The sequence below is a fragment of the Vibrio sp. CB1-5 genome (genome assembly GCF_059412285.1).
Genome location: NZ_JBJHPB010000031.1, coordinates 1 through 57,671, shown reverse-complemented (window position 1 = coordinate 57,671; position 57,671 = coordinate 1). Strand labels below are relative to the sequence as shown.

49 protein-coding genes and 1 pseudogene (1 of these 50 running past the window's edge) are annotated in these 57,671 nt (G+C 47.8%); 35 read left to right on the top strand and 15 right to left on the bottom strand.

The window, feature by feature from the left end; genetic code table 11:
• Together cytR and priA are read right to left on the bottom strand one after the other, a co-directional pair.
• Nucleotides 1–621, bottom strand: the 5' portion of a protein-coding gene (gene cytR, locus ACJB0T_RS18610; protein WP_479291756.1) for a DNA-binding transcriptional regulator CytR. 387 nt of this gene lie to the left of the window's left edge; 621 of the gene's 1,008 nt are visible here — the first part of the coding sequence; its start codon is at nt 619–621; its stop codon lies off the left edge, out of view.
• 290 nt (nt 622–911) lie between these two features.
• Nucleotides 912–3,113 (bottom strand): primosomal protein N', encoded by a 2,202-nt coding sequence (gene priA / locus ACJB0T_RS18605; protein ID WP_479291754.1) that lies wholly within the window; start codon nt 3,111–3,113, stop codon nt 912–914.
• 283 nt (nt 3,114–3,396) lie between these two features.
• Between priA and rpmE the strand changes: the two genes are divergently transcribed.
• Complete coding sequence (gene rpmE / locus ACJB0T_RS18600) at nt 3,397–3,615, top strand: 50S ribosomal protein L31 (RefSeq protein WP_006071169.1); 219 nt, start codon at nt 3,397–3,399, stop codon at nt 3,613–3,615.
• Nucleotides 3,616–3,965: 350 nt separating this feature from the next.
• Nucleotides 3,966–5,225: a malic enzyme-like NAD(P)-binding protein gene (locus ACJB0T_RS18595; RefSeq protein ID WP_479291752.1), complete on the top strand. Its 1,260-nt coding sequence runs from the start codon at nt 3,966–3,968 to the stop codon at nt 5,223–5,225.
• 156 nt (nt 5,226–5,381) lie between these two features.
• Here ACJB0T_RS18595 and metJ read toward each other — a convergent pair whose 3' ends face one another.
• The gene (gene metJ / locus ACJB0T_RS18590; protein WP_006071165.1) at nt 5,382–5,702 is read right to left on the bottom strand and encodes a met regulon transcriptional regulator MetJ; all 321 of its coding nucleotides are present in this window, start codon (nt 5,700–5,702) and stop codon (nt 5,382–5,384) included.
• Nucleotides 5,703–5,966: 264 nt separating this feature from the next.
• Here metJ and ACJB0T_RS18585 point away from each other — a divergent pair, with 264 nt between their 5' ends.
• The 3 genes from ACJB0T_RS18585 (at nt 5,967) to metF (ending at nt 11,826) form a co-directional block, all read left to right on the top strand.
• Nucleotides 5,967–7,136, top strand: coding sequence for an O-succinylhomoserine (thiol)-lyase (locus ACJB0T_RS18585; protein WP_479291751.1), 1,170 nt, complete (start codon nt 5,967–5,969; stop codon nt 7,134–7,136).
• A gap of 6 nt (nt 7,137–7,142) precedes the next feature.
• Nucleotides 7,143–9,590, top strand: coding sequence for a bifunctional aspartate kinase/homoserine dehydrogenase II (locus ACJB0T_RS18580; RefSeq protein WP_479291749.1), 2,448 nt, complete (start codon nt 7,143–7,145; stop codon nt 9,588–9,590).
• A gap of 1,345 nt (nt 9,591–10,935) precedes the next feature.
• The gene (gene metF / locus ACJB0T_RS18575; RefSeq protein ID WP_042477154.1) at nt 10,936–11,826 is read left to right on the top strand and encodes a methylenetetrahydrofolate reductase; all 891 of its coding nucleotides are present in this window, start codon (nt 10,936–10,938) and stop codon (nt 11,824–11,826) included.
• Nucleotides 11,827–11,947: 121 nt separating this feature from the next.
• Here metF and ACJB0T_RS18570 read toward each other — a convergent pair whose 3' ends face one another.
• The 3 genes from ACJB0T_RS18570 to argE form a co-directional block, all read right to left on the bottom strand.
• Entirely contained in the window at nt 11,948–12,487 is a 540-nt protein-coding gene (locus tag ACJB0T_RS18570) for a PadR family transcriptional regulator (RefSeq protein WP_479291748.1), read from the bottom strand.
• A 399-nt stretch (nt 12,488–12,886) separates the two neighbouring features.
• The gene (gene ppc / locus ACJB0T_RS18565) at nt 12,887–15,520 is read right to left on the bottom strand and encodes a phosphoenolpyruvate carboxylase (protein ID WP_479291746.1); all 2,634 of its coding nucleotides are present in this window, start codon (nt 15,518–15,520) and stop codon (nt 12,887–12,889) included.
• Nucleotides 15,521–15,702: 182 nt separating this feature from the next.
• Nucleotides 15,703–16,842 (bottom strand): acetylornithine deacetylase, encoded by a 1,140-nt coding sequence (gene argE, locus ACJB0T_RS18560; protein ID WP_479291744.1) that lies wholly within the window; start codon nt 16,840–16,842, stop codon nt 15,703–15,705.
• 168 nt (nt 16,843–17,010) lie between these two features.
• Between argE and argC the strand changes: the two genes are divergently transcribed.
• From argC to ACJB0T_RS18535, 5 genes are all read left to right on the top strand, one after another.
• A complete protein-coding gene (gene argC, locus ACJB0T_RS18555; RefSeq protein ID WP_479291742.1) occupies nt 17,011–18,015 on the top strand; it encodes an N-acetyl-gamma-glutamyl-phosphate reductase in 1,005 nt (334 codons plus the stop codon).
• Nucleotides 18,016–18,029: 14 nt separating this feature from the next.
• On the top strand, nt 18,030–18,818 hold the full coding sequence (gene argB, locus ACJB0T_RS18550) for an acetylglutamate kinase (protein ID WP_479291739.1): 789 nt from the start codon (nt 18,030–18,032) through the stop codon (nt 18,816–18,818).
• A gap of 98 nt (nt 18,819–18,916) precedes the next feature.
• Complete coding sequence (locus tag ACJB0T_RS18545) at nt 18,917–20,134, top strand: argininosuccinate synthase (protein WP_042477170.1); 1,218 nt, start codon at nt 18,917–18,919, stop codon at nt 20,132–20,134.
• A 288-nt stretch (nt 20,135–20,422) separates the two neighbouring features.
• The gene (argH, locus tag ACJB0T_RS18540) at nt 20,423–22,297 is read left to right on the top strand and encodes an argininosuccinate lyase (protein WP_479291737.1); all 1,875 of its coding nucleotides are present in this window, start codon (nt 20,423–20,425) and stop codon (nt 22,295–22,297) included.
• A gap of 377 nt (nt 22,298–22,674) precedes the next feature.
• A complete protein-coding gene (locus ACJB0T_RS18535) occupies nt 22,675–23,031 on the top strand; it encodes a RidA family protein (protein WP_479291736.1) in 357 nt (118 codons plus the stop codon).
• Nucleotides 23,032–23,183: 152 nt separating this feature from the next.
• Here the strand turns inward: ACJB0T_RS18535 and ACJB0T_RS18530 are convergent, their stop codons facing one another.
• On the bottom strand, nt 23,184–23,912 hold the full coding sequence (locus ACJB0T_RS18530) for a glutathione peroxidase (protein WP_479291735.1): 729 nt from the start codon (nt 23,910–23,912) through the stop codon (nt 23,184–23,186).
• A gap of 163 nt (nt 23,913–24,075) precedes the next feature.
• Between ACJB0T_RS18530 and oxyR the strand changes: the two genes are divergently transcribed.
• Nucleotides 24,076–24,963 carry a DNA-binding transcriptional regulator OxyR gene (oxyR, locus tag ACJB0T_RS18525; RefSeq protein ID WP_112461367.1) on the top strand — a complete coding sequence of 296 codons (888 nt, stop codon included), beginning with the start codon at nt 24,076–24,078 and terminating at the stop codon, nt 24,961–24,963.
• A 61-nt stretch (nt 24,964–25,024) separates the two neighbouring features.
• On the opposite strand, the gene ACJB0T_RS18520 is transcribed toward oxyR, so the two are convergent.
• Complete coding sequence (locus ACJB0T_RS18520) at nt 25,025–27,673, bottom strand: penicillin-binding protein 1A (protein ID WP_479291733.1); 2,649 nt, start codon at nt 27,671–27,673, stop codon at nt 25,025–25,027.
• 146 nt (nt 27,674–27,819) lie between these two features.
• Here ACJB0T_RS18520 and pilM point away from each other — a divergent pair, with 146 nt between their 5' ends.
• The 17 genes from pilM (at nt 27,820) to ACJB0T_RS18435 (ending at nt 45,016) form a co-directional block, all read left to right on the top strand.
• On the top strand, nt 27,820–28,797 hold the full coding sequence (gene pilM / locus ACJB0T_RS18515; protein ID WP_479291731.1) for a pilus assembly protein PilM: 978 nt from the start codon (nt 27,820–27,822) through the stop codon (nt 28,795–28,797).
• 1 nt (nt 28,798) lies between these two features.
• Nucleotides 28,799–29,389 carry a PilN domain-containing protein gene (locus tag ACJB0T_RS18510; protein ID WP_479291729.1) on the top strand — a complete coding sequence of 197 codons (591 nt, stop codon included), beginning with the start codon at nt 28,799–28,801 and terminating at the stop codon, nt 29,387–29,389.
• Entirely contained in the window at nt 29,389–29,973 is a 585-nt protein-coding gene (locus ACJB0T_RS18505) for a type IV pilus inner membrane component PilO (protein WP_479291726.1), read from the top strand. Before ACJB0T_RS18510 ends, ACJB0T_RS18505 begins: the two co-directional genes overlap by 1 nt.
• The gene (locus ACJB0T_RS18500) at nt 29,963–30,469 is read left to right on the top strand and encodes a pilus assembly protein PilP (protein ID WP_479291725.1); all 507 of its coding nucleotides are present in this window, start codon (nt 29,963–29,965) and stop codon (nt 30,467–30,469) included. Before ACJB0T_RS18505 ends, ACJB0T_RS18500 begins: the two co-directional genes overlap by 11 nt.
• Nucleotides 30,469–32,205 carry a type IV pilus secretin PilQ gene (locus tag ACJB0T_RS18495; protein WP_479292336.1) on the top strand — a complete coding sequence of 579 codons (1,737 nt, stop codon included), beginning with the start codon at nt 30,469–30,471 and terminating at the stop codon, nt 32,203–32,205. The genes ACJB0T_RS18500 and ACJB0T_RS18495 overlap by 1 nt, the downstream gene beginning before the upstream one ends.
• Nucleotides 32,206–32,390: 185 nt before the next feature.
• Entirely contained in the window at nt 32,391–32,909 is a 519-nt protein-coding gene (gene aroK / locus ACJB0T_RS18490) for a shikimate kinase AroK (RefSeq protein WP_042477283.1), read from the top strand.
• 30 nt (nt 32,910–32,939) lie between these two features.
• Nucleotides 32,940–34,025, top strand: coding sequence for a 3-dehydroquinate synthase (aroB, locus tag ACJB0T_RS18485; protein ID WP_479291724.1), 1,086 nt, complete (start codon nt 32,940–32,942; stop codon nt 34,023–34,025).
• Between the two features lie 103 nt (nt 34,026–34,128).
• Nucleotides 34,129–35,622 (top strand): AAA family ATPase, encoded by a 1,494-nt coding sequence (locus ACJB0T_RS18480; protein WP_479291723.1) that lies wholly within the window; start codon nt 34,129–34,131, stop codon nt 35,620–35,622.
• Nucleotides 35,623–35,780: 158 nt separating this feature from the next.
• On the top strand, nt 35,781–36,605 hold the full coding sequence (locus ACJB0T_RS18475) for a Dam family site-specific DNA-(adenine-N6)-methyltransferase (protein ID WP_479291722.1): 825 nt from the start codon (nt 35,781–35,783) through the stop codon (nt 36,603–36,605).
• Between the two features lie 104 nt (nt 36,606–36,709).
• Complete coding sequence (gene rpe / locus ACJB0T_RS18470; RefSeq protein ID WP_042477203.1) at nt 36,710–37,387, top strand: ribulose-phosphate 3-epimerase; 678 nt, start codon at nt 36,710–36,712, stop codon at nt 37,385–37,387.
• Between the two features lie 12 nt (nt 37,388–37,399).
• On the top strand, nt 37,400–38,080 hold the full coding sequence (locus ACJB0T_RS18465; protein ID WP_479292334.1) for a phosphoglycolate phosphatase: 681 nt from the start codon (nt 37,400–37,402) through the stop codon (nt 38,078–38,080).
• A 172-nt stretch (nt 38,081–38,252) separates the two neighbouring features.
• Entirely contained in the window at nt 38,253–39,269 is a 1,017-nt protein-coding gene (trpS, locus tag ACJB0T_RS18460; protein WP_479291720.1) for a tryptophan--tRNA ligase, read from the top strand.
• A 125-nt stretch (nt 39,270–39,394) separates the two neighbouring features.
• Nucleotides 39,395–39,976 carry an aminodeoxychorismate/anthranilate synthase component II gene (locus ACJB0T_RS18455; protein WP_479292332.1) on the top strand — a complete coding sequence of 194 codons (582 nt, stop codon included), beginning with the start codon at nt 39,395–39,397 and terminating at the stop codon, nt 39,974–39,976.
• Nucleotides 39,977–40,357: 381 nt separating this feature from the next.
• Nucleotides 40,358–41,569 (top strand): aspartate aminotransferase family protein, encoded by a 1,212-nt coding sequence (locus tag ACJB0T_RS18450; RefSeq protein ID WP_479291719.1) that lies wholly within the window; start codon nt 40,358–40,360, stop codon nt 41,567–41,569.
• An 81-nt stretch (nt 41,570–41,650) separates the two neighbouring features.
• A complete protein-coding gene (gene astA / locus ACJB0T_RS18445) occupies nt 41,651–42,670 on the top strand; it encodes an arginine N-succinyltransferase (protein WP_479291717.1) in 1,020 nt (339 codons plus the stop codon).
• Nucleotides 42,671–42,747: 77 nt separating this feature from the next.
• Entirely contained in the window at nt 42,748–44,214 is a 1,467-nt protein-coding gene (gene astD / locus ACJB0T_RS18440) for a succinylglutamate-semialdehyde dehydrogenase (protein WP_479291715.1), read from the top strand.
• A 10-nt stretch (nt 44,215–44,224) separates the two neighbouring features.
• Nucleotides 44,225–45,016: a DUF1338 domain-containing protein gene (locus ACJB0T_RS18435; protein WP_479291713.1), complete on the top strand. Its 792-nt coding sequence runs from the start codon at nt 44,225–44,227 to the stop codon at nt 45,014–45,016.
• 85 nt (nt 45,017–45,101) lie between these two features.
• Here the strand turns inward: ACJB0T_RS18435 and crp are convergent, their stop codons facing one another.
• The 5 genes from crp to ACJB0T_RS18410 all read right to left on the bottom strand — a co-directional run bounded on the left by crp (nt 45,102) and on the right by ACJB0T_RS18410 (nt 49,623).
• On the bottom strand, nt 45,102–45,734 hold the full coding sequence (gene crp, locus ACJB0T_RS18430) for a cAMP-activated global transcriptional regulator CRP (protein ID WP_004410522.1): 633 nt from the start codon (nt 45,732–45,734) through the stop codon (nt 45,102–45,104).
• A gap of 243 nt (nt 45,735–45,977) precedes the next feature.
• Complete coding sequence (locus ACJB0T_RS18425) at nt 45,978–46,847, bottom strand: phosphoribulokinase (RefSeq protein WP_252012661.1); 870 nt, start codon at nt 46,845–46,847, stop codon at nt 45,978–45,980.
• Nucleotides 46,848–46,974: 127 nt separating this feature from the next.
• Nucleotides 46,975–47,187 carry a YheU family protein gene (locus ACJB0T_RS18420; protein ID WP_042477224.1) on the bottom strand — a complete coding sequence of 71 codons (213 nt, stop codon included), beginning with the start codon at nt 47,185–47,187 and terminating at the stop codon, nt 46,975–46,977.
• A 73-nt stretch (nt 47,188–47,260) separates the two neighbouring features.
• On the bottom strand, nt 47,261–48,238 hold the full coding sequence (locus ACJB0T_RS18415; RefSeq protein ID WP_479291711.1) for a hydrolase: 978 nt from the start codon (nt 48,236–48,238) through the stop codon (nt 47,261–47,263).
• A complete protein-coding gene (locus ACJB0T_RS18410; protein ID WP_479291710.1) occupies nt 48,235–49,623 on the bottom strand; it encodes an aminotransferase-like domain-containing protein in 1,389 nt (462 codons plus the stop codon). The genes ACJB0T_RS18415 and ACJB0T_RS18410 overlap by 4 nt, the downstream gene beginning before the upstream one ends.
• Before the next feature lie 128 nt (nt 49,624–49,751).
• On the opposite strand from ACJB0T_RS18410, the gene ACJB0T_RS18405 reads away from it, so the two are divergent.
• A complete protein-coding gene (locus tag ACJB0T_RS18405) occupies nt 49,752–50,348 on the top strand; it encodes a LysE family translocator (RefSeq protein ID WP_479291709.1) in 597 nt (198 codons plus the stop codon).
• On the opposite strand, the gene ACJB0T_RS18400 is transcribed toward ACJB0T_RS18405, so the two are convergent.
• Together ACJB0T_RS18400 and ACJB0T_RS18395 are read right to left on the bottom strand one after the other, a co-directional pair.
• Nucleotides 50,338–50,817, bottom strand: coding sequence for a TIGR02444 family protein (locus tag ACJB0T_RS18400; RefSeq protein ID WP_479291708.1), 480 nt, complete (start codon nt 50,815–50,817; stop codon nt 50,338–50,340). The two genes, ACJB0T_RS18405 and ACJB0T_RS18400, sit on opposite strands and share 11 nt — an antisense overlap.
• Entirely contained in the window at nt 50,814–52,736 is a 1,923-nt protein-coding gene (locus tag ACJB0T_RS18395) for an ABC transporter ATP-binding protein (RefSeq protein ID WP_479291707.1), read from the bottom strand. Before ACJB0T_RS18395 ends, ACJB0T_RS18400 begins: the two co-directional genes overlap by 4 nt.
• Before the next feature lie 300 nt (nt 52,737–53,036).
• Here ACJB0T_RS18395 and kefG point away from each other — a divergent pair, with 300 nt between their 5' ends.
• The 6 genes and pseudogenes from kefG to rpsF all read left to right on the top strand — a co-directional run.
• A complete protein-coding gene (kefG, locus tag ACJB0T_RS18390) occupies nt 53,037–53,651 on the top strand; it encodes a glutathione-regulated potassium-efflux system ancillary protein KefG (protein WP_479291706.1) in 615 nt (204 codons plus the stop codon).
• A complete protein-coding gene (gene kefB / locus ACJB0T_RS18385; protein WP_479291704.1) occupies nt 53,635–55,431 on the top strand; it encodes a glutathione-regulated potassium-efflux system protein KefB in 1,797 nt (598 codons plus the stop codon). Before kefG ends, kefB begins: the two co-directional genes overlap by 17 nt.
• A gap of 33 nt (nt 55,432–55,464) precedes the next feature.
• Nucleotides 55,465–55,668, top strand: a complete 204-nt coding sequence (locus ACJB0T_RS18380; RefSeq protein ID WP_338165463.1) for a YheV family putative zinc ribbon protein — start codon at nt 55,465–55,467, stop codon at nt 55,666–55,668.
• Nucleotides 55,669–55,789: 121 nt separating this feature from the next.
• A complete protein-coding gene (gene slyD / locus ACJB0T_RS18375; RefSeq protein ID WP_479291702.1) occupies nt 55,790–56,374 on the top strand; it encodes a peptidylprolyl isomerase in 585 nt (194 codons plus the stop codon).
• Between the two features lie 85 nt (nt 56,375–56,459).
• On the top strand, nt 56,460–57,401 hold the full coding sequence (locus tag ACJB0T_RS18370) for an isoaspartyl peptidase/L-asparaginase family protein (RefSeq protein WP_479291700.1): 942 nt from the start codon (nt 56,460–56,462) through the stop codon (nt 57,399–57,401).
• Between the two features lie 206 nt (nt 57,402–57,607).
• Nucleotides 57,608–57,671, top strand: a pseudogene (gene rpsF / locus ACJB0T_RS18365) (30S ribosomal protein S6); the annotation flags it as partial.

The window sequence follows — 57,671 nt, the reverse complement described above, 5'->3', positions numbered from 1 at the left end:
CAGCCCTGCTCGGCGCAGTGCTTGCTGGTAGCCTTGTTGTCTAAAGCGGCACAAAAACGCGGTGTCAGGACCTGCGATTTGTGCGATTCGCTTATGACCTAGGTTGGAGAGGTAGTTAACTGCCTCAAACGCTGAGGTGAGGTTATCAATATGAACCGTAGGTAGCTCAAGTTCTGGTGCAAATTCACACGCCATGACAATGGGTGGCAAGTTTTTTTGCTCAGGCTTACTGATATCGAATGGTAGGTCCGTACCGAGTAGCAGCATTCCATCAGCTTGTTTGGTAAACACGAGATTTACAAATGAGGTTTCACGTTTTTTCGACTGACCACTGTCACCCAGTAACACCAGGTAACCATGTTCCATTGCGGCATCTTCAATACCACGAATGATCTCGGAAAAATACGGGTCGCAAATGTCGGGAACAATCGTCACTATGGTTTTGGATTCATTTCTGCGAAGATTGCGTGCGAGTGAATTGGGAGAATAACCAGCTTCCAAAACAGCATCTTCAACACGTTTACGTGTAGAAGATGACACTTTTTCTGGGTTCATCAAAGCTCTCGAAACCGTAGCCGTTGAGACGCCTGCAAGCTGGGCAACATCCTTCATTGTCGCCATAAACGTGTGTCCTCTCTCTGTATGTCTGAACCTATCGGGAAGTGGTATTATTTATTGTTCTCTTTCCGTCTGGGTTATTCTTGTGTTAAATGATTAATTTATCTAGTAAATAGATTTATTGGATATATTGTTGCAATCATGAACCAATACTAAACATTATTCATTTCTCGAATGAAAGTTACGGCCTGATTAACAGATTTTGCAAAACAATTGTGAAGCATATCACAACTAACGTTGCTTATGGATTTGTCATTAACCTTTTCACCCTGTGTTCTAATGAGAATGAATGTCTAGCTGAGATCTTGCGGCTCGACATCCAGTGACCAGCGTACTTTTTTGGCCAAAGGTAACTGAGCAATCACAGGTTTTGCTGCGCTAATAATCTTCTGCATCTGAGGCCTACTTGGTACTTGGAACACCAGTTGCCATCTTGCTTTTCCGGCGCGCTTAGCAATCGGAGCCGGTGTTGGACCGAGCACCATGCAAGCGTTATCAAATAGTGGATGCGCCTCTAGTGAATAGCGTACTTGTCTTAGGAAACTTTCGACATCCTGACTGTTGTTGGCCTCGGCACGAACCAAGGTTAAAAAGCTAAACGGTGGTAACTTAGCGAGTTTACGCTCTTCAATAACGGTCTCGGCAAAGTGTCGGTAGTCTTTATGCAGCAAGCTTTGCAACAATGGGTGCTCTGGGTGGTGAGTTTGTAGCAGTACTTCGCCTGGCTTGCTGGCGCGACCTGCGCGTCCAGCAACTTGGATAAAGAGTTGTGCCAGCCTTTCTGAGGCTCTAAAGTCACTGCTATATAGTGAACCATCGACATCCAACAGCGCCACAAGCGTCACATTGGGGAAGTGGTGTCCTTTGGCGAGCATTTGAGTACCAATCAAAATTTGATACTCATTCTTCTTGATAGCGTCCAATGCGGCTTCTAGGCTGCCTTTGCGCCTAGTGCTATCACGGTCGATACGAATGGTATTGTATTCGGGAAATAAGCTCTCTAGCTGTGCTTCTAATTGCTCAGTCCCCACGCCTACGGTGACCAATTGATGCGATCCGCACCCTTCACACTGATGAACGATAGGGCGCTGCGAGCCACAATGGTGGCAGCGAATTTCATTACTTGATTGGTGATAGGTGTAGTACGCATCGCAGCGGTGACACTCTGCTGTCCAGCCACATTCGTGGCACATCAGAGCAGGGCTAAATCCACGGCGGTTGAGGAATAGCATCACCTGGTTGCCCGCCTCTAAATGGCGGCGCAGCTCGGCGATAAGCGGTGCCGAGAGTCCAGCTTCAAGAAACTGACCTTTGACATCAATGACTTTATTGGTGGTCGGAACGGCGAGCCCCGCGCGCTGACTTAGGATCAAATGATGATACTTTCCAGCAAGTGCGTTTTGCAGTGTTTCGATACATGGCGTTGCAGAGCCTAAAATGATTGGGATCTGCTCTTTGTTCGCTCGCATCACAGCCACATCGCGAGCATGATAACGAAGGCTATCTTGTTGTTTGTAGGATGTGTCGTGCTCTTCATCGACAATAATGATGCCGAGATCGGCAAACGGTGTTAGCAGCGCCGATCGGGTGCCGATAACAATGCCAGCAACCTTATCACGTGCACTTAGCCAAGCATTTAGGCGCTCGGTGTCATTGAGTCCGGAGTGGATGACCTCTATAGGCACATTGAAACGTTTACGAAAGCGGTTGATAGTCTGTGGCGTGAGGCCAATTTCCGGCACGAGAACCAAAGCTTGCTGGCCACGTTCTAGTACTGGCTTAATCATTTGCAGGTAAACTTCGGTTTTGCCTGAACCCGTCACCCCTTCAAGCAGGTAGCAACCAAATTCGGTTTGGCTATTCACGGAAGCGATAGCCACGGCTTGTTCAGCGTTTAAGCGAAGATCAAGCGGATCATTACAGATCGCCTCTGGCCAAGTGGTGGACTGTGTTTGCTTTTCTATGGATGTGATCCAACCTTTCTCTGTCAACGCCTTGAGTACGGTCGTGCTGACATCATTATCGACAAAGGCTTGATGTGAGCATGGGCCAGATTCGAGCATGCTCATGACTTTGGCCTGCTTCACTGCTCGACCAAACCCTGAGATGAGCTGATTCTTTCCCGACTCAGTGATATGCCACTCAACGGTTGCTGCAAACTCAGCGGGTTTCCCCTTGCGCAGTGCCGCGGGCAAGGCATTGCTCAGCGTGTCCCCGAGCGGATATTGGTAATAAAGGCTGCACCATGAGATAAGATCGAACAGCGGTTTAGACCAAACGGGTGAGCTGTCGAGCGCTGCTTTGATTGGCTTTAGCTTTTCTATCGGAAATTCAGATTCGTGGCTGAACGCTATTACAATACCGACCAAGGTCTTCGGGCCAAAAGGAACAGACACGCGTCCGCCAACCACGGGAAATAGGTGGGCAGGGACGAGGTAGTCAAACTGTTTATCAAGCGGGACTGGAAGAGCCACTCGAGCGACATTTGGGCGCATAATGAGGTCGATATTGATAAAGAAGATGTCTATTCTAACGGTATGGGCTGCCTTGTATAGACTGCGAAATCAATTTATCGGCTAAGGCTCACCGAAGGTGGCGAAAAAAGTCGCAATTTTAGTTGATTCCCATGGCACTATTCATTACTATACTGCGCCTTGATGGCATGGCTTCTTGCTTCCTCATTGAAGTGTAGAGCGATGGTATCGACTATTTATTAACTACGTGTGGTGTCCGGCTTAGAATCGGATGGCGACACGGCCTAAATTATTGAGGTTTCCCATGAAAGCTGGTATCCACCCAGAATACAAAGCTGTAACAGCAACTTGCTCTTGCGGCAACACATTCGAATTCAACTCTACTCTAGGTAAAGATTCTATCCACCTAGACGTATGTGACAAGTGCCACCCATTCTACACTGGTAAGCAACGTATCGTTGATACTGGCGGCCGTGTTGATCGTTTCAACAAGCGTTTCGGTGCTCTATCTAGCAAGAAGTAATGATTACTTTTGCAGATTAAAAAAGGACGCTTCGGCGTCCTTTTTGCATTTCTGGGCGACTGTAGCGTCCATTTTGTGTGTCAATCTTAGTCCTGTGATTTTGGTATTCACTTCCAATTTTTTCCTGCTTTCATTTCGTCCATCCATTCAAAACCGTGATGAAGTCGCGTAGTATTGTTTTTGCAAAGTATCACTTTGTCAGAGTATTGAACATCTGAGATACCTCCTCTCCGTTCAAATGTACCCACTCTGTGTATGTAACCCTTTAGAAGCAAAGCTAATAAAAATTAACGGGTTTATACTCATAAAAAACAATACCATTCAGTCTCAAAAAAGCAGGATCGCTAACCATGTCCGATGATCATCAAATCGACGAATTTCGCCAACAAGCGCTTGATTACCATGCCAACCCCGTCCCTGGAAAAATTGAAATCGCGTTAACTAAACCCGCCAACTCTGCTGCTGACCTAGCGCTGGCCTATAGCCCAGGTGTGGCTGAGCCAGTGCGTGAAATCGCACAAAATGCTGAGAACGTTTATAAGTACACCGCAAAGGGCAATATGGTAGCGGTTATCTCTAACGGCACCGCTATTTTAGGTCTCGGTAACCTAGGCCCAATGGCTTCGAAACCGGTAATGGAAGGTAAGGCGCTGTTGTTTAAACGCTTTGCTGGTTTGGACTCAATCGATATCGAAGTTAAACACCGCACGATTGATGAGTTCGTCGACACGGTTGCCAACATCTCAGATACGTTTGGCGGTATTAACCTAGAAGATATTAAAGCGCCAGATTGTTTTGAAATTGAACGTCGTCTTATTGAGCGTTGTGATGTACCAGTATTCCACGATGACCAACACGGTACAGCGATTGTTACCGCAGCGGGTATGCTCAACGCGATAGAGCTTCAAGGTAAAGATCTTAAAGAAGCGATCATTGTCTGCCTAGGAGCAGGTGCAGCGGCGATCGCTTGTATGGAGCTTTTGATCAAATGTGGCGCAATGCGCGAGAAGATCTACATGCTGGATCGTAAAGGCGTGATCCATACGCGTCGTGACGATCTTAACGAATATAAAGAGCTGTTTGCCAACAACACAGATAAGCGTACGCTAGAAGATGTGATCGAAGGTGCAGACCTATTCTTGGGTGTATCGGGTCCTGATTTGCTGCCACCAGAAGCACTTAAGCTGATGGCAGACAAACCAATAGTGTTTGCTTGTTCAAACCCAGATCCAGAAATCAAACCGGAGCTTGCTCATCAGGTTCGTGATGACCTGATTATGGGTACGGGTCGTTCAGACTATCCAAACCAAGTAAACAATGTACTGTGTTTCCCGTTCATCTTCCGTGGTGCGCTAGATGTGCGTGCAAGCGAGATTAATGATGAGATGAAACTGGCCGCGGTCGAAGCGATTCGTGAGCTAGCGAAAGAGCCGGTACCACAAGATGTGCTTACTGCCGCAGGTGTTGAGGCGCTGACCTTTGGTAAAGACTACATCATTCCAAAACCGATGGATCCACGTTTGCTTCCTCGTGTGGCTAAAGCGGTCGCGAAAGCGGCGGTTGAATCGGGTGTGGCGCGTATTGAGTTGCCTGAAAGCTATATGGATTAAAAAAGATGGGAAGAGCGGTTCTTGGTCCTAGGTCCTAGGAGGAGCTGATCTTCAACCTCTAAATAAACAAAAAGCGCATTGGATAATTAACCAATGCGCTTTTTTAATGTCTCTACCAAGGACCAAGGACCAAGGACCAAGGACCGCTCTTAATCTCTACTCTTCATCAAACGCTTCAAACTCAATCCCCATCGCCGTCATCAGCTCTTTCGCTTCTGTTGGGATATCGTCTGGACGGTCTTTTCGCAAATCTTCGTCGGTTGGAAGCGGCTGACCTGTGTAAGCGTGCAGGAATGCTTCGCACAAAAGTTCACTGTTGGTTGCATGGCGTAGGTTATTGATTTGGCGACGAGTACGCTCATCGGTCAATACCTTTAGCACCTTCAGCGGGATAGACACTGTGATTTTTTTTACCTGCTCGCTTTTTTTACCGTGCTCCGCATATGGGCTAATGTATTCACCATTCCAATCTGCCATTACACACCTTCGCTCTGTTAATCATAAATAGTAGTAGTAAGTATGCCGCAATTTTAGCGGGATTTACCGCCATAAGCAAAGACATATAGACGTCTGGAAGTGTTGACGTCTCACATTTTGGAAAGTAAAGTGGGGCAACGAATGTGGACATTTATTTTAATGCAATGTTAATTCTTTAACGTTTGTGGCGTTTGCCGGTTCCCATATTACCGGTAAAAGTAGACACTGTGGCTCTAGCCATGCGATTTGAGAAAGGAAGTTTCTATGAGCAATCGGAAGCCAGCGACAATAGCCGTACGTACTGGTATCGAATCGGATACCCAGCATCACGCTGTGGTGCCACCTATTTATCTTTCTACTAACTACGGATTCCCTGCGTTTGGGGAAGTGCCGACTTACGATTACACCCGCTCAGGAAACCCAAACCGAGGTTTACTAGAAACCGCTCTGTACGAGCTGGAATCAGGTAAGGGTGCGGTAGTGACTAACTGTGGTACCTCTGCCCTTAACCTTTGGGTTTCGGCTTTCTTAGGTCCAGAAGACACCATTATTGCTCCTCACGACTGTTATGGCGGTACTTACCGTTTATTTAACACGCGCGCCCAAAAAGGGGACTTCAAGGTTCAGTTTGTTGATCAAAGCGATGAGCAAGCTTTTGAAGCAGCGCTTGAGAAAAAACCGAAACTTATCCTACTTGAAACGCCGTCCAACCCACTAGTGCGCGTCGTTGATATTGCCGCCGTGTGTGAAAAAGCTAAAAAAGTAGGCGCGCTGGTGGCGGTAGACAATACCTTTTTGACACCGGTGTACCAAAAGCCTCTTGAGCTGGGTGCTGACTTTGTAATCCACTCCACCACTAAGTATATCAACGGTCACTCTGATGTGATTGGCGGTGTGGTGATCACCAAAACGGAAGAGCACGCAGAAGAGCTCGCATGGTGGGGCAACTGTATCGGCGCGACGGGCACGCCATTTGATAGTTACATGACGCTGCGCGGTATTCGCACCCTTGGCGCTCGCATGCGTGTTCATGAAGAAAGCTCACAACAGATCCTAGATTTTCTTAAGCCGCAACCATTGGTGAAAGTGATTTATCACCCGAGCTTGCCAGAGCATCCGGGTCATGAGGTTGCTAAGAAACAGCAGTCTGGCTTTGGCTCTATGTTGAGCTTTGAGTTCGCAGGTAGCTTTGAGCAACTGAAATATTTTGTCGGTGAGTTGGAGTTATTCTCGCTTGCGGAATCTTTGGGCGGTGTAGAAAGTCTGATTTGCCACCCTGCATCTATGACCCACCGTGCGATGGGTGAAGAGGCATTAGCAGAAGCGGGCGTATCTCAGCAGCTACTTCGTCTCTCTGTTGGCCTAGAAGATGCGCAAGATCTGATTGATGACCTTGCTCAGGCATTTGAGAAAGCATCTGCGTTTGGAGGATAAGCCGGCATGAGTCAAAGCAGTACCCTAAGCAGCGCCTTAGGCGGAAAGAGTAACAAGCAGTTGCACAAATTTGGCGGCAGCAGCTTAGCTGACCCAGAGTGTTATCGTCGCGTCGTTTCTATTTTAAAAGACTACTCCAATGAGGAAGATCTCATTGTGGTCTCGGCTGCGGGTAAAACCACCAATCGTCTTATTGAATTTCTCGATGCACTCAATAAAGATGGGCGCATTGCCCATGAACACCTTCAAGCACTGCGTCAGTTTCAGATTGAGATGGTGGAATCGCTGTTGACTGGTGATGAGGCGGAAAGCCTTATCTCTCAGCTGAAAGATGAATTCAGTACGCTGGGTGAGCTTAGCTATCCACTGACTGATGCTGAGCGCTCTGCTGTGCTGGGTCATGGTGAAGTGTGGTCTTCACGCCTATTGGCGGCACTACTGAGACAAAGTGATCTCCCAGCAGTAGCACAAGATGCAAGAGCGTTTCTGCGCGCTGAGTTCGGCACTCAGCCAGAGGTCGATCGTGCTAAATCGTATCCGCTGATTAAAGAAGTACTGGCTCAACATGCGCATCATCGTGTGGTAATTACCGGCTTCATGGCGCAAAGTGAATGTGGTGAAACAGTACTGCTCGGTCGTAATGGCTCTGACTACTCTGCGACTGTGATTGGCGCATTGGCTGAAGTTTCTTGCGTGACGATTTGGAGCGATGTAGCAGGCGTATATAGTGCTGACCCGCGTGTGGTTAATGACGCTTGCTTGTTGCCATTGCTGCGATTGGATGAAGCCAGTGAATTGGCGCGTTTAGCTGCTCCTGTGCTTCACAGTCGTACACTTCAGCCTGTCGCGCAAAGTGCCATGGATCTGAGTCTTCGATGCAGTTATCAGCCTGAGTCGGGCTCAACGCGTATTGAACGTGTGTTGGCCTCTGGACGCGGTGCAAAGATTATCACCTCGCTCGATGAAGTACTGCTTATCGAGTTGGCATTCGCTGCTGGTCACGACTTTAAGCGTGCCCAAACCGAAGTGCTTAACGGTCTTAAGCGTGCACAACTGGCGCCGTTGGCGTTTGAAGCCCAAGCTGACCAATATCGTCTCCGTCTTGCCTACACTGCAGAGATTGCCTCTGGTGCTCTCACTGAACTGCAAGATCTAGCGATTGAAGCCGAGATAAAACTTAAAGAAGGTTACTCCATGTTGGCCGCTGTTGGTGCTGGCGTAACTAAAAACGCCAATCATTGCTTTGGTTTTTATCAGCAGTTAAAACATGCGCCAGTAGAGTTTTTCTCAGAAGCTGAGTCGCAATTGAGTCTTGCCGCTGTACTGCGCAAATCAGACATTCAGCCGCTAGTGAAATCGGTACATACTCAGCTGTTCCAAGCGCAAAAGCGCGTTGCGGTAGCGCTGTGTGGTAAAGGTAACATTGGCTCAAGCTGGCTTGAGCTGTTCAAAGAGCAGAAAAGCGAGCTTGAGAAACGTCGCGGTATGAGTTTCAACCTAGTCGCAGTGATCGACAGCCAGACTTATTGGTTTGATGACGAAGGTATCGACGAGCAGCAGGTGCTTGCTCGCTACGAAGATGAAGCGATTGAGTACCAAGGTGACATCTGGCTGCAACGTTTAGCTGGACTTCAAGGCTATGATGAAGGTGTGGTACTGGATGTCACGGCGAGCGCGTCACTAGCCGAAAGATATGTGAGTATCGCTGAGCACGGTCTGCACCTTATCTCAGCAAACAAAGTCGCAGGTTCAGCACCAAGTAATGATTATCATGCGGTGCAAGATGCGTTTTCGAAAACTGGTCGTCACTGGCTTTATAACGCCACTGTGGGCGCAGGGTTACCCATAAACCATACCGTTCGTGACCTACGTGAAAGCGGCGATGACATCGTTGCGCTGTCGGGTATCTTCTCTGGTACCTTGTCTTGGTTGTTCCAACAATTTGATGGCACAGTACCTTTTGCCGAGTTAGTCGACCTAGCATGGCAGCAGGGCTTAACCGAGCCTGATCCGCGCTCAGATCTTGATGGTTCTGATGTGATGCGCAAGTTGGTTATCTTGGCGCGCGAATCGGGCTTGGATATCGAACCTGATGCGGTTGAAGTAGAGTCTTTGGTTCCTGAAGAGCTTGCTGAGTTGTCACTCGAAGACTTCTTTGAGAAAGCTACTCTACTAAGTGAAATCTTGCAAGAGCGTCTAGAAAAAGCTCAGCGCGAAGAGAAAGTGCTGCGTTACGTTGCTCGTTTGGATAGACAAGGTAAAGCGCGAGTAGGGATTGAAGCGCTATCGAAAGAGCATGCGCTGGCGAACCTTCTGCCTTGTGACAATATCTTTGCGATTGAGAGTAAGTGGTATAAGGATAATCCGCTGGTGATTCGTGGTCCCGGTGCGGGTCGTGAAGTGACGGCTGGGGCGATTCAATCGGATTTGAATTTGATGTCTAGCTTTTTTTGATTTCTAGATTCATAGAAAAGTGACCAAAATAAACCGTCATCCTCACGAAAGTGAGGATCTTTGTCCGCGAGTATTGTACTCAAATAATGTGAGTCACTTGCCGCACGAGATCCCCTTTTTCAAGGGGATGACGAGTGTACTGTGTTGAATGCAGTACACATTAAAAACCGAAATATATCGTCATCCTCACGAAAGTGAGGATCTTTGTCCGTGAGTATTGTACTCAAATAATGTGAGTCACTTGCCGCATGAGATCCCCTTTTTCAAGGGGATGACGAGTGTACTGCGTTGAATGCAGTACACATTAAAAACCGAAATATATCGTCATCCTCGCGAAAGTGAGGATCTTTGTCGGCAAGTGTTACGCTCAAATCATGTGAGTCACTTGCCGCACGAGATCCCCTTTTTCAAGGGGATGACGAGTGTACTGTGTTGAATGCAGTACATATTAAAAACCGAAATATATCGTCATCGCGAAAGTGAGGATCTTTGTCGGCAAGTGTTACGCTCAAATCATGTGAGTCACTCGCCGCACGAGACCCCCTTTTTCAAGGGGATGACGAGTGTACTGTGTTGAATGCAGTACACATTAAAAACCGAAATATATCGTCATCCTCACGAAAGTGAGGATCTTTGTCCGTGAGTATTGTACTCAAATAATGTGAGTCACTTGCCGCACGAGATCCCCTTTTTCAAGGGGATGACGAGTGTACTGCGTTGAATGCAGTACACATTAAAAACCGAAATATATCGTCATCCTCATCGCGAAAGTGAGGATCTTTGTCCGCGAGTCTTGCACTCAAATAATGTGAGTCACTTGCCGCACGAGATCCCCTTTTTCAAGGGGATGATGAGTGTACTGTGTTGAATGCAGTACACATTAAAAACCGAAATATATCGTCATCTTCGCGAAAGTGAAGATCTCCTAAAGCGCGTGACTAATCTGAATTAGGCAGTATCTGAATGCACAGTATTGCTTCTCTGTTTAACAGAATCACTCTCGGCAAGAGATCTCCTTTTTCAAGGAGATGACGGACCTTTATGGAGATGACAGAGTTTTATGTAGCTGACGGAGCCTTAAGTAGACAACAGAGCTTTACACCTAGATGATAGGTTTGCAGCTATTGTTAACAGTGATTTTAAGGCACCAACCCCATCTTCAATTTCCCTAACTCACCACATGAAAAAAATTCATAATCCCTCTATTGACTTTAAAACCTATTCATTTCATTCTGTAGACATATAGACGTCTAAACGTAAAAAATTAAAAATCATCATTTAAAGACAGACAGGTTTTATCTGAGATTGGATGGGATAACCAATCTTGGTGATTAGGGAGAGGACCATGGGATACACACACGCAGGCCACATTGATGCTTTGAACCAGAATATTGCTGAGCTTTCGGACAATATTAATGTTTCATTTGAGTTCTTTCCGCCGAGCACGCCGACAATGGAAGAGACGCTGTGGAAATCGGTTCACCGCCTAAAAACACTTAAGCCTAAGTTTGTTTCTGTGACTTACGGTGCTAACTCTGGTGAGCGTGATCGTACCCACTCTATCATCAAAGAAATCAAATCAGAGACTGGTCTTGTGGCAGCGCCGCACCTAACTTGTATTGATGCGTCACGTGATGAGCTTATCGATATTGCAGAAGATTACTGGGCGAATGGTATCAAGAACATCGTTGCGTTGCGTGGTGATATTCCAGAAGGTGGCGGTCAGCCTGATATGTATGCGTCTGATTTGGTGGAGCTACTAAAATCTCGCCATGATTTTGATATCTCAGTAGCAGCCTTTCCAGAAGTTCACCCGGAAGCGAAAAGTGCTCAGGCGGATCTTCTTAACCTAAAACGTAAAGTCGATGCTGGTGCTAACCGTGCGATTACTCAGTTCTTCTTTGATGTAGAAAGCTACCTGCGTTTTCGTGACCGCTGTGTGGCGGCAGGTATTGATGTGGAGATTGTTCCGGGTATTCTGCCGGTGACTAACTTTAAGCAAGCGTCGCGCTTTGCAGCCATGAACAAGGTGAAAGTGCCGGGTTGGATGCAAAAGCAGTTTGAAGGTCTAGATGATGATCTAATGACTCGTCAGTTGGTCGGCGCTAGCCAAGCCATCGACATGGTTCGTGTACTGAGCCGTGAAGGTGTGAAGGATTTCCACTTCTACACGCTAAACCGCGCAGAAATGACCTACGCACTGTGCCACACTCTAGGTGTCCGCCCAGAAGCGTAACCCTCCCAAAAATTGCAATAAAAAACGCCAGTCATGTTTAATTGACTGGCGTTTTTCTATTCTATCCTTTCCAAGGACCAAGGACCAAGGACCAAGGACCAAGGACCAAGGACCAAGGACCTTACGCCAGCGCTTCTAGTTCTGCTAGCGCTTCTTCTGCCCAGTCTAACCATGCTTGACGTGCAAGTAGATTACGGCGAAGAGTTAGGCGCTCAAGGCGCGCATGTTTATCAAGCGTGCTTGGTGTCGCGTAGTAAGCCGCTTCAATTTCACGATAGTGTGCAACCAGCTTTTTCGACTCTTCGATAAGCTCTTCGAGTTGGATGCGGAACGCAGCAGAAGGCTGAACGGCACATGCTGCCAGTTTCGCTGAGAATTCATCACGAACGGTTGGATGTACGGTTGGTTGCTCAAACCACTCGCCAAGCGCCCCGCGGCCGGCATCTGTGATTGAGTAAACTTTACGATCCGGTTTGCCTTCTTGAGGTTCAAGTTTACAAGTAACTAGGGCTTTGTCCGCCATCTTGTTGAGTTCGCGGTAGACCTGTTGGTGGCTTGCTTTCCAGAAGTAACCGATGCTAGCAGAAAATTCCTTAGTGATGTCGTAGCCAGTCGCGTCGCGAGTGCTTAGGACAGTAAGGATAACGTGTGGTAGTGACATGTCTTAAATCCAAATGGTCAAAATCTTAGTAATAGTTATGTTGTTCTTGTAAGTGCGTTTGTGGTTGAACGATTACACCATGCAAGCGCCTTGGAATCTTGGTTGATTCCAGGAAACTCGCGCGAAGAACAGCGCACCTCGCTAAAGCGGGTACCAATAACCGTGTTTAAAGCCTTTGTCACCTAGACAGCCACATGAACATGTGACCAACGCCGTCGACGTCGTATTTTTATTTTTATCGAACAGCGGAATGTAATTATATCTGAATTATATAAGCAAAAAGTGGAATAGAATGCGATACCACTTCAAAAAACTAACAAAACTCTCAGTAAGTATGCCGGTAAAAATAAAAGGCCGCAATGTGCGACCTTTTGTCTCTTTTGTAAAATAATATATCGTTTAGCCGGTGTTTCGCATGCCAGCAGCGATGCCTGCAATGGTCACCATGAGTGCTTCTTCTAGCGCAGATTCGGTTTCTTCGCTTTGACGAGTACGATATAGCAGCTCCGCTTGCAGCATGTTGAGAGGCTCAACATAGATGTTACGCAGGCGAATAGATTCTTGACCCCAAGGGTCGCTTTGCATCAGGTGGTTGTGGTTTTCAACGTTCAGTACCGCAACGATGTCTTTCTGCAATTGACCACGCAGCTTGTCGCCAAGAGGCAACAGTTCTGGATCTGCAAGACGTTTATCATAGTAGCGAGAGATTTCCATATTACACTTGGTGTAAACCATCTCGAGCATACCTAGACGTGTTGAGAAGAATGGCCATTCGCGACACATCTCTTCTAGCAGCGCTTGGTGGCCTTTGTCGATAGAGTATTGAATCGCTTCACCAGCACCAAGCCATGCAGGCAGTACTAAGCGGTTTTGACTCCATGAGAAAATCCATGGGATTGCACGTAAGCTTTCAACGCCGCCATTCGGGTTACGTTTTGCAGGACGAGAACCTAGCGGCAGTTTGCCTAGCTCAAGTTCTGGCGTTGCTTGACGGAAGTATGGGACGAAGTCTGGCTCGCCACGAACCACTTTACGGTATGCATCACAAGAAACTTGAGATAGCACCTCCATCAGGTCACGCCAATCTTGCTTCGGCTCTGGTGGCGGCATTAGGTTCGCCTCCAGAATCGCACTTGCGTACAGGTTGAAGCTGTTGACTGCGATTTCCGGTAGACCCAGCTTAAAGCGGATCATCTCGCCTTGCTCAGTGACACGTAGGCCGCCTTTAAGGCTCTTCGGTGGCTGAGAAAGCAGTGCCGCGTGCGCTGGCGCACCACCACGACCAATCGTTCCGCCACGGCCGTGGAAAAGGGTAATATCGATACTTGCTTCTTCACCAACGGCAACCAGTTTCTCCATTGCGCTGTACTGGGCCCAGCCTGCAGCCATTACGCCTGCATCTTTGGCAGAGTCAGAGTAGCCAATCATCACCATTTGATGGTTTTGAATATAGCCACGGTACCAATCGATCTCGAACAGTTGCTTCATTACCGCTTCAGAGTTATTGAGGTCATCGAGAGTCTCAAACAGTGGACAAACGTCCATACGGAACTTACAACCACACTCTTGAAGGATGAGATGAACAGCGAGAACGTCAGAAGCTGTGCGCGCCATAGAGATAACATAAGCACCAAATGCTTCACGTGATTGTGATGCAATCACTCGGCAAGTATCGAGAACTTCTTGTACCGGCTCTGAAGGTTCCCAATCGCGTGGCAGCAGCGGACGCTTTGAGCTTAGCTCGTTAATTAGGAATGAAACCTTGTCTTGCTCGCTCCATTGGTCGTAGTCGCCTAGACCTAAGTGGCGCGTTAGCTCAGAAATCACATCTGAGTGACGGGTACTTTCTTGACGGATATCCAGACGCACTAGGTGAACGCCAAACGCTTTGACGCGACGAAGTGTGTCGAGTAGAGAGCCGTCGGCGATGATTGCCATACCACTGTCACGAAGTGACTTGTAGCAAGCCATGAGAGGCTCCCAAAGCTGGGAGATGTCTTCAAGAATTGGCTTGTTCGGCACATCTTGATGGTTAATTTGCGCTTCAAGGACTTCCATGGTGTTCACTAGAAGTTTGCGAACCGGTTTTAGGATAGCGCGGTACGGTTCGTGTGCATCGTCCGCAAGATCGCGAACTTGGTCGTTGCACTTCACCATGGAAAGCTCAGTGATCAGCTCTTGGAAATCTTTCAAATAAAGCTCAGCTGCTTTCCAGCGTGACAGTAGCATCACTTCGCGAGTGATCTTGTGTGTCACAAATGGATTACCGTCGCGGTCACCGCCCATCCAAGATGAGAAATGTACCGGGCGAGCATCAATAGGTAGTCCTTCGTCTAGATAGCCTTTTAAGCGATCATCAAACTCACGCAAGAACTCAGGAACCGCATCCCAAAGTGAGTTCTCAACGACGGCAAAGCCCCATTTCGCTTCATCAAGTGGCGTTGGACGTTGCTGACGGATCACATCTGAGTGCCAGCTTTGTGAAATTAGCTGCTCAAGACGACGCTCGGTTTTCTTACGCTCTTTATCAGACAGCTCGTTAAGCTCTAGCTTAGAGAGGCACTCGTTGATTTTGACCAGCTTGTTGATCATAGTACGGCGAGTGATTTCTGTCGGGTGAGCGGTTAGCACAAGCTCAATGTTGAGGTCGCGAACGGCCTGAACGGTGTCAAACTTGCTGACATCTTGCTGGCTCAGCTTAGAGAAAAGCGAGTAGATTGGGTCTGGCTCACAGACATCGGCTTCACAGCTGCGTGAGATCGTATGGTATTGATCAGCGATGTTGGTGAGGTTTAGGAACTGGTTAAATGCGCGAGCAACAGGGGTTAGTTGCTCATTTGGCAGGCTTTTAATCTCTTCAATGAGAATATCACGATCGGCTTCATTGCCTGCGCGTACTACGGATTTAGAAAGTTTACGAATCTTCTCCACTTTCTCTAGGATCTCGTCTCCATGCGCTTCCTTGATGGTGTTACCCAACAGGTGCCCTAGCATCCTAACATTGCTCTTCAATGGGGCATATTTTTCGTTCATAGTCGTCCTGCCTTGTAATTTAACTACATCCGTTATTCCTTATCAGCCTCACAATCTAGCGAAAAATGTTGGTGCGAGTCAAATAAAGTAAACCAAGTTTGCATTTATCGTGCTGGCACGAAAAACGCACACTTGGTCGAGTTAAAAGGTTGAATTGTTGAAAATTTATTACAGAATGTCGTTTATTCGAAGCAATACTGCCTCATTGCTTTGGCTAAGATCTCGATGGTCGGGTCAATAAAATCAAAGCTTAAAAACTCATCAGGCTGGTGGGCTTGGTCTATTGAGCCGGGTCCGAGCACTAAGGTTGGGCACAGCTGCTGCAAAAAGGGTGCTTCGGTACAATAGTTGACCGTTTCTGATGGGGTTTCACATAATGTTTCCATTCCACCAACAAACGGGTGTTTATGGTCGCACTCGTATCCAGGGATTGGCTCGTGCAGAGCGGTAATGGTTAAGCGACCAGGCCATTTTGCTTCCACTTCTTTGAGTGCATCACGCAGAAGGTTATCCAAACCATCCAAGCTGATACCCGGCAGCGGTCTGACATCGTAATGCAGCTCACAGCAACCACAAATGCGGTTGGCGCTATCGCCACCATGAATATGACCAAGGTTGAGGGTAGGGCTCGGGATGGCGAAACCAGGGTGGTGATACTCTTTCACTAGCTTGTCGCGCAGCTTCATCATCGCGTACATGACTTCGTGCATGATTTCGATGGCGTTTACGCCCAAGGCAGGGTCTGAAGAGTGACCCGATTTGCCCGTCACTCGAATCGCATTAGCCACATGACCTTTGTGACCACGTATAGGGACTAGGTTGGTGGGTTCGCCGATAATACAGTAATCCGGCTTGAACGGCGCGCTTTCCGTAAAGTGCCTTGCACCCAGCATAGTGGTTTCTTCGTCACAGGTCGCCAACACGTAGAGTGGTTTGGTTTGCTTGCTCCAGTCGATTTTCTTGACGGCTTCGTAGATAAATGCGAAGAAGCCTTTCATATCTGCGGTGCCTAAGCCGTAGAAGCGGTTGTTGGCTTCGGTCAGATCGTGCGGGTTGAAACTCCAGCGACCTTCATCAAATGGCACAGTATCACTGTGACCTGCCAATAGTAGACCGCCTTCGCCTTGTCCTTTCTTGGCAATCATATTGAACTTGTTCGGTTCAACCTCGATGACCTCAACGTCAAAACCTAGGTCTTTCATCCATGTCGCCAGCTTCTCGATCACTTTTTCATTGCCATGATCCCAGCTAGGGTCAGTGGAGCTAATCGAAGGTGTGCTGATCAGGCCTTTGTAGACCTCTAAAAAACTAGGTAATTGCATATTATCTTCGCTTCTACTGTTGACAGATTAATCTTAAGACTGTAAAACACATATTAAATCATAATTAATGAATAAAAAATCAATTAATGGCATTTTTTCTATATTTATAATCATTAATTGCAAGTTTTACTAACAACGTTAAATCGACTTACTTACGGAATCAGAGTCATGCTAAAAACCACTATTATTGGCGCATCAGGATACACAGGAGCGGAACTGGCTCTCATGGTGACCAAACACCCAGAGCTCACGCTATCAGGTTTGTACGTGTCCGCCAATAGTGTCGATGCAGGCAAACCGATTTCTCAGTTGCACGGTAAGTTGGCAGGCTTAGTTGAAATGCCAGTGCAGCCGTTGGTCGATGTGCAAAAAGCAGCAAGCGAGTGTGACATTGTATTTTTGGCAACAGCCCACGAGGTGAGCCATGATTTGGCGCCGGTGTTTTTGGCACAAGGTTGTCAAGTGTTTGACCTATCTGGCGCTTATCGCGTCAAAGCCGATGACTTTTATACCACCTTCTACGGTTTTGAACACCAGCACGAAAACTGGTTGGACAAGGCGGTGTATGGCCTTGCCGAGTGGAACGCAAAAGAGATTGAAAGCGCGCAGCTCGTGGCAGTACCAGGTTGCTACCCAACCGCTTCACAGTTGGCAATTAAACCGCTGCTAGAAGCTGGTCTTGTCGATAGCACTATGTGGCCTGTTATCAATGCAACCAGCGGTGTCTCTGGCGCAGGACGTAAAGCGTCGATGATCAATAGCTTTTGCGAGGTTAGCCTTCAGCCTTATGGCATTTTTAATCACAGACACCAACCAGAGATTGCGACGCATTTGGGTTGTGATGTAATTTTTACTCCGCACCTAGGCAATTTTAAGCGTGGCATCTTGGCGACCATCACCATGAAGCTTAACGACGGTGTGACTGAAGAGCAGGTCGCAGCCGCATTTGCAACGGCTTACGAAGGCAAGCCAGGTGTACGCGTTAAAGGGGAAACTATCCCAAGAATTCAAGATGTTGAGAACACGCCGTTCTGCGATATCGGTTATAAGGTTCAAGGCCAACACATCATCGTAGTGTCGGCGATTGATAACCTGCTAAAAGGTGCATCGAGTCAAGCGATGCAGTGTTTGAACATCAAAAATCAGTTTGCACAGCTAACCGCGTTGGTTTAGTCGAGGAGAGCAGAATGAGTCAGCAAAATACACCATTAGTGATCAAGTTAGGCGGCGCGGCACTGTCGTGCTCAGATACGCTTGCACAACTATTTAAGGCTATCTCTGATTATAGTCAGCAAGCGCAGCGAAGCATCGTGATTGTTCATGGTGGCGGTTACCTCGTAGACGACCTAATGAAGCAGCTCGACCTTCCAACCGTTAAAAAGCAAGGTTTGCGCGTGACACCTTATGATCAGATCCCGTTGATTGCGGGCGCTCTAGCGGGCACAGCAAACAAGCTATTACAAGGTGATGCGATCAAAGCGGGTCTTAATGCGGTTGGTTTGAGCCTTGCTGACGGTGGCCTTTGTGAAGTGACTGAACTAGACCCTGAACTTGGCGCTGTAGGTGATGCTAAGCCTGGTAACCCTGCGGTTCTGCAAGCGATTTTGGCAGCAGGCGCATTGCCAATCATTAGCTCGATTGGTTTAGATAGCCAAGGTCAACTGATGAACGTTAATGCTGATCAAGCCGCAGTGGCCGTGGCTGGCGCATTGGATGCAGAATTAGTATTGCTCTCTGATGTGAGCGGCGTGCTAGACGGCAAAGGTCATTTGCTACCAAGCCTGACTAAGCAAGAAGCGGATGCGCTGATTGAAGGCAAAGTGATTACCGATGGTATGATTGTTAAGGTACAAGCCGCACTGGAAGCGGCCAACGACCTAGGTCGCCCAATTGAAGTGGCGACATGGCGATACCCAGAAAAATTAGTCGAATTGTTTGCAGGTAAGAGTATCGGCACACAGTTCGTCCCAAACTGAATTATCAGAAAGTAAACCAAATTTACGATTAACGAATTTAAAGTGAAGTAACCCCGAGAAGCTGACCGCCAAAATCAGGCTCGGACAAGGAGAGAGACATGAGTAAACCATCTGTAAAAAAAGTTGTTGTTGCCTACTCTGGCGGTCTAGATACGTCAGTGATCATCCCGTGGCTAAAAGAGAACTACGACTGTGAAGTTGTGGCATTCGTTGCTGATGTAGGTCAGGGCGAAGAAGAGCTAGTAGGCATTGAAGAAAAAGCGAAAGCCTCTGGCGCATCTGAGTGCTACATCGCTGACCTGAAAGAAGAAATGGTCGCTGACTACATCTTCCCAACGCTAAAAACAGGCGCGTACTACGAAGGTAAATATCTTTTAGGCACCTCGATGGCTCGTCCGATTATCGCTAAAGCTCAGGTTGAAGTAGCGCGTAAAGTGGGGGCTGATGCATTGTGTCACGGCTGTACAGGTAAAGGTAATGACCAAGTCCGTTTTGAGGGTGCATTTGCAGCTCTTGCCCCAGACCTAACTGTGATTGCGCCTTGGCGTGAGTGGGATCTAGTTAGCCGTGAAGAGTGTCTAGATTACCTAGCGGAGCGCAACATCCCGTGTACCGCATCACTAACTAAGATCTATTCACGTGATGCAAACGCATGGCACATCTCAACGGAAGGCGGCGTTCTAGAAGATACATGGAACGCGCCAAACGATGATTGCTGGGCATGGACAGTGGATCCTGAGCAAGCACCTGATCAAGCAGAATACGTGACACTAGAAGTAGCAAAAGGCGAAGTGGTTGCCGTTGATGGTGAGAAAATGACGCCATACAACGCTCTGGTTTACCTAAACGAGAAAGGCGTGAAGCACGGTGTTGGTCGTATCGACATCGTTGAAAACCGTCTGGTAGGCATGAAGTCTCGTGGCTGCTACGAAACGCCAGGGGGCACCATCATGATGGAAGCACTGCGTGCAGTTGAGCAGCTAGTGCTAGATAAAACATCATTTGAGTTCCGTGAAGAGCTAGGCGTGAAAGCCTCACACCTTGTTTATGACGGTCGTTGGTTCACACCACTTTGTAAGTCTATCCTGGCGGCGTCGGAAGAGCTGGCACAAGACGTGAACGGCGAAGTTGTGGTTAAGCTATATAAAGGTCAGGCGATTGTGACTCAGAAACGCAGCGTAAACAGCCTGTACTCAGAAGAGTTCGCAACGTTCGGTGAAGATGAGGTGTACGACCAAAGCCACGCTGAAGGCTTCATCCGCCTTTACTCGCTATCAAGCCGTATCAGAGCATTGAACGAAGCAAAGAAAAAATAATGTCGCTTAGTTATACTGATTGAAATCTAGAAACCCATTTGTTATCAAATGGGTTTCTTTTTATCTGGACGATAAAAATTGGCGACAGAACCTGAAATAGCATTAATTTGAATATTTATGTGAAATAAATGAATTTTTACTTTATTTTTAATTCGGTTTGTCGTACCTTGAACCCTATCAACAAAGACACTGAGTTGCATTCAATTCACTCAGCGAGAATAGCGGTTTATTCTTACAATAAGTAACCACAGAAGCAGCGACGCAAACTGAGCAGTTAGGAGAGACACGATGGCATTATGGGGCGGAAGATTTACCCAAGCAGCAGATACGAGATTCAAAGACTTTAATGATTCATTGCGCTTTGATTACCGACTTGCTGAGCAAGACATTGTTGGCTCAATTGCTTGGTCAAAGGCGTTGGTTTCAGTGGGTGTTCTCACTGAAGATGAACAGCAGAAGCTAGAGCTAGCGTTGAATGAGCTTAAACTCGAAGTAATGGAAAATCCAAAGCAGATCCTAAGATCGGATGCGGAAGATATCCATAGCTGGGTTGAGCAACAGCTGATTGGCAAAGTGGGCGACTTAGGTAAGAAGCTGCACACCGGTCGTTCTCGTAACGACCAAGTGGCGACCGACCTGAAGCTTTGGTGTCGTCAACAAGGTCAGCAACTTCTCCTTGGTCTCGACAGACTGCAATCGCAAATGGTTGAGGTAGCAAGAGTACACCAAGATACGGTACTTCCTGGTTATACCCACCTTCAACGTGCTCAGCCTGTGACGTTTGCTCACTGGTGCTTAGCGTACGTTGAGATGTTTGAGCGTGATTACTCTCGTTTAGACGATGCTATTAAGCGTTTAGATACCTGCCCACTGGGTTCAGGTGCGCTAGCGGGTACGGCTTACCCAATGGATCGTGAGCAGCTTGCTCATAACCTTGGCTTCAGAAGAGCAACTCGTAACAGCTTGGATTCGGTATCCGACCGTGACCATGTGATGGAGCTGATGTCTATCGCCTCTATTTCTATGCTACACCTATCGCGTCTGGCTGAAGATATGATCTTCTACAACTCAGGTGAGTCTAACTTTATTGAACTTGCGGATACTGTGACGTCTGGATCTTCTCTGATGCCTCAGAAAAAGAACCCAGATGCCCTAGAGCTTATCCGTGGTAAAACTGGTCGTGTTTATGGTTCGCTAGCTGGCATGATGATGACAGTGAAAGCACTGCCACTTGCGTACAACAAAGATATGCAAGAAGACAAAGAAGGTCTATTTGATGCACTCGACACTTGGAGTGACTGCATGGAAATGGCCGCGCTCTGTTTCGATGGTATCAAGGTAAACGGCGAGCGTACGCTAGAAGCGGCGAAGCAAGGTTATGCAAACTCTACCGAGCTTGCGGACTACCTAGTTGCTAAAGGTATTCCATTCCGTGAAGCACACCATATCGTAGGCGTTGCGGTAGTGAGTGCGATAGCTAAAGGCTGCGCACTCGAAGAACTCTCCATTGAAGAGCTCAAAGAGTTCTCGCCAGTGATTGAGAACGATGTTTACGACATCTTGACTATTGAAAGCTGCCTAGAGAAGCGTAATGCTCTTGGTGGTGTAGCGCCGCAGCAAGTCGCTTACGCGGTAGATCAAGCAGAGAAACGTCTCACGGCGCGTGACAACTCAGCGGTGAAAGTGCGCTCTGCTCGCCTGACGGATATCGATGCGCTAGAGAGCATGGTGGCTTACTGGGCGAATCTTGGTGAAAACCTACCTCGTAGCCGCAATGAACTGGTGCGTGATATTGGCTCATTCGCCGTCGCAGAGCATCATGGTGAGGTTACTGGTTGTGCGTCGCTCTATGTGTATGACTCAGGGCTTGCAGAGATCCGCTCTCTAGGTGTGGAAGCGGGCTGGCAAGGTCAAGGGCAGGGCACCGCGATTGTTCAGCACTTGGTAGAGAAAGCACGTAAGATGGCGATTAAGAAAGTGTTTGTTCTGACTCGTACGCCAGAGTTCTTTATGAAGCACGACTTCATCCCAACATCGAAGACGCTGCTGCCTGAGAAAGTTCTGAAAGACTGTGATCAATGTCCGAGGCAGCATGCTTGTGATGAGGTAGCGCTGGAAGTGAACTTGGTAGAGCAAATTATTGCCAAAATGAACGTTGCGTAACTTATTGAAAAGTAGGAGAGTAACGAAAAGATCGGAAAAATTTTAAAAAAAGATCATTTTTCTGGGAACAAACGAGAAAAGGCACGGTCTATTAAAGTACCACTGCTTTTTCTTAGAAGAATCTAAGAAGGCCCCGAGTCAAGGTTGACTACGGGGCTTTTTTCTTTTTAGTGCTTTTCAAATCTCTCTCCCCCTTTCAATCTAAACTTCTCACTGTCGATGAATTTAAACATTTACGTTTATCAGTAGCAGAGAAAAACTGCGGTTCGCCAAGCATGTCACAATGTTCGCGTGTTGCTTGCTCTTGGTATCCGATAGAATAGGCCTTCCTGTTTCAGCCCTATCGTTCGGATAGCCTAAAAAAGAGCAATAATATTATGATTGAACGCCTTCATACTAAAGAGCGCATGAGCCGTATTGTTAAGCACAATGGCACTATTTACCTTTGTGGTCAGGTGTGTGCAGATGCCACTAAAGACATTACAGAACAGACGCAAACCATGCTTGATAAGGTCGAAGCTCTGCTACTAGAAGCGGGCAGCGACAAAGAACACATGCTGTCTGCGACCATCTACCTTAAAGACATGCAAGATTTCCAAGCAATGAACGCAGTATGGGACGCATGGGTACCAGCAGGCCACGCACCAGCACGTGCTTGTGTGACTGGAGATATGGCCCGTGAAGCTTTACTGGTGGAGATCTCTGTTATCGCAGCCGAAGTCGAAGCTAAATAACCCTCAAAAAATTCAGACAAAAAAGCGAGCCCGACGATAAGGCTCGCTTTTATTATGTCTATACCTAATACTGCTTAGACCAAGGACCAAGGACCAAGGACCAAGGACCAAGGACCAAGGACCAAGGACCAAGGACCAAGGACCAAGGATATTTAGCCTAAATACACCTCAAGCTCCTCACTACCACCAATATGCTTACCACCGATAAACACCTGCGGTACGGTCGTGCGGCCGCTCACTGCACGCAAAGTGACTGTGGTTGCGTCTTTACCCAGTACGATTTCTTCATACTGAAGGTTGTGGTCAATCAGGTTTTGCTTTGCTTTCATGCAGAATGGACAACCTGGTTTAGAGAATACAGTGATAGACTCTTGAGTCTTGTAGCTTGGCGCGATGTAGTTCAGCATCGTATCTGCATCAGACACCTTGAACGGGTCGCCTGGCTCGTTTGGCTCGATAAACATCTTCTCTACCACGCCGTTTTTCACTAGCATGCTGTAGCGCCATGAGCGTTTGCCAAAGCCAAGGTCGTTTTTCTCAACCAACATACCCATACCGTCGGTGAAGTCGCCGTTACCATCAGGAATAAAAGTAATGTTTTCTGCTTCTTGATCTGACTTCCATGCATTCATAACGAAAGTATCGTTTACTGACATACACAAGATCTCATCCACGCCATGGTCTTTGAACACCGAGAATAGCTCGTTGTAACGCGGCAAGTGGCTTGATGAACATGTTGGTGTGAAAGCACCTGGTAGGCTGAATACAATCACAGTCTTGTCTTTAAACAACTCATCTGTTGTCACGTTGACCCACGCATCACCCTGACGAGTTGGGAATGTCACTTGAGGTACTGCTTGGCCTTCTTTAGATGCAAACATACTAATGTCCTTCTGGATAATTAAATTCTTGTGAGTCTAGCGTTGCTAACAGAGAGTAGCGTTTATTGCTTTGCTTCGTTGGGACTATTATCAAAAAAATGGTTTGATAGTTCTAATCGTTTATTGTTATGGTATCGATAGGCAAATTCTATCGGAGCATGCGATGAACATTCGTGATTTTGAATACCTAGTGGCCCTGGCTGAGCACAAACATTTTCGTAAAGCAGCAGAAGCTTGCTTTGTTAGTCAGCCGACACTAAGTGGTCAGATCCGCAAACTGGAAGATGAGATTGGTACCTCTCTGTTAGAGCGCAGCAGTCGTCGAGTATTGTTTACGGATGCTGGTTTGCAGCTGGTTGAGCAAGCAAAGCGTATCCTTAAGGAAGTTAAGACGTTTCGCGAGATGGCTGCGGGGCAAAGTGGTGAGATGATGGGGCCGATGCATATTGGTTTCATACCTACCGTGGGTCCATATCTACTTCCTCGTATTGTGCCAAAGCTGAAAGAGTCATTCCCCGACCTTGAACTTTTCCTGCATGAGGCTCAAACACATCAACTGGTTAGACAGTTGGAAGAAGGGAAGCTCGATTGTTTAGTACTGGCGTCAGTCCCAGAAACTGCACCATTCAAAGAGATTGAAGTCTTTAATGAGCCGATGAGCATTGCGGTGCCATGCGACCATGCTTGGGCAAAACGCGATGAGATAGAGATGGATGAGTTAAAAGGGCAAACCGTGCTATCACTTGGTGATGGACACTGTCTACGAGACCAAGCCCTTGGCTTCTGTTTTGCTGCTGGTGCGAGAGATGATGAACGATTTAAAGCAACCAGCTTAGAGACGTTACGTAACATGGTGGCGGCAGGAGCAGGCATTACCTTGCTGCCTGAACTGTCTCTGCCTAAAGAGAAAGAAAAGGATGGCGTATGCTACGTGACTGCGGTGAATCCTACGCCGTCTCGCAGTATTGTTTTAGCCTATCGCCCCGGCTCGCCGCTGCGTGCGCGTTTTGAGAAGTTGGCGGAGTCGATTAGTCGTTATCTTAGTGCTTAGTGCTGAAATTCCGATGATAAAAAAGGGGCTTAGCGCCCCTTTATTGCTTGTTAAGTCTAGTCTAGAACAGACTTTCTCCGCCAGACTCATCACTAGAGTACAAGGTGTCCGTTAGACTTTCCTGTACGTACTCAGTTGGTTCAGTTCCAATCTTGAAGTACTCAAACATGGTTGAACCATCGGTCTTATTGGTAAGAAGACCCGAATCTCGGTCGATGCGCACGCGAGTGATATCGTTTGGTACTTGTTTGGCGACCACTTCGTGACCTTCAAGTGCCATGCCCATGAAGTCCACCCACGCAGGTTGAGCGGTTTTTGCACCAGCCTCAGCGCCGGTGATTTGCTCTTTACCTAAGTTTGCGTTTGCCGTTGTGCGGCCAAGCTTTCTTTGGTGGTCATCAAACCCTACCCAAGCAGTTGCGACGATACCCGGACCATAACCGTTGTACCATGCGTCTTTAGAGTCGTTGGTGGTACCTGTTTTACCACCTACATCCCGACGCTTGAGTTTTTGAGCACGCCAACCAGTACCGTTCCAACCAGTGCCTTCACGCCAGTTGCCACCGCCCCAAACGTTGCTGTAGAGCATTTCACGTGTCAGGAACGCGGTTTGCTCTGAAATCACTTTTGGAGCGTAGCGCGGTTCGTCGGTTTCCGTTAGGTCTTCTTCGTTAAATTGCGCGATATCCAGTGGCTCAATTTCAGACGCGTTGGTTGCTTCTTCAATGCTTGGCGCTGCATCTTCTGTTGCTGCTTTGGCAAACTCAGGGGCCTGCATATCAGGACAGTTCTGATGACACACGACTTTCGGGTTTGCTTCAAACTCAATTTTGCCGAATGGGTCTTCAACTTTGCTGATATAGAATGGCTCTACATAGTATCCGCCGTTAGCAAACACAGAGAAACCTTGCGCCATTTGAACGGGTGTCAAACTGCCAGCACCAAGAGCAATGGTCTCAGAGCGAGGTAACTTAGACTTATCGAAACCGAATCGAGTTAGGTAATCACGAGTTTCATCCAGACCCACCTCACGAAGTACACGCACCGCCATGACGTTTTTAGACTGTGCTAGACCGATACGAAGACGTGTTGGACCTGTGTAGGTTGGCGGCGAGTTTTTAGGGCGCCACGCAGTGCCTGCGCTCTTATCCCATTTATTGATTGGCGCATCGTTCACAAGACTTGCCAGCGTCATGTCTTTATCCAGTGCGGCAGCATAGATAAATGGTTTAATGCTCGAACCTACTTGTCGTACCGATTGTGTTGCACGGTTAAACTTACTGTGTACGAAGTTAAAACCGCCCACGAGGGATAGCACTGCGCCATTTTCTGGATTGATAGCAACAAACGCAGTATTGGCGTTAGGTACTTGGCTTAGACGCCACGTGATAGCCATTGGCTCAGATACTTGGTCGTCTTCAGTTTGCGCTTCTTTTTCCTCGGGAGACACATCTGGAGTGATGTCGAGATCCGCAGCGCGAACCCAAACCTGCTCACCCACAGCCACGATTTCGCTCGGCGCTTTTGGTGCTGCACCTTGGCGATCATCGGTACGGAACTTACGTGCCCAGTTCATGTTTTCCCAGCTAATGGTCTGTTCGCCATAGCTTTTCACATAAACCGTAGCGGACTTGTCGGCAACTTTAGTGACCACCGCAGGACGAAGCTCACCATAGGTAGGTTGGCGACGTAGGTGCTTGGCAATCTCTTCGCTAGTCATTGCGGTTTGACCTGCTTTCCACAGCACTTTTTCAGCGCCGCGGTAACCGTGTCGCTCGTCGTAGTTCAACAGATTCTTTGTGGCAGCTACATGACCCGCTTTTTGCAGTTTAGAGTCGATTGTTGTAGTGATTCGCATGCCTGATTCGTAGGCTTCTTCACCATAGCGGCTTACCATCCAAGCGCGAGCAATTTCTGCCACATACGGAGCACTTAGCTCGATCTCCGCGCCATGGTATTGAGAAATAATTGGCTCGGCACGTGCCTCATCAAACTCAGCCTGCGTGATGTATTTTTCAGACAGCATGCGTGAAAGCACGACATTACGACGCTGGGTCGCACGTTCAACAGAGTAGATAGGGTTCATGGTCGATGGTGCTTTAGGAAGACCGGCCAATACCGCAATCTCACTCAAAGTAAGTTCATCAAGGTTACGACCGAAGTACGCCTGTGCTGCCGCGCCAAAACCGTATGAGCGGTAGCCCAAGAAGATTTTGTTAACGTAGAGCTCCATGATTTCTTGTTTGCTAAGAAGTTGCTCGATGTGTACGGCGATGAAAATCTCTTTCACCTTACGCATGATTTTCTTCTCGTTCGACAAGAAGAAGTTACGAGCTAGCTGCTGAGTGATGGTACTTGCACCTTGCGAAGCACTACCGGACGCGATAACGGCCACGGCCGCACGGGTAATACCGATTGGGTCAAAACCAAAGTGGTCGTAATAGCGGCTATCTTCTGTCGCAATGAGAGCTTCGATAAGTTCTTGTGGGATCTCATCGTAAGATACTGGAATTCTGCGTTTTTCGCCGAATTGTGCGATCAGCTTCCCATCTTGGCTGAACACCTGCATCGGTGTTTGTAGTTGGACGTCTTTAAGAGTCGCGACATCAGGCAGCTCTGGTTTTACGTAATAGTAAAAGCCAAAAATTGTACCGACTCCAAGGAGTATGCAAATAATTGCAAGAACCAACAGTCTCTTTATGAACTTCACCGAGAATTTCCTAATTAATTGGGGTTACGAGTAGGTAATTACTTGTAGGCTAGGACAAAAATATACCTATAGGGTTAATTAACGCTTATTTGAGCGTCGATCTCAACCTTTTCGCGTTGTTTATGTATTTGTTGAGGTTATTTTTCATGGCAAGAAAATGGATCACCGGGATAGATATTGGTCATCACAGTGCCAAAGCCGTCGTCTTGGTTTGTGACGGAACCAATATTTCCTTGGTTGATTACCTTGAGCTTAAAGGATGTGATGCTATTTTCTCCGATCCCCACGCCCTTAAACATCAAGATAGTGTTAAGAAACTTAAAATTCTGCGAAAGATTGCGCCGTTATTTCGTAATAGTGCCGCTATTGTGCTGCCAGAAAGTGCAGTGATCAGCAAGGTCGTCACACTTGAGGCGGGTCTTGAAGGGCAGGAGCAGGAGCTTGCTATTGAACAAGCGATGAATCATCAGACGCCTTACCCAATGGATGACATTGCTTTGGATTTTATTAAAGAGACCGAAGAGGACAATGTTGTGGTAGAGGCGTATCGAGTACATGTGACCAAGCAATCGATCGTCGACAGCTGGTCTCACGTAGTCACTAAGCTTGGTTTTCGTCCTAAGTTAATGGACACCAATAATGGAGCATTGCGCGGCGTCCAGAGCTGGGTTTGCGCTCATACACCATCGTTGGCAAATCATGCGGTGCTGGACCTTGGCTGCGTACAAGCGACGTTGCTTCCACCGCCGGCGTTATCCCCAGAACTCGCAAAGTCATGGGTATTAGAGCCCATCCCCGAACTACAAAATCGTGCAGAAAGTCAGTTCAAGTCGCTATCTGAAGTGGTGTTTGAGTCTGTTGCCGGGCGGGTTGCTTCTCAATTGCAGCTGTATCGTTCGGTCGCAGGGCAAGAGGCGATTAAAGGTGTGATTTTAATGGGAGGACATGCGCAGCAAGATGACGTGATAGATAGCGTCACTAAGGCTCTGTCCTGTCCGGTTACTGGCATTGATTTTCAGCGATTATCGACAAGTAAGACCAAATCGTCCCAGCCTTTGTCACCATGCTATGCCTCTGCGGTCGGGGTAGCAATCAATGGTTTAAATTGGCTTAAGAGGCATTGATATGAAGATAATCAACCTATTGCCTTGGCGGGAAGCCAAGCGCAAGCAGCATCAACAGCGCTTTATTGCGATGCTTGTCTTGGCGCTGCTTCTTGGTTATTCGACGTCTCATTTGTTGAATTTGACACTAGCGAGTGAGGTCCAAACCCAACAACAGCGGGTTGCGTATCTGCAAGGTGAAATTGATGACTATCGGCGTCAAATCCGTGCATTGTCATCGACCAAAAGTGAACTGCAGTCTATAGAAGCCCGCCTTGACTACGTTGATGGGTTGCAGCAACAGCGCAACAAGACAACAGCGGTAATGAATCTACTGCCGACACTGATTCCTTCTCAAGTCTATGTCGACAAGATCCGTATGCAAGGTGAGCAGTTTAAGGTCAGCGGCATTGGGGAAAGTACCGCCTTCCTCGCTCAAATGCTGGATAGATTTGAACAATCGACGATGGTCAATAACGTCGTGCTTCACTCTATCGTTCATGACCGTGAGCGCTTTGGTAACAAATATCAAGCGTTTGAGCTGTCGTTTGCTATTGATAGTGCAGCGCTACTTACCAATCTGGCTCAACAGCCGAAAGCAGGAGTGAACTAATGTCACTCGACCTTGAACTGGATGAGTTAACCAACTGGCCTTTAATACCACAGCTTGTGGTGGTCGGTATTGTGTTTGTGATGGCGGGGCTGGTCGGTGGTTGGCTTTTGGTGAAGCCGAGTCTTGAAGACCTCGACTATTACAAACAGCAAGAAATTCAATTGAAGCAAGAGCTACAGGTTGTCGCTCGCAAGGCCGCAATGTTACCTGTGATGACCGCACATCTTAGCGAACTATCTGACCATTATGATAAGCTTTTGCGTCAATTGCCCGCTCAGCAAGAGCTAGCAAGCTTGCTCGCAGACATCAACGAGCAAGGCCTTAACAATCATCTTACGTTTACTCGCATCAATTGGGGGAAGCGTCAGCCGCAGAAGTTTCTCTTAAAACTCCCTTTAGATATCGAGCTGACTGGAAGTTATGACGATATTGGCCGCTATGCTCAGGCAATTGCTGAGCTGCCCCGTATAGTGCTGATTGAAAATGCTGAATGGCAGAGAGTCAGTTTGGAAAGTAGCACACTGCACTTTCGTGTCAATGCCACTACCTATCAGTTTATAGCGGAGGCTGAAGGTGAAAAATAGCACTTTAGTCATATTGATAACTATCGGCTTGGTTGGTTGTAATGCCAATCAAGATTCATTGCAACAGTTTGTTTTAAATGCAGAATCGAGTTATGAGCCGCAAAAAATGGCGGAGCGATTGATTCACTCTTCTGACGTAGTAGTCTTCCAAGAGTTGAGCAGCCACTCTCCTTTCAGTTTACCGAAAATGGCAACCCAACAGAGCCCTGAACGCGGGCAGAGCTGCTGGCAACCAAAAACCAGAACCAAACAAGGATTAGAGCTTTATCGAATTAGCGATCTACAGATTAAAGGGATCATGAGCAAAAACGGCAAGATGACGGGCTTGGTGATGCTGCCCAATCGACGTGTAGTGAAAGTGGAAGAGGGGCATTTTCTTGGTGAGAACAACGGTCAAATCAAACAAATAACCGAAAATGCACTGATTGTAGGCGAGACCTTGTCCGATGGATTGGGATGCTGGTACCAAAGGCAAATAAAGCTGGCATTGAAGTAATGGAGAAACACGTGCAACGTATAGTGGTGCAAGTCATCAATTTTCTTATCTGTGGTCTTGCATTGAGTATTGGCTTGCTAACAAGTCGTGAGCTTGCAGCTAATGAGATTACCAACGTCTCATTTCAGCTCAACGAGCAGCGTCAGGGAGTGTTGATGGTTGCTCTGTCCGAGCAGGGTAGCGCTGTCGATGTTAGTAGCAATGACAATGGGTTGACCATTATGCTTCGGCAAACCAAAGTGACGCCCGAGCATTTGTCTATTTATGATGTGACCGATTTTGCCACGCCCGTTACCACCATCGAGTTTTTTGATGAGTCGCCCCATGTGCGCTTAGCCGTAAAAACCAAACGGGCAGTTGACTATCAATACGTGGTAGCTGATAACCAGCTTCGTGTTACTTTTGTTGAGCTTACCCAAGCTCGCGCTGACGAGAAGGCATTAGAGTCGCGCAACAAAGGTCAACTTACCTCGATCAATTTTCAAGATATGCCAGTCCGCAATGTGCTGCAGCTACTCGCTGACCACAATGATTTCAACTTGGTTGTCTCGGATACGGTGCAGGGCAATTTGACGCTGCGTCTTGATAGTGTGCCGTGGACTGATGTACTCGATATTATCCTGCGCGTTAAAGGCCTTGATAAACGGGTCAAAGGGGATGTGGTGCTGGTGGCGCCAAAGGCAGAACTTGACCGGCAGGAAAAACTGGAGCTGGAGCGTCATCAACTGACCGAAAAAATCGGTAAGCTTGAGTCCGAAATCATCAAGATTAATTACGCCAAAGCTTCTGAAATGGCCGCCATGATAGGTGGTAATGAGACCCTCAGTATGCTATCTGAGCGCGGCTCTGTGACGGTTGATGAGCGCACCAATTCACTATTGCTTCGCGATCTTCCCGACAATATAGAGGTCATTAAAAGTATTATTGCTGAGCTCGACATACCCGTAAAACAGGTTCAGATTGAAGCGCGAGTGGTGACGATTAGAGAAGGTAACATTGAAGAATTAGGGATCCGCTGGGGGGTGAGTTCAACTAATGGCACCACGACGGTTGGTGGTTCCATAGAAAGCAACCTGGTTGCCGCAGGCAGTGGCAGTGAACTTGAGATAGATGACTTTTTGAACGTTAATTTACCCGCGCTATCTGATAATGCATCAAGCATTGCTTTTCAAGTGGCGAGTCTTGGGACTAACACCTTGCTCGACCTTGAACTTTCAGCACTGCAAAATGAGTCAAAAGCCGAAATCATTTCTAGCCCAAGGCTGATCACTACCAATAAAAAGTCGGCATACATAGAGCAAGGTACTGAAATCCCTTATCTCAAATCCACATCAAGTGGCGCTACAGCAGTGGAATTCAAAAAGGCGGTGCTGTCACTGACGGTCACACCGCAAATTACTCCAGACAATCGACTGATTCTTGACCTGGATGTTACCCAAGATCAGGTTGGTGAGGTATTGAAAACACTAGAAGGAGAAACCGTCGCGATTGATACTCAGCGCATCGGCACGCAGGTTCTAGTTAACAATGGTGAGACTGTCGTGCTAGGCGGAATTTACCAACACACCTTTTCCAATAAAATCGATAAAGTGCCACTTTTAGGTGATATTCCAGGCTTAGGCGCATTATTTCGACGAACCTATGAAAATATCGGCAAGAGTGAGCTACTAATCTTCGTGACGCCGAAGATTATCACCCCAACACCAGCACTTACAGAACTTGGTAACCCTTTGTAAATTGGTCATTAATTGAAAAGGATTAAAAATAAAGTTGCATTAAAGCCACCTTGCCTTGATAATTTCGGGTCTTATCACGACTTATCTGTGAGGAATCGGTGCCACAAGCCCTTTTTTCCGAGGTTCCTTTTCGGTCTTTTCTTGTGGCGATGTCATTGAATTAACGTTGTAAATTAATGCTGAACATGGCTGAGAAACGTAATATTTTTCTTGTTGGCCCTATGGGTGCCGGCAAAAGTACAATCGGTAGACACCTAGCTCAACAACTTCATATGGAGTTTGTTGATTCTGATACCGTAATTGAAGAGCGCACTGGCGCAGACATCGCATGGGTGTTTGACGTTGAAGGTGAAGAAGGTTTCCGCAAGCGCGAAGAAACTGTCATTAACGATCTAACCGAGCAGCAAGGCATCGTACTTGCGACCGGTGGTGGTTCTGTGAAGAGCAAAGACAACCGTAACCGCTTGTCGGCTCGTGGTATCGTTGTTTACCTAGAAACCACAATCGAAAAACAACTTGCTCGCACTAACCGCGACAAGAAGCGTCCATTACTTCAAACGGATAACCCACGCGAAGTGCTAGAGAACCTAGCGGACGAGCGCAATGATCTTTACAAAGAAGTGGCGGACTATGTGGTTCGTACTGATGATCAAAGCGCAAAAGTGGTAGCCAACCAAATCGTAAAAATGCTAGAAGAAGGTTAATCGAAACCTTTTTCATTAGGAGAGCAAACCATGGAACGGATTACGGTCGAGCTTGGTGAGCGCAGCTACCCAATTTCAATTGGTGCCGGGTTATTTGATGACTCGGCTCAATTTGCCCAAATTCCCGACGGAAAATCAGTCGTGGTGATCACCAACACCACGGTATCCCCTCTTTATGCTCAAGTGATTCTTGAACAGTTGGAAAGCAAAGGTTGCAAAACCTCATTGCTTGAACTGCCAGACGGTGAGCAATACAAAACTCTTGATACCTTTAACACGGTTCAAACTCATCTGCTTTCGGGCAACTACGGTCGCGATGTCGTTGTAGTCGCTCTCGGCGGTGGCGTGATTGGCGATCTTGTCGGTTTTTCGGCGGCTTGCTATCAACGAGGTGTTGATTTTGTGCAGATCCCAACCACTTTGTTATCTCAAGTGGACTCATCGGTCGGTGGTAAAACAGCGGTGAACCATGAGTTGGGTAAAAACATGATCGGTGCTTTTTATCAGCCTCAAGCGGTCATCATCGATACCAACTGTTTGCGTACGTTACCTGAACGTGAGTTTGCAGCGGGTATGGCCGAGGTGATCAAGTACGGCATCATCTACGATGAGGCGTTCTTTGATTGGCTGGAGGAAAACCTCGACAAACTCTATGCACTTGATCAGCAAGCGTTAACTTATGCGATTGCGCGATGCTGTCAGATCAAAGCCGAAGTCGTTGCTCAAGACGAGAAAGAGTCAGGTATTCGTGCGTTATTGAATCTAGGTCATACATTTGGTCATGCGATAGAGGCAGAACTGGGGTATGGTAAGTGGTTACATGGAGAGGCTGTTTCTTCGGGTACTGCGATGGCTGCTCATACCGCTCAGCTGCTTGGTGATATTACGCCAGAGCAAGTCACTCGTATTATTGCTTTGCTAGAACGAGCAAAACTGCCCGTACATACGCCTGAATCTATGAGCTTTGATGATTTCATCAAGCACATGATGCGCGACAAAAAAGTGCTATCGGGCAAGTTGCGTTTGGTGCTGCCGACCTCTATCGGCACGGCGCAAGTCGTCTCTGATGTAGCGAGTGATCTGATTGAGCAAGCGATTGATTTATGTCGCAAGTAGCCAATACTTAACGATAGAGTGTTGAGGTTCGGCGACATCCGCGAATAGAATAGAGGCTCCAGTTGGAGCCTTTTTTAGTTTGAATGGGTGGTAGAAAACCGGGATGAGTTTGTCCTATGAACTGCGAGTGCTAGAGCTCGATTCACAAACCCAGCTGCTTGAAAGAGTGCAGTTGCTGACGCAATTTGCTGCAAACTTTGTGGTCGTCAAAGGTGAAGCTGGAGCCGGGAAAACCTGGCTTGCTCATCGTTATCTCGAAGCGTGGTCTTATGATAAAAACCAGTCGTTGGTGACCTGTCTGCCTAACCAGGAGGATGAGGTTAATCGCGGTAATATCCTGAGACAGCTATTCCCGCATCAAATGTACAGCTCCACCGATTCACTCAATGACAGTATCGAGCGCATTTTAGATGGTGAAGCGTGTAACATCGTCATTGTGGTCGATAATGCTCACCATGCCTCTCAAGCACTATTGGCTGAACTATGGCTACTGTATAGCGTTGCGCTTTCCACACCTAAGCAAAACATTAGTGTGGTGCTGTTTACCGCGAGTGATTCAGTATCGACTAAGCTTGCTAGATTGAGTCATGGACTGGATATTAAGCCGGTTGAGCTGGATATCGATGAATTACCAGAGGAAGAGGCTGAACGTTTTTTTGAGAGTTTGGTTCTACGCTATCTCGATGAAAGCGTTGAAAAAAGAATCAAAAGCGCGTTTACTAATATCAGACCACTTCCGGGAGAAATTTTGGCGCTAGGAGAGCACAAAGTGGAAAAGAAAGTGATTATTCGTTCATTAGTGGGCTCGCCTGCGAAGATTGCCGTCACCGTTGCCGTTATTCTGTTGCTGTTGTTCTTAGGCTATCGCTGGCTCCTGCAAGCGCCGAAGCCGAGTATTGCGCCAGTCGAAACGGCGAGTGAACAGACCGTGATCCCGACCTTAGAGCAGCCAGTAGATGCTGCAAGTGAAGAGCAAGCGCAAAAAGCCAATCAAGAAATGCCATCGGATCTGAGCGCGACGGATGATTCCGAGGCATTACCACCGGCGGTAACGTCAGAAACAGCCAGTGTGGGCGTCGCGGAAACAGGTGAACGTGTCGTGATCACCTCTGATGTGGTTGATGCTTTGCTAGAAGATAAAACCGACATTGCCGCGCAGCAAGCTAAAGAAATCCAGCAAGCGGTAGATAGTGCAAAAACCACGAGCAATATTCAGCCCGTGGCCATTGAGTCTCCATCAGAGGTGGTGATTGATGATGGTGTAACAGAAGCGCTGCAAACGCCCATTACGTTCTCGTTTGCGCGAGACCAGCTAAATGCATTAGCCTCGAATAGCTACACGCTACAGATTGCGGCGATGACAGAGTTGGAAGATGTGCAGCTATTTTTGAATCAGCATAGTTTTGATAAGCCGGTGCGCATTTATCCGACTCTGCGTGGCGAGGAAAAGTGGTTTATCGTCACTTACGACAATTACGCGACGATTCAGCAAGCACGTGATGCGGCGGAGAAGCTTCCTACAGAGCTACAGTCGCTTGGTCCATGGCCAAAAGCGCTGAGCCAAGTGAAGCGTGAAATTGCTCGCTGGACTGAATAAGCTTTCGACCTAGTCGCTTGTGAGCGAGTTAACGGCGACTCAGTCAACATTTACACTAAGCGCTGTTGACCTTTCTACCAGAAAGGTCAACATAACAATTTGAATTATGATATATTCCCCAGCCTTAATTTTTGGGGTGGCAGTAAATAGAGCAAGTAATGAAGAAGCAACGTGCCTTTCTTAAGTGGGCTGGTGGAAAATATGGCTTGGTTGAAGACATTCAAAAGCATCTGCCAGACGCTAGAAAACTGGTAGAACCCTTCGTTGGTGCAGGCTCTGTTTTTCTTAATACGGATTATGAGCAATACCTGCTCGCCGATATTAACCCTGATCTTATCAATCTTTACAACCTACTCAAGACGCAGCCAGAGCAATACATTGCAGAGGCGAAACGTCTGTTTACTCCAGAGCATAATCGTAAAGAAGTCTATCTCGATATTCGCGCTCAGTTTAACCAAACCGACGACATTATGTTTCGCTCGGTGGCGTTTTTGTACATGAACCGTTTTGGGTTTAACGGCTTATGTCGTTATAACAAAAAGGGTGGCTTTAACGTGCCGTTTGGCTCCTACAAAAAGCCATACTTCCCTGAGAACGAAATGGAGTTTTTTGCAGAGAAAGCGAAGAAAGCAACGTTTGTCTGCGAGGGTTACCCTGAGACATTTAAGCGCGCTCGCAAAGGCAGCGTGATTTACTGTGATCCTCCGTACGCTCCGCTTTCCAACACGGCCAATTTTACCTCTTATGCAGGTAATGGCTTTACCTTGGACGATCAGGCTGCACTTGCCGATGTTGCTGAGCATGCGGCTTTTGACCGTGGTATTCCGGTACTTATCTCTAACCACGACACCACGCTGACGCGCCGCTTGTATCATGGAGCCCAGCTTAATGTGGTTAAAGTGAAGCGAACCATCAGCCGCAATGGTGCCGGTCGCAATAAAGTCGATGAATTGTTGGCATTATTTGAACCGCGAGATCAATAACTCCTAGCCAAGGGCTAGGATTTACCCCCTTGCTTCGGTAGAATTGCGCGCACTGTTACTGTTATGTAAAGACTCGCTTGCAATCCATTTCACTGAGGTTAGGTATGAAAGACTTTCTTATTGCTCCATCCATTCTCTCTGCAGACTTTGCTCGTTTGGGTGAGGATGTCGAAAAAGTACTCGCTGCGGGTGCTGACGTCGTTCACTTCGATGTGATGGATAATCACTATGTGCCTAACCTAACGTTCGGTGCGCCAATCTGTAAAGCGCTACGCGACTACGGCATCACTGCCCCAATTGATGTTCACCTAATGGTGAAACCTGTCGACAACATCGTACCTGACTTCGCGAAAGCGGGTGCAAGCATGATCACTTTCCATGTTGAAGCATCTGAGCATGTTGATCGCACGCTTCAGCTCATCAAAGAGCACGGCTGTCAGGCGGGTGTGGTACTCAACCCTGCAACGCCGCTTTCTTGCCTTGATTACATCATGGACAAGGTCGACCTGATTCTTCTGATGTCGGTGAACCCTGGTTTTGGCGGTCAATCATTCATCCCTTCAACGCTGGATAAGCTGCGCGAAGTTCGTAAGCGTATCGATGCGTCTGGTCGTAATATTCGACTAGAGATTGATGGCGGCGTGAAGGTCGACAACATCCGAGAAATCGCTGAAGCGGGTGCGGACATGTTTGTTGCGGGCAGCGCTATTTTCAATCGCCCTGATTACAAAGAGGTGATTGATGAGATGCGTGCTGAACTTGCGAAAGTAGAAAGCAAGTAACGGGCAGGCATGATGAGCGTAATTAAACTGGTTGTATTCGATCTCGATGGTACGCTACTTGATAGCGTGCCAGATTTAGCACTTGCCGCTGACCAAGCGGTTCAAGAACTTGGTTACCCAGCAGTAACCGAAAAGCAAGTTCGTGATTATGTTGGCAATGGTGCTGATATCTTGATTGGTCGTTCGCTGAGCCAGAGCATCGAGGTTGACCCTAGCTTGTCTCCAGATCTACTCGCGAAAGCGCGCGTTCTGTTCGATGACTTCTATAAAGCGAGCGGTCACAAACTTAGCCACCTTTATCCAGCAGTGCATCAAACACTAGATACCCTAGTCGCAAGCGGCATTACCGTGGCGCTGCTAACTAATAAGCCATCGAAGTTTGTTCCAGAACTATTAGAGCAGCACAAGCTAGATAAGTACTTCAAGCACGTATTAGGTGGTGATGCGTTTGAAAAGCGTAAGCCAGATCCTATTGCTCTGCACTGGTTGATGGATCAAGAACAAGTCTCTGCCGACCAAGTACTGATGGTTGGCGATTCGAAGAACGATATTCTTGCCGCGCGCAACGCGGGCTGTCACGCATTTGGTTTGACCTATGGCTACAACCACGGTGAGCCGATTGCTAATGCCAAGCCTGATTTTGTTGCCGACATTGTGTCGGATGTGCTAAAAGCGGTCGGTATCGATTATTAACTTCCTTAACATGCCGTGAAGCCAGTGTCTTTGGGTCTCTGCACCATAAACACTTAGCTATAAAACACTGGCAAAATACTTGCCAATGAGTACACTGCTAAAACCGCGTTAAAATAACGCGGTTTTTCATTCTCCTAAATTATCTCGTCAAGAAGTCAAAGGAATCATAATCATGAGCAAACCCATTGTATTAAGTGGTGTTCAGCCGTCAGGTGAACTAAGTATTGGTAACTACTTGGGTGCTCTACGTCAATGGCAACAAATGCAAGACGACTATGACTGCCAGTACTGCGTTGTTGACCTTCATGCCATCACGGTTCGCCAAGATCCGAAAGCGCTGCATGAAGCAACTCTAGACGCACTAGCAATCTGCCTTGCGGTTGGTGTTGATCCAAAGAAGAGCACGCTATTTGTTCAGTCACACGTACCAGAGCATGCTCAACTTGGTTGGCTTCTTAACTGCTACACCCAAATGGGTGAACTGAATCGTATGACTCAGTTTAAAGACAAGTCTCAGCGCTATGCGAACGACGTTAACGTCGGTCTATACGACTACCCAGTGCTGATGGCTGCGGATATTTTGCTATACGGTGCGCATCAAGTGCCAGTAGGTAGTGACCAGAAGCAGCACTTAGAGCTTGCGCGTGATATCGCGACTCGCTTTAACAACATCTACAGCCCTGAATCGCCAATCTTTGAAGTGCCAGAGCCGTACATTCCGACTGTGAATGCACGTGTAATGAGCTTGCAAGATGCGACTAAGAAGATGTCTAAGTCGGACGATAACCGTAAAAACGTGATCACTCTGTTAGAAGAGCCAAAGTCGATTCTTAAGAAGATCAACAAGGCGCAAACAGACACAGAGACACCACCACGCATTGCCCATGATTGGGACAACAAAGCAGGTATCTCTAACCTAATGGGTCTGTACTCTGCTGCAACCGGTAAAACGTTTGAAGAGATTGAAGCGCAGTACGCAGGCGTTGAAATGTACGGTCCATTTAAGAAAGATGTCGGTGAAGCACTCGTCGCTATGCTTGAGCCAATCCAATCTGAGTACCGTCGTATTCGTGAAGATCGTGCTTACATGGATGAAGTGATGCGCCAAGGCGCTGAAAAAGCCTCCGTTCGCGCAGCAGAGATGCTAGCGAAAGCGTACAAAGCGGTTGGTTTTGTGGCTCGCCCATAGGTGTCACGACCAATAATTAAAGTGAGCCCCTTGAACTTTGCGTTTTAGGGGCTTTTTCTTGCAATTTTGCTTTGTTGCTGCAAAATACCGCCTTGTTTTTGCCAATCAACATGACCGCGAGCGCTATGCTACTCATCATCGACAACTACGATTCCTTCACCTTCAACCTGTTTCAGTATTTTTCTGAACTGGGCGCTGAGGTGAAAGTGGTACGCAACGATGAGATTGATATTGCCGGTATTGATGCGTTAAACCCTTCTCACTTGGTCATTTCCCCAGGCCCTTGTACACCTAATGAAGCCGGGATCTCGCTCGAGGTGATCAAACACTTTGCTGGCAAATTGCCATTACTTGGTGTCTGCTTAGGTCATCAGGCGATTGCTCAGGTGTTTGGCGGCGAAGTCGTGCGCGCAAGGCAGGTGATGCATGGTAAGACGTCACCGATTCGTCATACCAACCAGAGTGTGTTCACTGGGCTCAACAATCCTCTTACCGTGACTCGCTATCACTCGCTTATTGTCGCTCGCGACAGTCTACCTGACTGCTTTGAAGTGACTGCATGGACCGAGCTTGAGAATGGTGAATTTGATGAAATTATGGGGTATCGTCACAAGAGTCTCAACATCCACGCAGTACAATTCCACCCAGAATCCATCAAGACTGAGCAAGGGCACGAGCTTTTGCGTAACTTCCTGTTGCAGAAATAGTCGATCTAGATCACTCTTTTTTGTTTTCTTATCCCTCATAAGTTTAACTTATGGCTTTGCAAATTTATTCGCTTTTACTGATGTGAAGTGAGTGAACACCTTACCTGAGCAGTTTCTTTGCCTCTTCGTCAAAAAACACTTCATTCAAATTCATTTATGATGCATAAATACTCATAAGGTGATATTGAATCCTGCGCAAAGTGCGCCTAAAAAGATTTTTTCACTATTGCTATGGTTAAATAAATGTAAATACAATGCTGCATCTGTGGAAAGTCGATAGAAAATGTTCTGTCGCCAACGGAAAGAGAAGGTTCCCCTATAGCCGCCTTATTGAAGGCCAACCTCTTTTCGCCCACACGCAGTAATAAGAAGGAATGTGTTATGACAACGGAAAAAGCGGTAACTCGTGAGTGGTTCGATGAGGTAATGGTACCTTGTTATAACCCAATGGAGATGATTCCAGTTAAGGGCGAGGGTGCGCGAGTTTGGGATCAGCAAGGTAACGAGTATATCGATTTTGCTGGTGGTATTGCGGTGAGCTGTCTAGGCCATTGCCACCCTGCGATGGTGAATGCGGTTACTGAGCAAGCCAACAAAATTTGGCACCTAAGTAATGTAATGACCAATGAGCCTGCACTGCGTCTGGCGAAAAAACTCACCGAAGTAAGTTTTGCTGAGCGAGTGTTCTTTGCCAACTCTGGTGCTGAAGCGAACGAAGCGGCATTGAAGCTTGCGCGTCGCTGGGCTGCGGACGTGCATGGTACTGAGAAATCAGAAATTATTGCCTTTAATCAAGGCTTCCACGGTCGTACCTTCTTTACGGTAACGGTGGGTGGTCAAGCAGCCTACTCCGATGGCTTTGGTCCTAAGCCAGGTGACGTAACACACATTCCTTACAACGATATCGCCGCGCTTGAAGCGCAAATGTCTGAGAAAACCTGTGCGGTCATGATGGAGCCGCTACAAGGTGAGGGCGGTATTGTTTCTCCGCAACCTGAGTTTGTTCAAGCCGTTCGTGAGCTTTGTGATAAGTACAATGCGCTGCTTATCTTTGATGAAGTGCAAACAGGTAACGGACGTACCGGTAACTTCTACGCTTACCAAGGTCTTGGTATTACGCCTGATATTCTGAGCACGGCTAAATCTCTGGGCGGCGGTTTCCCTATCGGCGCCATGCTAACCACAGAAAAACTGGCCGCTCATATGAAGGTGGGAACCCACGGCTCGACTTATGGTGGTAACCCACTCGCGTGTGCGGTAGCAGAAGCGGTTGTTGATGTGGTGTCTCGTCAAGACGTACTTGAAGGCGTTGCGGAACGTGAAGCTTGGTTCCGTGAAGGTCTTGAGAAGATCAACGCGAAATACGGCCTATTCAGTGAAATTCGCGGCAAAGGCTTGCTACTTGGTGCTGCGCTCAATGAAGAGTGGCAAGGCCGAGCTCGTGATGTATTGGTTGCCGCAGGGCAACAAGGCTTAATGGTGCTCGTTGCTGGTGCCAACGTTGTACGCTTTACGCCTTCACTGGTCATCACTCAGCAAGAAGTTGAAGAAGGATTAGCTAAACTAGACAAAGCCATTAGCACGCTAGTTTAAGCAGACAGCCGATAAGTCGGCTTTTAGATACTCTCTCGGATTTGGATGTTCCGAGAGGGTTTGCGTCAGGAGGGATTATTGATGCTTGTTGTTCGTCCTATCTCTATGTCTGACTACGATGCGCTGCACACTTGCGCGGTAGAATCAGGCCACGGTTTTACTTCTCTTCCCGTTAATGAAGAGCTACTGACAAACCGAATTACTCACTCTGAATACAGCTTTGCTAAGCATGATGTCACAGCGCCTACCGACGAAGGTTATCTGATGGTTGGCTTTGACACCGAAACAGGCGAAGTGGCAGGGACAACGGGTATTGAAGGTGCGATTGGTTGGGATGTTCCTTTCTACTCTTATCACATTAGTACCGTGGTGCACTCATCGCCGAAGCTGAACGTCAACAATGTGGTGAAGCTTTTGACCTTTGGCAACAACTACACTGGCTGTAGTGAAATCTGTACCTTGTTTTTGCGTCCAGAGTTTCGTGGTGGCCTCAATGGTCGCCTAATGTCGAAGTGTCGCTTCTTGATGATGGCAGAGCACCCTGAGCGCTTTTCAAAAACCATCTTTGCAGAAATGCGCGGCGTGTCGGATGCAGAGGGTAACTCACCGTTTTGGCAGTGGTTACAAGAACACTTCTTCTCGATCGATTTCACGATGGCAGATTATCTAACAGGTATTGGTAAGAAAGGCTTTATTGCCGACCTAATGCCAAAGCTACCTATTTACATCAATTTGCTGAGTAAAGAGGCGCAAGCGGTGATCGGTCAAGTGCATGAAAACACACGTCCAGCATTAAAGCTTCTCGAGAAAGAAGGGTTTACTTGTCGTAACTATGTCGACATTTTCGATGCAGGTCCAACGGTTGAATGCGATCTTCGTAATATTCAAGCGGTGCGTGATTCATTCCGCGCTAAAGTGTCTGTCTCTGAGCACACCAGTTCACAAGATTACCTGATTGCTAACACTTCTTTTGAGCACTTCCGTGCGACGGCGGCGAAAGCGGCGTTTGACGCTGAGTCTGGAGCCGTATTGCTGTCTCCTGAGGCGGCGGATGCACTGAATGTTGCTGATGGCGACATGGTTCGCATGCTGGCTCAATAAGCGACGTTGCTCGCCTCTACAAGCAATAAGATGGCCGCTTACAGCGGCCACATTTAAAAGACCAAAGGAACTTCACTATGTCTCAACAAACTCAATGGATCTCGGGCAACTGGGTAGCGGGTCTCGGTGACGCATTTCAGTCACTGTCACCCTACGACAATAATATTATCTGGGAAGGCCAATCAGCGACGCCTGAGCAAGTCGAGCTGGCGGTATCTTCTGCTCGTAAAGCGTTTGTTGAGTGGAAAAAAAGACCGTTCGCGGAACGTGAAGCCATTGTGCTGGCGTTTGCCGACAAGGTTAAAGAACGTAGTGAAGAGATTGCCATTGCGATTGCCAAAGAAACCGGCAAGCCGTTATGGGAGACCCGCACTGAAGCGGGCGCGATGGCCGGTAAGATTGCCATTTCGATTCGTGCCTACCACCAACGCACAGGTGAGAGCCAACGCGAAGCTGCTGGCAACCAAATTGTCCTCCGTCACAGGCCTCTTGGTGTTATGGCAGTCTTTGGCCCTTATAACTTCCCTGGTCACTTACCGAATGGTCATATTGTACCGTCCTTATTGGCAGGGAACACGGTAGTCTTTAAGCCTTCAGAGCAAACCCCGCTAGTTGGTGAAATCGCGATGAAGATTTGGGAAGAGGTGGGACTGCCTGCCGGTGTCATTAACCTCGTTCAAGGTGGTAAAGAGACTGGTATCGCTCTTGCTGATTCGAAAGGCATTGATGGCGTGTTGTTTACCGGTAGTGCCAACACAGGCCATATCCTTCATCGTCAATTTGCAGGTCAACCTGGCAAGATGCTGGCGCTTGAGATGGGCGGTAACAACCCACTTGTTGTCAGTGAAGCGTTTGGTGATGTGGATGCAGCGGTATACACCATTTTGCAATCGGCCTACATCAGTGCCGGACAGCGTTGTACCTGCGCACGACGCCTTTATGTACCATTTGGTGAAAAAGGTGATCAACTAGTAGAAAGCCTAGTGTCAGCCATTAATAAGATCCGCATTGATGAGCCGTTTGCAGAGCCTGCGCCATTTATGGGACCGCAGATTTCAGAGCAGGCCGCTGATCATATTATTGCAGCGCAAGCTGAGCTAGTGAAGCTAGGTGGTAAGAGCTTAGTCGAAGCAAAACGCTTGAATGCGGCGTTTGTGACGCCAGCACTACTAGATGCGACAGATATCGCTGAGCTGCCTGATGAAGAGTACTTTGGGCCGCTACTGCAACTGGTGCGCTACGAGACCCTGGAGCAAGCGGTTGAGCTGGCAAACGACACTCGATTTGGTCTGTCGGCAGGTCTTATCTCTGAGCGTGATGAGGAGTGGCAATATTTCACAGACCACATCCGAGCAGGCATTGTAAACCGTAACCGTCAGCTCACAGGCGCGAGCGGCGATGCGCCGTTTGGTGGTCCAGGAGCTTCTGGCAACCTTCGCCCAAGTGCGTTTTACGCAGCGGATTACTGTGCTTATCCTATGGCATCAATGGAAGGCGATAACACCGTTCTTCCAGCAACTTTGAGCCCTGGTATCGAATTATAAGGAGCGGGTTATGACTGTTGACGCGTTATTTGGCCATTTGTGGCAAGACTACATTACTCGCTTATGTCCCTCAGCTCACAAGGTTCATGACTTGCTGAGAGAAGATGAGTCGCTCATCAATGACCACATTGCACTGCGAACTTTTAATGTCGCGCCATTAGGTATCGATACGTTAGCTAAGCCGTTTCTAGATCTTGGTTACGAGGTGAGTGGTCATTACGACTTTGAAGCCAAAAAGCTGACTGCGATACACCTAGAACACCGCAATGCTTTGCTTCCCAAGGTGTTTATCAGCGAATTGCGAGTGGAAGAGTGCTCTCAATCGCTACAAGATGTCGTGGCTAAGCTAGTGGCGCAGGTGGACAGCGCTAAGCTTTCCTCTGCTGAGTTCTTATATGGTGGCCGGTTGTGGGATCTGAGCTATCAAGATTTTCAAACGCTGGCGCAAGAAAGCGAATACGCTTCATGGCTTGCCGCTCATGGTTATGGCGCGAATCACTTTACAGTGAGTGTGAATCAGCTTGATCGCTTTGGTGAAGTGGTTGAGGTCAATCAGCATCTTCGTGATGCTGGGTTTGCGATTAATGAATCTGGCGGAGAGGTAAAAGGCTCACCAGAGGTTCTTTTGGAGCAATCTTCGACCATGGCAGATAAAGTGTCCGTGGCATTTGCTGATGGTGATCAGGTGATACCAGGTGGATTCTATGAGTTTGCCAAGCGATACCAGCTGGCGGATGGCCGTTACTACCAAGGCTTTGTTGCCGCATCCGCGGACAAAATCTTTGAGAGTACGCATCAATAGTTCCCCCAAAAAAAGCCCAAAAATAAAAAGCCCCAAAAACAAAAAAGCCACCTGAAGGTGGCTTTTTAAATCTTGCTAAGCGCTATTAACGGGTACCGTAAACAACGATAGTCTTACCGTGGGCAGAAATTAGGTTCTGCTCTTCTAGCATCTTAAGAATACGACCTACTGTCTCACGAGAACAACCAACGATTTGGCCAATCTCTTGACGAGTGATCTTGATTTGCATGCCGTCTGGGTGAGTCATTGCATCAGGTTGTTTCGCTAGGTTTAGTAGCGTCTGTGCAATACGACCCGTTACGTCTAGGAACGCTAGGTCACCTACTTTTTGGCTAGTCACTTGTAGACGACTTGCCATCTGAGCAGATAAGCGCATTAGAATGTCTGGGTTAACTTGGATAAGCTGACGGAACTTCTTGAATGAGATCTCCGCAACTTCACAAGGTGATTTTGCTCGTACCCATGCCGTACGCTCTTGGTCTTCTTCGAACAAGCCAAGTTCACCGATGAAGTCACCCTGGTTTAGGTAAGACAAGATCATCTCTTTGCCTTCTTCATCTTTAATCAGTACCGCTACAGAGCCTTTGACGATGTAGTAAAGCGTTTCTGCTTTCTCGCCCGCGTGAATAAGCGTGCTCTTTGATGGGTACTTGTGAATGTGGCAGTGTGAAAGGAACCACTCTAGCGTTGGGTCGGTTTGAGGTTTACCTAGAACCATATATCTTACTTCCTCTGCAGGGTATGCTTGCTGCTTTCCATATTTGTTAGCAAGCCCATTGGTTAAGACCTACTAGCATAAAAGCACTTTGAAGATGGCGCAAGCGATCTTCTGTTTCCTAGAAATAGTATCCTTTTTTACGCTGCTTTTCTTGATTTTAATCGTGTCAAAAGCGTAATTATCTATACAAAACTGTGCACATGATCACGATACAAAAAAACAGGCTGATTTAGCTCACAATTCCTAACCTATTTTCCCGGTTTCTATAAGTTGCTGAAGTATCGGTCTGACGATTAACTCCATCGCAAAACTCATCTTACCGCCCGGCACGACAATAGTGTTGTGACGCGACATGAATGAACCATCAATCATGGCTAGTAGGTACGGGAAGTCGACATTCTTGATCCCACGCAGGCGAATCACGACAAAACTCTCATCCAAACTCGGAATGCCCTTAGCATTAAGCGGGTTTGAGGTGTCCACGGTTGGGACGCGCTGGAAGTTAATGTGAGTGCGCGAAAATTGCGGTGTAATATAGCTTAAGTAGTCGTCCATCGAGCGAACAATTGAGTCAGTGACCGCTTCTCTAGAGTGACCGCGATCGCGAGTGTCTCGTACGAACTTTTGGATCCACTCGAGGTTAACAATCGGCACCATGCCGATAAGCAGGTCAACGTGCTGAGCAGCATTGACATCACCGTCGACGACTCCGCCGTGCAGGCCTTCGTAAAACAGCACATCGCTATTCTCTGGCAGGTCTTGCCATGGAGTGAAGGTGCCTGGCATTTGGTTATAAGGCACAGCCTCATCGAAGGTGTGCAGGTAGCGGCGGAACTGGCCAGTACCATTTTGCCCATAGTTGCGAAAAAACTCTTCAAGGGCAGGGAAATCATTCGCTTGAGGGCCAAAGTAGCTGATGTGTTTACCTTGCTCTTTGGCCTTGCGGATCTCGATATCCATCTCTGGGCGAGTAAAACGGTGAAAGCTATCACCTTCAATAAATGCAGGCTTGACGCTCATCATGTTGAACATCTTGCGAAATGCTTCTGACGTTGTGGTGGTTCCAGCTCCAGAGGAGCCCGTTACAGCAATGATCGGGTGTTTTGCTGACATAACACTTCCTGTGTATTTGTAATTGTCGTTATAAATTTGCTAACTCACATAAGGAGTTAGACCTTGTAGGCTAATTTCAGTTCAATAGCCTTTCAATATAGCAGCTGCTTGTGCGGCTACCGAAAAATTACAGCGAGCGACGCGATTTAATGTCGACGGTTTCGTGCAGTTCAGAGAAAACGATAACGGCTTCACCGCTTTCGAGTTGGCTGCGAACATGGCGAACCTTGTCGTCTAGCGACACCTCCGACTCACCATAGTCGGTGCCTTCGCGCAGTACGAACTCTTTAATAAGGTTATCCAGCGTATCTGCGTCAATTTGTTGCCATGGGATGATCATAAATACCTCTCAATTCTATGACCGCAGGATTATACCACTGCTGATTCACAAAGGGAGCTATCGCTGTTTTTGGCTAGTCAATAAAGTGCCGGTAGTAGCTTGGTAGGCTCTCTTCTAACCAAAAGCGCGGGCGTCGCAAACTCCCCGTCATGAACCCCACGTGACCACCTCGGTCAAGCAGTTGGTAATTGATATGGCTTGGCAGGCTAAAGGTTGGAATGACCTCGTGTGTCATAAAGGGGTCATCCTTAGCATGAATAAATCGGGTCGGTACCGTGATCTCTCGTAGGCGAGGCAGCCCTGAGCAGCGCTGATAGTAGTCATCAGCATTTTTAAATCCATGTAGCGGAGCAGTGATTAAATCATCGAACTCGTACAGCTTTTTCATGTTCTTAATGCGCTCTTCGGTCAGTCCAAGTACCTCGCTTAGCAGGTGAAGCTTGTTGAGCGCGTTCTTTTTCATTGAACTGAGCAGGTAAGAGCGATAGACCTTAGAGAAGCCTTGCTCAATACGTCTAGCACACGCTGCCAGGTCGAGCGGCGCAGAGATAACAGTTGCGCCATCGAGCTTAGTATCATCGCCGTAGTGAGCGAGATAATTGGTCAGCATATTGCCGCCAAGGGAAATGCCTACGGCAACCTTTTTACTATTTGGGTAACGATGATCCAAAAGCTCAATGAACTGTCTAGCGTCACCAATTTCACCAGAATGGTAAGCTCTGGCCAGTCGATTTGGGTTTGGTCCACAGCCGCGAAAATGCATCATGACCGACAGCCAGCCTTGCTTGGCAAAGGCGTGCATCAGCCCGTTAGCATAAGGGCTGTGAAAGCAGCCCTCTAAACCATGGAACAGAATGAACACAGGTTTGCCTCGGGCACTTTGACCATATGGGTCTTCACTCCACGCGAGCTCGACAAAGTCCCCATCTGGGGTGTCCAGGGTTTCCCATATTGGCTCGAATAGCGCTTTGCGGCGCACAAAGCGTGGGATCAGCGTCTGGATGTGTGGATTAGCGAGCCCTTTGGCGGCGATAAAGTGTGTGCTGCTCATAACGTAAATTCACTGACGGGATTGGATTGCAATAGTGCTTTTAGAGTATCTACGCCTAATTGTAGCTGCTCGATCGTTTGTGGCGAGCTCAGTGACAGGCGCACCGCAGGTGCTACCGAGCCACCAGGAGGAGCAAATAGCTCGCCCGATTTGACGATAACTCCTTGCTCTGCCGCTCTACTAACGAACTCACTCAGTCGCCAGGGCTCCGGTAGGGTTAGCCAAATGTGAAAACCGCCTTGCTGATAACGAAGGTCAAATTCGCCGAGAGCGTCTACTGCGATGGCAATACGCTTTTTCATTTCGTTATGTATGATGGTGAGGTTTCGCTCGGCATCACCTGAGGTCAGCATTTCACAAGTGAGGGCGGTGAGCAGTGGGCTTATCATCCAGCTGTGGTTTTGCAGTGTCATCACCAGATGTTGATGAAGCTTTTCCGGAGCGCTCATATAGCCCACCCGTAGACCTGGTGCGAGGCATTTAGAGAAAGCACCAATATGGATAACGCGTTCAGGCGCGAAGTTCACCATGGGAGCTGGGGCTTTTTCTAGCAGCAGACCGTTTATCTCATCTTCAATTACGTAAACATCGTAGGACTCACAGATGCGCAAGATATCGCGGCGGCGCTCTTCAGGCATAATGGCAGTGGTTGGGTTTTGCAACGTTGGCGTTAAGTAGATAAATCGCGGCGAGTAGCGCTGACAACATACCTCTAATGACTCTGGCGTAATACCAAACTCATCCATGTCCACGCCTTTGAGTGTCAACTGATTCTGGCGCGCCAAACTAATTACACCCGGGTAGGTGTACTTTTCTACCAAGATGGTATCGCCTGCGCGAGTGAAGGTATCGAGCACCATCTGAATTGCATGCTGCGCGCCGGAACTAAACAGCATCCTATGTGCGGGTAGCTTGATGCCTTTGTCATTGAGCCAATTAGCAACAATGCTGCGGTGTGCATCGAGTCCTGCTGGAGGCTGATAGAGCATCAATTGGTTGAGGTGCGAGTTAGAACCAGAGATACGCTGCATGGCGTGTTTCAGCATATCGCTTCTATCGAGCTGAGGTGGAATATTGTAGCCAAAGTTCATTTCGCCTTGTGCCACCGTGCTTTGCTCGAACACCCAGCTTGGTTTATTGGTATCCGAGACATAGGTGCCAGCACCCACTTTTGCTTCCACTAAGCCCCTTCGTTCTACCTCAGCATAGGCTCGGGTAATCGTACCTACCGTGACACCGAGCTTGTCTGCAAGCCAGCGGTGAGTGGGCAGTTTACTGTTTGCCTTGAGATCGCCACCTTCGATCATTGTGGCGATCTGATCGGCGATCTGCTTGTAGATCGGCGCTGGATCTTGCTTGAATACGGTAATTGTCTCGATTGTCATGGTGACAATAAATCCTTTGCGTCTTATTTATGGCTTTGTTAGGGTTATTTTGAGCTCGAATTAACAATAAATCAACGTATTTATGTGAATTGTATCGATACAATTCACGTTGTAGAGGGAGAAGAGGGATGGATTGGTCATTTTTGCTATCAGTGGCATTGTTTGCCGTGGTTATGACGGGGACTCCGGGTCCTAATAACGTCATGCTAACAGCGTCGGGTGCTAACTTTGGCTATGTTAGATCGATCCCGCACTTTCTTGGGATTGGCCTTGGCCTGATCAGCTTGATCTTATTGAATGGCGCAGGTCTTGGCGTGATCTTCCAAACTTACCCGGTGGTTCAGGAAGTTCTCAAATGGCTGGGCAGCGCGTATTTGCTCTATTTGGCTTGGCGAATTCTAACCGCAGGGATCAACAAGGGAGAATCCGATAGCAAGGCCAAACCTATGACCTGCTTTGAAGCCATGACATTTCAATACCTGAATCCGAAAGCCTGGGTGATGTCGGTAACCGCCGTGAGTTCGTTTGCATTGAGTGGTGACTACTATTGGTGGTCGTTGGTGGGGATATCGGTGATCTTTTTGCTGGTTCAGATACAAACGTCGTCGGTATGGGTAGGGTTTGGCACCTTCATTCGCCGCTGGCTAGCAACGCCCACGGCATGGCGCCGCTTTAACTCCAGTATGGCACTGCTTACCGCGTCATGTGTGGTGTTTATTTGGTAGCAAGTTCGCTGACGGGTTTGGCGAAGATAAGCCCTAGATGCTCAGCGCCAAGTTGGCGGCAGTAGCCGAGTACGAGTGCTTCACCCTGTTTCGGGCTGAGCGTTAACGCATTAATGCAATCAACAAGGTCGGATTGCTGCTGCTTCTCGAGGCTGAGTTCAAACTCAAGCGCTTCACGATAGAGACTATCAACCACGCTGTGCTTGAGTTGACGGCGAATATCGCGAAATTGATGCAGCAGTTTTTCCGTGCGACCGAGGCAGGATTGGACGTGATGCCAATCTTCAGCATTGAAGCGAAGTGCCTGTTCGTCTAGGCACTTCAGTAGCAACAGCAAATTGACGTTGCCGTGGTAGTGATTTTGCAGATTTAAGCACGCCTCTTTTACCTCTCGCACCCCGTAGTACTGCAGGCTAAACTGCCATAGGTGCTCAAAAGTGAGATTTGAAGATGCGTGCTCGCGGGTCATGATTGATTGAATTCCTGTTCCATCTGCTCAAGAACTTCTTGCTGCGCCATCCAGTCCATTTCGACTTCTTCAAGTTCGGATTTGCTGGAGGCTTGTTTGGCAAGTACTTCATTAAGTTTAGCTTTATTTTCCGCATCATACAGAGAAGTATCAGACAATTGCTCCTCTGCCTCAGCGATGAGGGCGGATAACTTATCCATTTTTTCCTCAAGCTTTGTCAGTGTTTTGCGAATTGGCGCGGTTTGCTTACGAAACTCGGCGTCTTTGCGTTTTTGCTCTTTCTTAGCGGCTGCACTGTTATTTGAGGCTTTATCTGGCTCATTGGCTTGAGCCTCTTTACGCTCAATTTTTTGCTGCTCTGTCAGCCACTTATAGTAGTCAACGAGGTCGCCATTAAATGGCGCTACCTGACGATCGTGGACTAGGTATAGGTCATCGGTGGTCGCGCGCAGTAAGTAGCGATCGTGGCTGACGATGACCATGGCACCTTCAAAGGTTTGCAGAGCCAGTGTTAGTGCTTGGCGCATATCCAGATCAAGGTGGTTGGTCGGTTCATCGAGTAGTAAAAGGTTGGGCTTTTCCCATACAACAAGCGCTAATACCAGTCTGGCTTTTTCACCACCGGAGAACGGCGCGACTTTTTCAAGCGCTTTGTCACCTTGGAAACCAAAGCTTCCTAAGTAATCACGAAGCTGCTGCTCGGTGTGCTGCGGCGCGATCTGCATCATATGTTGCAGCGGCGTCTCTTCTGGGTGCAGGGTTTCCAGTTGGTGCTGAGCAAAGTAACCAATTTTAACGCCTTGAGAGTAATTAAGATCGCCCTCTTTAGCGCCAAGCTCGCCTGACAGCAGTTTGATCAGCGTGGATTTACCTGCGCCATTACGACCTAAAAGACCAATTCGGCTACCTGGAACCAGGTTTAGACGGATCTTTTCAAGAATGATGTTGTCATCGTAACCCGCCGAAACCTCATCCATCATGATGATGGGATTTGGCAGTGCCGCAGGCTCTCTGAATTCGAAGCTAAATGGATTATCAAACTGAGCTGGCAGCACTTTTTCCATGCGTTCCAGCGCTTTGATACGGCTTTGCGCTTGGCGTGCTTTCGATGCTTTATAGCGGAAGCGGTCAATGTACTTCCGCATATGCGACATCTGCTTTTGCTGCTTCTGGTATTGAGCTTGTTGCAAGATGAGTTTTTGCGCGCGCTGTTCTTCAAACGAGGAGTAGTTGCCCGTGTACTCGTTCAGCAGTTGATTCTCGATATGGATAATGCGGCCAACGATTGGATCGAGAAAATCTCGGTCGTGCGAGATCAAGACAAGTGTACCTGGGTAGCTTTGTAGCCAGCGTTCAAGCCACATTACGGCATCTAAGTCCAAGTGGTTGGTTGGTTCGTCGAGCAGCAGTAGATCTGAGCGGCACAATAGCGCCTGCGCTAGGTTAAGGCGCATACGCCAACCACCCGAGAATTGAGTCAGATTCCAGGTCATCTGCTCTTGGCTAAAACCCAGACCGTCGAGAAGCTCTGCGGCGCGAGCACGGATGCTGTAACCGCCAATGACTTCGATTTTGCCATGCAGTTCAGCAACCAGAGTACCGTTGTCTTGTTGCTCTGCGTCAACAAGCTTTTGTTCAAGTGCGCGATACTCTCGATCGCCATCAATCACGTATTCAATAGCGGTGCGCTCTAGTGCTGGGGTTTCCTGTGCGACCCAAGCGAGCTCCCAATGGGATGGCTGACTAAATGAGCCTGCATCAATGGAGAGTTCGTCTTTGAGCAGCGCAAACAGGGTGGATTTACCACAACCGTTTTTGCCGACTAGACCCACTTTGTCACCAGGGTGAATGGTGGCAGAGGCTTGGTCGAGCAGTGGTTTACCGCCGCGAAGCAATTGAATATCAGAGAAGGTGATCATAAGGAAACAACTAGCTAGTGATTGAAATTTCGACCCACGAATACTATGAGGAAAGCAGTGAAATGTCGATCATTATCCCTTGGGAGAAGGCATAAATAGCAAGGCAATCAGGGGCAAACTAACCTGCACGAACGATGAAGTTTGGTATATGATGGAACAAACTGATAACAAAAACAGAATGATTTCAATAACAATCATCACTGTCTACCCTTAAAGATTAGGGTAAAGAAGAGTGACTGACTCTCGCTGTTGTTAGAGAGCAGTTTACGAAGTCGTAAGTATGGAGATGGTTTTCAAGGAATGACGTCAGAATTACAACACTTAAACCAATCCCCAAAAGTTCTGGTGATCTATGCGCACCCAGAGCCACAAAACTCTATCGCCAATCAGGTGATGCTCAAGAAAATCCAATCTCTGGATAATGTTACCCTGCGCGATTTATATGCCCTGTATCCCGACTTCTTTATTGACGTCAATGCTGAGCATCAGATGCTACTTGAGCACGACGTAATTGTGTTTCAGCATCCACTGTATATGTATTCCTGCCCATCGCTGCTCAAAGAGTGGATTGACCGAGTGCTGGGTAAAGGCTTCGCGTTTGGTGATGATTGTGCTTTAGAAGGTAAGTATTGGCGCAGCGTCATTACTACCGGAGGCAAAGAGTCGGCCTTTAGCCAATCTGGTTATAACAAGTACCCACTTGAACAAATATTGCAGCCATTTGAGCTCAGCGCTGCCCTGTGCAAAATGCACTGGATGGAGCCTTTGGTGCTCTATTGGTCTCGCCGTATAGATGATATGGATCGCTATCAGCATGCCGAGCTTTATAGGCAGTGGCTGATGCATCCCTTTGATGAGTCATTGATGATGTCGTCGCTTACGACAAAGGAGGCGGTTGATGGCAATGGCGAATGATTTTCTGCAAAGCAGTGTGATATTTCTCTCTGCGGCAGTAGTGGCCGTGCCGATTGCTCAGCGCCTTGGCCTTGGGAGTGTGCTTGGCTACTTGTTGGCGGGTGTGGCGATTGGCCCTTGGGGGTTAGGCCTTATCAGTGATGTGGATGAGATCCTTCACTTCGCTGAATTTGGTGTGGTGTTGCTGCTGTTCTTAATTGGTCTCGAGCTAAACCCCAAAAAGCTTTGGCAAATGCGGGTACCGATACTCGGTCTCGGTGGGGCGCAGGTATTAGTGACGACTTTGGTGTTATCGGCTATCGCTTCGCTGTTTGGTCTGACTTGGCAGACAAGCTTAGCCATAGGGATGGCGTTAGCGCTCTCTTCTACCGCGATTGCACTGCGGGTGATAGAAGAGCAAGGGTTGGCGGGTGGCGAAACGGGTCAGTCCGGTTTTGCAGTGTTGCTATTTCAAGATATCGCCGTAATCCCTATGTTGGCGCTGCTTCCGGTATTGGCGGGCAATACCGCGGGCAACTGGGGGGACATCCTGTGGATGCTTGCTGGTGTGCTCGGACTGCTCATCGGTGGCCACTACTTAATTCGACCATTATTTCGCTATGTCGTGATGAGCGGTGTACGAGAACTATTTACGGTGGCGGCGCTACTACTGGTGATCGGTATTGCGGCCTTTATGCAAAAGCTGGGTCTTTCGATGGCACTCGGCACCTTTTTGGCTGGGGTGCTACTTGCAGAGAGTGAATATCGTCATGAGCTTGAGATAGCCATTGAACCGTTTAAAGGCTTATTGCTTGGTCTGTTCTTTATTGCGGTGGGAATGGCGGTCAATCTAGGACTTTTGGTCTCTGAACCGTTAAAGGTACTGTTTGCTGTTGTGTCATTGGTGGTCATCAAAGGCTTGATACTTTATGTATTAGCAAGGTTGTTTGGTATTCGCCCTAAAGCGCGCAGTAAGATGGCAGCCATTTTGAGTCAAGGTGGTGAGTTTGCTTTCGTTATCTTCACTGCAGCAAGCGCACAAGGTTTGTTACCTGCTGCAGAGTCGGCTTTCTTATTGGTTGTGGTGAGTTTGTCCATGGTAACGACACCACTGCTTCTGATGGGACAGAAAAAGTGGTTTGAAAAATCGTTGAACCAAGAGCAGGAAATCACGATTAAAACCGACGTCGAAGACAGGCAGCCAAGGGTCATTATTGCTGGCTTTGGCCGTTTTGGACAAATTGTTGGCCGTTTGATGTACGCCAATAAGGTCAAAATTACCGTACTAGAGAGTGATGCGAGCCAAATTCATCTGTTAAGAAAATATGGATACAAAGTATTTTACGGGGATGCCACTCAGTTAGACTTGTTGCGCGCCGCTGGCGCAGACAAAGCCGAAGCTATTATTGTCTGTACTGACTCACCGGAAGAGATCATGGAAGTGGTCGACCTATGTCATAAGCACTTCCCGTCGCTAAAGGTACTAGCGCGTGCTCGAAGCCGTGTGGAAGCATACCAATTAATGAACCATGGAGTGGATCGCTATTCTCGAGAGACCTTTTTGGGGGCGCTTGATCTAGGTCGCCAAGCCCTTATTGAACTGGGTTTTCACCCTTATGAGGCTAAACGCGCAGAAGCGCATTTTAAAAAGTTGGATAATGCCATGCTCAAAGAGCTGTTGCCGCAGCACAGTGAAGATAAACAGCTGGCTCAGCGCTCAAAAGAAGCTCGTAAAGAGCTCGAAGAGATCTTTGGCCGTGAAATGGAAAAAGACCGCCAGTCTCGAAATTTTTGGGATTAGGCAAGTAAGGTCATCTGGATAGTAGGAAGTAACATGAGCAGTACCAAGAAACGTTTTATCGCCGGGGCAAGCTGCCCGAAATGCTCCACTCAAGACAGTTTGCGCTGGTGGATAGAGAATAATGTTGAGTGGGTAGAGTGTGTGGATTGTGAGTTCACCGAGCAGAGAACCCCTAAAGCTGTAGAAAAATCTGAACGAAGTGATGAAGAATTAATCGGTATTTTTAAGCCGGAATGATTGAGTTTCTATTTTCTATCCCCATAATATGCTCACACGCCGCCTAATGGCGGCATTGTTTAAATAAGGCTGAGTGGTTCTTGTAACCGTGCAGTCTTAGTGCCAATCCTTTGGAGTATCCATGAAAATTGCTAAGAACGCAGTAGTAAGCCTAGCGTACCAAGTAAAAACTGAAGATGGTGTCGTTGTTGATCAATCAACAGTAGACGCACCTCTAGATTACCTACACGGCCACAACAACCTTATCACTGGCCTAGAAAAGGAACTTGAAGGCAAAGAAGCAGGCGACAAGTTCACTGCGACTGTTTCTCCAGAAGATGCGTACGGCGAGCACAATGACGCGCTAGTTCAGCGTGTGCCAGCAAACGTATTCCAAGGCGTTGACACTATTGAAGTAGGTATGCGTTTCCTAGCGGATACAGACCAAGGTCCAATCCCTGTAGAAGTAACAGAAGTAGATGGCGACGAAGTGGTGGTTGATGGTAACCACATGCTAGCTGGCCAAACGCTAACGTTTGACGTTGAAGTGGTAGCACTTCGCGAAGCAACAGCAGAAGAGATCGAGCACGGTCACATTCACCAAGGTGGCGGTAGCTGCTGTGGTGGTGAAGGTCACGGTGAAGAAGGTGGCTGTTGTGGTGGTGACGACCACGGTGAGAAGAAAGAAGACGGTTGCTGCGGTGGCGGCGGTTGTGGTTCTCACTAATCACAAGCTTTTCAAAGGCCTCCCATTGGGAGGCCTTTGTCGTTTATAGTACTTATAAAAATAACCAAGAATAAGGAAGTGATGTATGCCCCAGCCTTTTGCTATCGCGATTCATGGTGGTGCCGGGACGATTCTTAGAGCGCAGATGAGTGACGAGTTAAAGCAGCAGATACTCGATGCGCTAACCCAGTCAGTGAAAGCGGGTGCTGCGGTATTGGAAGCAGGTGGTGATGCTCTTGATGCTGCAGTGACTGCGGTACAGGTTATGGAAGATTCGCCGCACTTTAACGCTGGTAAAGGCTCAGTGTTGACTCACAACGAGATGGTCGAGATGGATGCCTCTGTGATGCACGGCGCTCAACAAGACGCAGGTGCGGTGGCTGGTGTTAGGCATATTAAAAACCCGATTGCACTTGCTCGTGATGTGATGCGTGGCAGTGATCATGTGCTTTTGATTGGCGAAGGCGCGGAAAAGTTTGCCTTTGAGCAAGGACATGAGTACACAGAACAAGATTACTTCTTCACTGAGCGACGCTATGAGCAGCTTCAATCGATGAAAGAAAAAGGGCTGTTTGCGTTATCGGAATCAAAATACCCCGACGATAAAAAGTACGGCACGGTAGGTGCAGTCGCGTTGGATAAGCAGGGCAACCTAGCCGCAGCCACCAGTACTGGAGGCGTGACCAATAAAAAATATGGCCGTGTTGGCGACACTGCCATCATAGGTGCGGGCACTTACGCTGAGAACAATAACGTCGCCGTATCGACTACAGGCATGGGCGAGTACTTTATCCGTAAAACGGTAGCTGTTGATGTTGCAGCGCGCATGCGTTATCTCAAAGAAGACGTACATACGGCCTCAGAAAGCGTGATACAGGGTGAACTCAAACAGATGGGCGGAGAAGGCGGCCTTATCGCCATCGACGCAAGCGGCGACATTCACTTCGCAATGAACAGCTCTGGAATGTACCGAGCATCAATTGATTCGGAAGGTGCGCTCTCCGTTAAAATTTACGCCGACGAGTAAACGCTGTTTAGATTTATGGTTTTCTAGCCTAAGGACCAAGAACCAAGGACCAAGAACCAATCCCCCGCTCTTTAAAATTGCTTGCTTATTATTCGCCCTTTCTGTAACATTTGCGCTCCTTAATTCTCGGTCTTTTTTATTAGTTCCTTGCTTCCTCTGGATGACCGAGCCAAACGTGGAAGCTAATAATCCGTAAGGAGCAACCAATGCGTCATTACGAAATCGTATTCATGGTGCACCCTGATCAAAGCGAGCAAGTTGCTGGCATGA

Bases quoted from the DNA above. Each gene is read 5' to 3' on its own strand.
- rpe (WP_042477203.1), top strand. From the start codon at position 36,710: ATGAAAGACTTTCTTATTGCTCCATCCATTCTCTCTGCAGACTTTGCT.
- ACJB0T_RS18420 (WP_042477224.1), bottom strand. From the start codon at position 47,187: ATGATCATCCCATGGCAACAAATTGACGCAGATACGCTGGATAACCTT.
- trpS (WP_479291720.1), top strand. From the start codon at position 38,253: ATGAGCAAACCCATTGTATTAAGTGGTGTTCAGCCGTCAGGTGAACTA.
- ACJB0T_RS18450 (WP_479291719.1), top strand. From the start codon at position 40,358: ATGACAACGGAAAAAGCGGTAACTCGTGAGTGGTTCGATGAGGTAATG.
- ACJB0T_RS18395 (WP_479291707.1), bottom strand. From the start codon at position 52,736: ATGATCACCTTCTCTGATATTCAATTGCTTCGCGGCGGTAAACCACTG.
- aroB (WP_479291724.1), top strand. From the start codon at position 32,940: ATGGAACGGATTACGGTCGAGCTTGGTGAGCGCAGCTACCCAATTTCA.
- argC (WP_479291742.1), top strand. From the start codon at position 17,011: ATGCTAAAAACCACTATTATTGGCGCATCAGGATACACAGGAGCGGAA.
- ACJB0T_RS18585 (WP_479291751.1), top strand. From the start codon at position 5,967: ATGAGCAATCGGAAGCCAGCGACAATAGCCGTACGTACTGGTATCGAA.
- ACJB0T_RS18570 (WP_479291748.1), bottom strand. From the start codon at position 12,487: ATGTCACTACCACACGTTATCCTTACTGTCCTAAGCACTCGCGACGCG.
- ACJB0T_RS18580 (WP_479291749.1), top strand. From the start codon at position 7,143: ATGAGTCAAAGCAGTACCCTAAGCAGCGCCTTAGGCGGAAAGAGTAAC.
- ACJB0T_RS18545 (WP_042477170.1), top strand. From the start codon at position 18,917: ATGAGTAAACCATCTGTAAAAAAAGTTGTTGTTGCCTACTCTGGCGGT.
- ppc (WP_479291746.1), bottom strand. From the start codon at position 15,520: ATGAACGAAAAATATGCCCCATTGAAGAGCAATGTTAGGATGCTAGGG.
- ACJB0T_RS18380 (WP_338165463.1), top strand. From the start codon at position 55,465: ATGAGCAGTACCAAGAAACGTTTTATCGCCGGGGCAAGCTGCCCGAAA.
- argE (WP_479291744.1), bottom strand. From the start codon at position 16,842: ATGCAATTACCTAGTTTTTTAGAGGTCTACAAAGGCCTGATCAGCACA.
- kefG (WP_479291706.1), top strand. From the start codon at position 53,037: ATGACGTCAGAATTACAACACTTAAACCAATCCCCAAAAGTTCTGGTG.
- astD (WP_479291715.1), top strand. From the start codon at position 42,748: ATGTCTCAACAAACTCAATGGATCTCGGGCAACTGGGTAGCGGGTCTC.
- ACJB0T_RS18480 (WP_479291723.1), top strand. From the start codon at position 34,129: ATGAGTTTGTCCTATGAACTGCGAGTGCTAGAGCTCGATTCACAAACC.
- metF (WP_042477154.1), top strand. From the start codon at position 10,936: ATGGGATACACACACGCAGGCCACATTGATGCTTTGAACCAGAATATT.
- ACJB0T_RS18535 (WP_479291736.1), top strand. From the start codon at position 22,675: ATGATTGAACGCCTTCATACTAAAGAGCGCATGAGCCGTATTGTTAAG.
- ACJB0T_RS18370 (WP_479291700.1), top strand. From the start codon at position 56,460: ATGCCCCAGCCTTTTGCTATCGCGATTCATGGTGGTGCCGGGACGATT.
- ACJB0T_RS18415 (WP_479291711.1), bottom strand. From the start codon at position 48,238: ATGAGCAGCACACACTTTATCGCCGCCAAAGGGCTCGCTAATCCACAC.
- ACJB0T_RS18435 (WP_479291713.1), top strand. From the start codon at position 44,225: ATGACTGTTGACGCGTTATTTGGCCATTTGTGGCAAGACTACATTACT.
- ACJB0T_RS18405 (WP_479291709.1), top strand. From the start codon at position 49,752: ATGGATTGGTCATTTTTGCTATCAGTGGCATTGTTTGCCGTGGTTATG.
- ACJB0T_RS18455 (WP_479292332.1), top strand. From the start codon at position 39,395: ATGCTACTCATCATCGACAACTACGATTCCTTCACCTTCAACCTGTTT.
- argB (WP_479291739.1), top strand. From the start codon at position 18,030: ATGAGTCAGCAAAATACACCATTAGTGATCAAGTTAGGCGGCGCGGCA.
- ACJB0T_RS18505 (WP_479291726.1), top strand. From the start codon at position 29,389: ATGTCACTCGACCTTGAACTGGATGAGTTAACCAACTGGCCTTTAATA.
- ACJB0T_RS18475 (WP_479291722.1), top strand. From the start codon at position 35,781: ATGAAGAAGCAACGTGCCTTTCTTAAGTGGGCTGGTGGAAAATATGGC.
- ACJB0T_RS18400 (WP_479291708.1), bottom strand. From the start codon at position 50,817: ATGACCCGCGAGCACGCATCTTCAAATCTCACTTTTGAGCACCTATGG.
- pilM (WP_479291731.1), top strand. From the start codon at position 27,820: ATGGCAAGAAAATGGATCACCGGGATAGATATTGGTCATCACAGTGCC.
- argH (WP_479291737.1), top strand. From the start codon at position 20,423: ATGGCATTATGGGGCGGAAGATTTACCCAAGCAGCAGATACGAGATTC.
- ACJB0T_RS18595 (WP_479291752.1), top strand. From the start codon at position 3,966: ATGTCCGATGATCATCAAATCGACGAATTTCGCCAACAAGCGCTTGAT.
- crp (WP_004410522.1), bottom strand. From the start codon at position 45,734: ATGGTTCTAGGTAAACCTCAAACCGACCCAACGCTAGAGTGGTTCCTT.
- slyD (WP_479291702.1), top strand. From the start codon at position 55,790: ATGAAAATTGCTAAGAACGCAGTAGTAAGCCTAGCGTACCAAGTAAAA.
- ACJB0T_RS18425 (WP_252012661.1), bottom strand. From the start codon at position 46,847: ATGTCAGCAAAACACCCGATCATTGCTGTAACGGGCTCCTCTGGAGCT.
- ACJB0T_RS18495 (WP_479292336.1), top strand. From the start codon at position 30,469: ATGGAGAAACACGTGCAACGTATAGTGGTGCAAGTCATCAATTTTCTT.
- oxyR (WP_112461367.1), top strand. From the start codon at position 24,076: ATGAACATTCGTGATTTTGAATACCTAGTGGCCCTGGCTGAGCACAAA.
- rpmE (WP_006071169.1), top strand. From the start codon at position 3,397: ATGAAAGCTGGTATCCACCCAGAATACAAAGCTGTAACAGCAACTTGC.
- aroK (WP_042477283.1), top strand. From the start codon at position 32,391: ATGGCTGAGAAACGTAATATTTTTCTTGTTGGCCCTATGGGTGCCGGC.
- priA (WP_479291754.1), bottom strand. From the start codon at position 3,113: ATGCGCCCAAATGTCGCTCGAGTGGCTCTTCCAGTCCCGCTTGATAAA.
- metJ (WP_006071165.1), bottom strand. From the start codon at position 5,702: ATGGCAGATTGGAATGGTGAATACATTAGCCCATATGCGGAGCACGGT.
- ACJB0T_RS18465 (WP_479292334.1), top strand. From the start codon at position 37,400: ATGAGCGTAATTAAACTGGTTGTATTCGATCTCGATGGTACGCTACTT.
- astA (WP_479291717.1), top strand. From the start codon at position 41,651: ATGCTTGTTGTTCGTCCTATCTCTATGTCTGACTACGATGCGCTGCAC.
- ACJB0T_RS18530 (WP_479291735.1), bottom strand. From the start codon at position 23,912: ATGTTTGCATCTAAAGAAGGCCAAGCAGTACCTCAAGTGACATTCCCA.
- ACJB0T_RS18510 (WP_479291729.1), top strand. From the start codon at position 28,799: ATGAAGATAATCAACCTATTGCCTTGGCGGGAAGCCAAGCGCAAGCAG.
- kefB (WP_479291704.1), top strand. From the start codon at position 53,635: ATGGCAATGGCGAATGATTTTCTGCAAAGCAGTGTGATATTTCTCTCT.
- ACJB0T_RS18410 (WP_479291710.1), bottom strand. From the start codon at position 49,623: ATGACAATCGAGACAATTACCGTATTCAAGCAAGATCCAGCGCCGATC.